Consider the following 57,671-nt stretch of genomic DNA (forward strand, 5'->3'; position numbering starts at 1 on the left):
GCTTCAATCTGACGAATACGCTCACGGGTAACATCAAACTGCTTACCAACCTCTTCAAGAGTGTGGTCGGTATTCATGCTTAAACCAAAACGCATACGTAGCACTTTCGCTTCACGAGGTGTCAAGGTGTTTAGCATCTCACGAACCGTTTCACTCATGCCTTCTGAATCAGCTGCATCCTGCGGAGACAGGATGTTTGAATCTTCAATAAAATCTCCCAATGATGAATCTTCATCATCACCGATTGGTGTTTCCATAGAGATCGGTTCTTTGGCGATTTTCATTACCTTACGAATCTTATCTTCAGGCATTTCCATCTCTTCAGCCAACTCTTCAGGAGTAGGTTCACGTCCCATTTTTTGTAGCAACTGGCGTTGAATACGGTTCAATTTATTGATGGTTTCAATCATATGAACTGGGATACGGATGGTACGAGCCTGGTCGGCGATAGAACGTGTAATCGCCTGACGAATCCACCAGGTCGCATAAGTTGAGAACTTATAACCACGACGGTATTCGAACTTATCCACCGCTTTCATCAAACCGATGTTACCTTCCTGAATCAGGTCAAGGAACTGCAATCCGCGGTTGGTGTATTTTTTAGCAATAGAAATTACCAAACGTAGGTTGGCTTCAATCATTTCACGCTTAGCAAGACGGGCATTATTTTCCGCCTTACTCAAGCCTTTATAAACGCTCTTATAAAGAGAAATTGGCATTTTTTCTGATTTCTGAATCATCGCCAAACGCTTTTGAGCGCGCGATACTTCAGGTCGAGCCAGTTCAAGCGCTTCAGCTTGTGCAGGTGCCGCAGCGATTAGACGATCGATTAAATCCGGAGCCGTTTCTGAACCGATAAACGTTTCCAAAAAGATAGGACGAGGAACTTTAACCGTACGTAAAACCAAATCGACAATCACTTTCTCTTGTTCACGAATCGCTTTGATTTTTTCTTTGATATTGCGGATTACGCGGTTAGAGAACAAAGGAGTAATCTTGACCCCTCTTAAATGCTCAACTACGGCTTGACGTTTTTTAACCGCTTTATCATCTTCAGAACCGTATTTAGCTTCGGCTTCTAAGGCTGCGGTGCTCAGCTTTTCAAGTGTCGCCAAAAAGGCATCAAGCTCTTCTTGGTTAATACCGTCTTCTTTCGGTTCATTGTTATCACTATCTGGTGATAATTCTTCAACAGGTACGTCAATTAGATCTTCTGGACGGATAAACCCTTGAACCACATCCGCGACTTTACCTTCACCGTCATCCATCTTAGAAAACGTATCAAGAATAGAAACTGAGAAGTTTGGATACTGAGCCAAAGCATCAAGCATATCGCGGATTCCCCACTCGATACGCTTGGCGATTTCAATCTCACCATGACGGGTAAGCAGTTCAACAGAGCCCATTTCACGCATATACATACGAACCGGGTCAGTAGTACGACCAAACTCACCATCAACTTCAGATAAAGCACTTAATGCCGCTTCAGCTGCCGCGTCATCAAAAGCTCCGCCTTCCTGAGTAAGAAGTTCATCCTCATCAGGTGCTGAGTCAAATAATCGAATCCCAAAATCTTTAAGAATGGTAAGAACTTGACCTAACTGGTCTTCTTCAATATCGTCCGGCAAAACATCGTTTACATCAGCAAACGTAAGGTAACCTAACTCTTTCGCTCGCTCAATCAAATCTATTAGCTGTTGCTTTCTTTCGACTTTTGTCATGTTTTGCCTCAAATAATGTTTCTATAATTCATTTTTTTCTAAAAATCTGTCTAATGCAATTGAACCGATTCAATATGAATGCCGACAGAAAAAACGGAACACGCGATTATACTAAATTTCCGTTTGGTTTTGGTAGTATTATTCTTTTTAAATTAGTCAGTTAGGCTTTTACCACCAAGCTTCTTTACTTGCTTTGCACCAGAGCCTGCAACTTAAGCATTTCATCTGCACTCCAACCCGATTTACCCAAATTACGCTCATCCAATGCGGTGGCTAAAGCAATCACACACACATCAAATTCAGCTTGGATAAAAGCCTCATCATCAGGTATTTCCGACTGCATGACTAAATCCATTTCGGCCTGATAACCTGCATCCAAAACAACTTGAGTGGCGATTTGTGGATTAAAATCATTAGCCTGCAAGGTTTTGATAAAACCACCTAAAGTTACATAGTCACGCTGTTTCGATTTTACAAGGTCTTGTATGAATTCTTTTGCAAAAACCACACTCCACTGAGGACGCTTAAGCAGTAATCGCACCATCTTAAGTGGCATGGTAACCACTTTACTCACCACAACCTGAGCACTCTGCCCCTTACCGTGCCTGTCACCATCTTTCTTGAACTGCGCAAAACCCGATTTTACATTCATCTGTTTCTCCACACGCCAAGTAGGTAAATCCACCAGATTTGCCACCCCCTCAGCCAATAGAAATTGGTACAGGCCATGTGCCGACTGCACATAAGGCTCAGCCAAGGACACAAACTGTTGACGCCCTTCGATGCTATTCACAGGAAAAGATAACCTTCCTTGCAAACCTTGCATCAAAAATTCAGATAACGACAGCGATTTGGCGACACGATTTTTAAAGCCATCCATGCCATCCTTGCGTACCATTGAATCAGGATCTTCACCTTGCGGTAAAAACAAGAACTTAACCGAACGCTCTTTCTCCATCATCGGCAAAGCCAGTTCCAATGCTTTCCACGCTGCTTTCAAACCGGCTGAATCACCGTCAAAACAGAACACCACCTCATTCACTTGCCTAAACAGTAAATCAAGATGCTCTATGGTTGTAGCGGTACCCAAGGTGGCCACCGCATTACGAATACCGTATTGCGCCAAAGCCACCACGTCCATATAACCTTCCACCACCAGGATATTATCGAACTTCTGGCGTGACTGGCGCATTTCAAACAGGCCATACAAGGTGTAACTTTTATGGAATATCGGGGTTTCCGGTGAATTCAGATATTTTGGCTGTTCATCACCTAAAACACGCCCCCCGAAAGCGATTACCCGGCCTCGGCCATCACGAATCGGAAACATGATTCGATGACGGAAACGGTCATACTGCTTACCGTCCTCTTTTTCAACCAGTAAACCCACCTCAACCAACTGTTGTTGTAGTTTTTTATCGGCAGACAAACCTTTTACTAAACTATCCCAACCGGGTGGGGCAAAACCAATCACGAATTCTTTGGCAATATCGGCACTCAACCCACGTTCTTTAAGATAGGTCTTAGCTTCTTGAGATTGAGGGTGGTCACGTAATTGATGACGATAGAATTTGGCCGCAAGATGCATGACATCGTACAAATCGCGTTGTTTTTCTTGTTTGATTTGCTGGGCTTTTTGCTGTGCAGGAGTGCGTTGTTCACGCGGCACGACCATACCATATTGAGCGGCCAGCGCTTCAACCGCTTCTACGAATGACAGACCATCATATTCCATAAGGAATTTAAGGGCGTCACCACTCGCTCCACAGCCAAAGCAGTGATAGAACTGCTTGGTTGGACTGACGTTAAAAGAGGGGCTTTTCTCGTCATGAAATGGACAGCAAGCCTTATAGGAAGTACCGGCTTTTTTGAGCGGAACACGTTGATTTATGACTTGCACAACATCGGCTCGAGCCAATAATGTCTCGATAAATGAACGTGGAATACTTCCACCCTGTTCAGCCATACTCACACCTTATCCACAGAAAAATACACAGGTCTTGAAAGCAAAAAAACCCGTTAGCACAAGACTAACGGGTTCTTTAAGGAAGAGTCAGTTTCAATGAAACTAAACCAGACTAAATTGAATAGCTTAGCCTAACTTTGCTTTAATCAACTTGCTGACTTCACCCATATCTGCACGACCTTGCATCTCAGGTTTTAACAAGCCCATAACTTTACCCATGTCTTGCATGGTGCTGGCGCCTGTTTTTGTCATTGCATCGTCAATTAATGCATTAATTTCATCTTCAGTTAAGGCTTGTGGCATGAAATCCTGAATGACGCTCATCTCGTAGGCTTCTTGCTCAGCTAAGTCTGGACGATCTGCATCCGTAAACTGCTGATGAGAATCACGACGCTGTTTCATAGCTTTATCTAAAATCGCTAGAACACCTGCATCATCTACTGTGATTTGATTATCAATCTCAACCTGTTTAATGGCGGCTAAAAGAGAACGCACTACTTGTAGACGCTCCTTATCTTTAGCTTTCATACAGGCTTTCATTTCAGCCGTTAGTTGTTCTTTCATTGTTGCTGACACTAACTTTTACCTAACCTTAGTACATACGAGTTGTACGACGGTTTTCACGAGATAAACGTTTTGCTAAACGCTTAACTGCTGCAGCCTTCATACGCTTCTTAGCCCAAGTAGGCTTCTCGTAATACTCACGCTTACGAGTTTCAGTTAACACACCTGCTTTTTCGCAAGCACGTTTAAAACGACGTAAAGCTACGTCAAATGGTTCAGTATCTCTGATTTTTACGCTTGGCATAATTTCAACCTATTACAAAATTTAGAATTCATTGCATCTTTCTCACGCAAGAAATGAGAAATAGCAGAAAGGGTGGATTATAAATTTCCTACTACCTATTTGCAAACCTTTTTCAGATAATTTTTAAGATTATTTGTTAAAATTCAGCCACTTTGAATTTAAATAGAAGAATTTAGAAATGCTGGTATTAGGAATAGAGAGCTCTTGTGATGAAACAGGCGTGGCGATTTACGACACCGATAAAGGCTTGATTGCCCACACTCTATATACTCAAGTAGAGTTGCATGCTCAATATGGAGGGGTCGTTCCCGAGCTCGCCTCCCGTGACCATATCCGTAAACTCACACCGCTGATTTTACAGACTCTTGAAGAGGCCAATATCGAGCGTACTGAATTGGATGGCATTGCTTACACCGCCGGCCCTGGGTTGATTGGCGCCTTACTCGCAGGCAGTTCGGTGGCACGCAGCCTAGCCTATGCATTGAAAATACCGGCGGTCGGTGTCCACCACATGGAAGGCCATCTACTCGCCCCCATGCTGGAAGACAACCAACCCGACTTTCCATTTATCTGTCTGTTGGTATCAGGCGGTCATAGCATGTTGATTCGGGTTGACGGGATTGGCGAATATAAACTGCTGGGCGACACTTTGGATGATGCCGCTGGTGAGGCTTTTGATAAAACCGCTAAACTTTTGGAACTGGGGTATCCGGGGGGGCCGAACGTGTCTAATTTAGCGTTAAAAGGCAATGCAGAGCGTTATAAATTCCCTCGCCCCATGGTAGACCGACCAGGCCTGGACATGAGCTTTAGTGGGTTGAAAACCTACACGTTAAACACTTGGCAAGCGGCCATCAAAGAAGATGATGCCAGCGAACAAACCAAAGCGGATATTTGCCGTGCTTTTGAATTGGCGGTAGCCGACACGTTAACCATAAAATGTAAACGTGCGTTAGAACAAGAAAATCTGAATCGTTTAGTGGTGGCCGGAGGCGTCAGCGCCAACCGTGAGATTCGTAGCAAGCTGGATGCCTTGATGAAAAAACGCAAAGGCGAGGTTTTTTATCCAAGACTGGAGTTCTGCACGGATAATGGCGCGATGATTGCCTATGCCGGAGCACAGCGTTTATTGGCAGGACAAAGTAATGATTTAAACTTTGCCGCAACCCCTAGATGGTCTTTGGAAGAATTACCAAAGATTTAGCCGTAGTCTATGGTCGTTAGTCACTAGCAGGACTTTCGACCAAAGACACACTACTGACGACTCTCTTCATTATTCAACATTAAACAATGTTGATATTAAATGCCAACTATCGACTATTGACCATCTTCAGATTTGACTTTGATCAAACTCTCTTCACCGTTCAATAAACGCTGGATATTGCCTCGGTGACGCCAAAACAGAATCAAGGTCATCAGCGCAGTCACCCATACCCAATCCATCTGAGCGGATAAAAACCAAATGTAAATCGGCGCTAAAATTGTGGCTATCAAAGCAGATAAAGAAGAGATCTTCAATACCTTGGCCACAAACAACCAAGTTCCCGCCACGGCCAAACCAATAGGCAAAGACAAACCAAACATCACACCCAACATGGTCGCCACCCCTTTTCCACCTTTAAAGCCAAAGAAAAGTGGATACAAATGACCAATAAATGCCGCAAAACCAACCAACACGACCACCAACGGTGAAAAACCTAAAACTTGCGCAACCGCAACCGGAACCAAGCCCTTTAACATATCGCCAAACAGGGTGATTGCTGCCGCTTTCTTACCTTTCTCACCCCCGATACGTAATACATTGGTCGCACCTGGATTCCCCGAACCGCCTTCACGAGGATCTGGCAAGCCCATTAAGCGACAAACGATAATTGCCGTAGAAACCGAACCCAACAAATAAGCCCCAACAATCATTAATATGGCTTGTAATTCCATCTACTTTCCTTCTACCAGGCCTGGTAAGTTTACAGTTTAAATAATTGCATGATTTTACAAGAAGTAGATAATAAGCGTTAACTTAATCAACCCATATCAGCGATTAAACCCTGACATTCCCCACTAGGAACGACCATATGAGCCACACTCCATCCACCCAACCAATGGACACCGTATTTATTGAAGGCTTAAAAACCCAAGCGATTATTGGAATCTATGACTGGGAAAGAGAAAACCGCCAGCCCCTTATTTTTGATATCGATATGGACTTACCGATTGCACAAGCGGCAAAAAGTGACGATATTAACGATACCGTCGATTACAAACAGGTCTCCGATGAAGTGATTGCTATAGTAGAACAAAGCCGCCATGAGTTACTAGAGACGCTTTGTGAAGAAATTTGCCAACATATCTTAAAAAACCACCTGGCGGTGCAGATGGTTCGTTTAAAGGTAAGCAAACCGCAAGCGGTTGCAGAAACCGATACGGTTGGTTTAAAGATTACCCGTCACCGAGTCCTCTGAAGCTCTCAGGTAAATCACCTCATAGATTCAAGCAATTCTTTTTGTTCTTGAGCTGCACTTTTTATCAAAGGTACGAGTTGTTCCATATGTAAACACGCATTGTGTTCGGTGATTTTATCCATCGCCTCATAGTCCTCTTCAAACTGTCGGCGATTCTGCTTGGATAAATTTTTGACGATTTTTTGATAAAGTCCGTCACCCTCCGCCATACGAACAATCGTCACCAACTGTTCAGGCGTCACTTTAGGGGCAAACTTTTGTACGATGCGATCATCGACACCGGTCATTTTGGAGGCTAAAACCCGGTAGGCCACTAATTTACGCTTAAGGTTTTCATCATCCGCAGAGCTGTTTTGGTTTAAACGTTGATCCACGACTTGCTGCAAGGCACTGATTACATCTACAGGTAAAGTAAATGTAACCGGACCAATTTCCAACAGATATTCACCGGTATGATTTCGACTTGCTGAAATTTCCATAACTCTACCTTTAGCCCTAAATATAACGCGTTTGTTCAGAAGTGAATTCAATCTGCCCAAGCGATTCCAGTTCAAAAATTTTCTCTACGATTCTTCTAATGGCCTGTTTGGCCAACGAATCTACCGGAATCTTTGCGGTAACCAAATCCGCTTCCAACTGTTTGGATAAGATTCCACCGATATTAGACATGATTGTTGTATTTAGCTCATTATCTTCCGCCAACAACATCATGACCAACAGGTCTTTGGAATCCAAAACGCGTAGCAACTTTTGCAGATTGACGGATGAAAGCGACTTCATACGCAAACCCAGCTTCACGTAGCTGTCCAAAGTGGAATGTTGAGCACCCGCTTCCAGCGCTAATAGATGCTCTAGAGTGATATTCAGCAAAGCAACCGAAAACTGGTCCATCTTCACCGCACCGCAACCAATATGCACCAGCCACTCATTTTCTTGTAACTTCTTTATTCCAACTTTCATTCCACTCTCACAAAATCCAGTAACTTTAGCGATTCTCTCTATCGGCTTGATTGCATAAAAACGACATAGTCAACAGCCACACATGCCATCAATCTTAAGCAAAAATTCTTCCAAAACCAACCATAAATACACCCTATAAGCTTAATTTCGGCAAACCGCCAAGCGAAAAAAGCCCTAACAAAGCACCTATTAACGCCTTACTAAGGTCGTTTAAGTCGCCGACTTGGGTAGCCGACTTGGGCGCTTTAATGCATAATATCACATACTTCAACAAACTCATTTAGAACACCATGAAATCAGTGAACAATCGAAATGCAAACGGCAAAAACAGCGCTAAATCCTTACCTGAACCTAACGAAGAAGCCATTGCACATAGTAAAAAGCTCTCAGACAACATCAAGCGTTTTTTAAGCCGCCATAAAAACCTACCATTCTCTAAGTTTATGGAGATGGCGCTCTATACCCCACAACTGGGTTACTATGCCGGAGGTTTACCTAAAATCGGTAAAAGTGGAGATTTCATTACCGCACCTGAAGTATCGAATATTTTTTCACGCTGTTTAGCCCGTCAAGCCGCTCAAGTGTTATCACAATTAGATGAAGCCAACATTGTCGAATTTGGTGCCGGCCAAGGCACGATGGCTAAAGACATATTGCTTGAACTTGAAAACCTACAACAGCCGTTGCACCGCTACTATATTGTAGAAATCAGTGCCGATTTACGGCAGCGTCAAAAGCAAACCTTTGAACAACACCTACCTGCAGAAATCGTTAAAAAGGTTGTTTGGCTAGACAAGTTACCTAGCACACCTATTTCTGCCGTGGTTTTAGCCAATGAAGTATTGGATGCCATGCCTTTTGAACGGCTCCGTATTGAACCTGAACGCGCTTTACAAGGCTATGTGGTGTTCAATGAAAAGACCCAACAATTCGACTGGGACTTTCAAACCATCACCGATGCCAAGCTCCAAAAGTTCGCCAACCAGTTAATTAAGCACATCGGCAAAGTCTCAGATTTAGGTTATGAAACCGAAATAAACCTAAACTTAAAACCATGGCTGAAGAGCTTAAACGACATTCTGGCAGAGGGTGCGGTATTCTTGATTGATTACGGCTACAGCCGTCACGAATATTATCAACCGGCAAGGGTCATGGGTACACTTCGCTGCCATTACCAACATCGCGCGCATAACAATCCATTTTTCTATCCCGGTTTACAGGACATCACCGCGCATGTTGATTTTACCGCGGTGGCTGAAGACGCCTTTGATAGCGGATTTAAAATCGCCGGTTTTACCACTCAGGCGCATTTTTTGATGGGCAGCGGCTTACTGGAAATGTCCGCTGATCTGGATGCCGATATCACCGAGCAGATACAGATTGCCCAACAAATCAAAACCCTCACCTTACCGGATGAGATGGGCGAAACCTTTAAGGCCATTGCTTTGACTAAAAACTTTAACCAACCTTTAATCGGGTTCAATGTTAGAGATTTACGCCATCAGCTTTAACGAAAGACTTAGAATCAAATCAAACAAAAAAATTTTAAAACACTTATTAACCATCACTATCAGGACTGACCATGGATATTTTTCAAGCCGCCATTTTAGGTATTATTGAAGGGCTTACCGAGTTTCTACCGATCTCATCAACCGGACACTTAATTGTTGTGAGTGAGTGGTTAGGACTGAAACAAACCGATCAGAACATGGCGTTTGAAGTGATTATTCAAGTCGCAGCGATTTTGGCCATATTTTCGCATTACAGCTCAAAATTCAGCTTAGAACATATCCGGCTGTGGATTAATGTCTTGATTGCCTTTTTGCCGATTGCGGCGATAGGATTTCTATTTCACAATCAAATCAAAGAATTCTTTACTCTAACTGTCGTGGCGTGGATGTTCATTCTTGGCGGCCTGGTATTTTTGGTCATGGAAAAACTCTACAATGAAGGCACTCACCGCACTCGTGACATTGACGATTTAAGCATCACCCAGGCCTTTTGGATTGGGATTATACAAATGTTCGCCTTGATTCCAGGAACCAGCCGAGCAGGCGCATCGATTGTCGGTGGTGTGATGATGGGGCTAGATAGAAAAACCTCGGCTGAATTCTCTTTCCTATTGGCCCTACCGGTTCTCGCGGCCGCCTCGGGTTTGGATTTACTAAAAAACTATTCCGAATTTGCCAATAGCTCTTGGCTTCCGCTCATTGTTGGCTTTATTATGGCTTACATTGTTGCTTACTTAACCATGAGCCTATTCCTGCGATTTTTAGATAGATTCACTTTTAACGCCTTTGGTATTTATCGCATTATTTTTGGAATTGTTTTACTGGTTTGGTTTGTTTAACACTCACGTCGATCTTTAATCAGCCCCCATATCGTTTAAAGAAAAAGGTAACCATATGAAACTCTACAGTGCCCAAAGTTCTCAAGCGATAGACCGAAACGCCATACAGAACCTTGGCATACCTGGCATCTTACTGATGAAACGAGCCGGTTTCTTTGCGTTTGACGTTTTACAAGACACTTGGCCAGAGAGCAAACTCATTCACGTTATCTGTGGAACCGGCAACAATGGTGGTGATGGTTTCATCATCGCTCAATATGCCTACCTGGCAGGTTTTAAAGTGCAAGTCAGCCTGATTGGTAATGAACAAAAAATCCACGGCGATGCTGCCATCGCCCTGCAAGAGCTCAAACAGCTTGGCATCACTCCAAGCCGCTTCTCAAAAACCGATATCCAGCAGAGTGACCTCATTGTCGATGCGATTTTTGGTACCGGTTTGAATCAACCTGTTAGTGGTGAGATCGCCCAAATCATTGAACAGATCAATCAAGCCGAAAAACCCGTTTTGGCGGTGGATATACCCAGTGGACTCGATGCCAACACCGGACAGATCTTAGGTATTGCCGTGCATGCTCAAGTCACCTGCAGTTTTATCACTCAAAAATTCGGCTTTTATACTTTCCAAGGGCCAGAAGTGTGCGGAAAAATTCATTTCAGTTCGCTATTTATTCCCAAAGAACTCTACAAATCAGAAACGCCACTGGCCAAAAACCACCCACTTAAACATTGGTTAAACAAACTCCCCCTCCGACTCGCCACTCATCATAAAGGGGTTTCTGGCACCGTCTGCCTAGTAGGTGGCAATAAGACCATGATGGGAGCGATACAACTAGCAGGCCTGGCAAGTTTAAAAACCGGAGCAGGCCTGGTTAAAATCATCACCCATACAGAGCATGGCATCGCCATCACCCAAGCGATTCCGGAAGTCATGTGTTACCCAACTGAAGAACTGTTGAATCAAGCAGGCCTGGCCAATGTGATTGGCATCGGCCCAGGTTTGGGGCTTGATAGCTGGGGAAAAGAACTGTTTTCACAAGCGATGGATTTGCCGCTTGATAAGGTGATTGATGCCGACGCCTTAAAACACCTTGCCGCCTTAACAAAAGAACAAGAGATGCCGCAGAACAACTGGGTACTCACTCCACATCCTGGTGAAGCCGCCCAGCTACTTGAAACCGATACCGCCAGCATTCAAAAAGACCGCATTGGCGCCATCAAAAAACTGCAGCAAAAATATGGTGGTGTGATTGTACTTAAAGGCAATGGCACCCTTATTTATGATGGAAACAATATGGAAATCTGTTTGGCGGGTAATCCGGGCATGGCGGTTGGTGGCATGGGGGATATATTGACCGGAACCATTGCCACCTTTATTGCGCAAGGCTTATCGCTGTGGAACGCGGCCTGTTTGGGGGTTTCGTTGCATGCACATGCGGGCGACGTATTAGCCAATCAAAGCGGACAACCCGGGATTTTGCCATCGGAAGTGGCACATGTAATGAGCCAGTTGTTGAGCTATAGCGATAGCCCAACATCTTAAGCCGACACCCTAACCGCATAGTTATTTTAACCATAACCATTAGCATCCAAACCTTGCCACTTCAAGTCCATTAAGCACTTGACTGGTTTAACAGGATGATTTCTATCTCTTCAATAATCTCTTCTTGACGTAAGGCATTGCTTTTAATCAGCAGCTCTTCGTTTTTTTTATCGAGATGACGAGTGGCGTTTTCTAAATGCTGGATGCGTGATTGGTTCTCGGCCATCAACGAACTGGTCAGGATACGTTGTATACTCTGCGCGACAAATTGCTCGGTGAGTTCAAGGTAAAAATCGACGGGATTTAGGTTGAGTATCGGCTGTTGTGTGGCTCGACCTTTTGAACTTGTGATTGCACTGGAATCTGGCTGCTCCACCAATCCCTTAAAGGGGGGCAAAAGTGGCTCGGTGATTATGCGTTGTTTGAGAGGCTCATGATAGATGGCGACCAATTCAACTGGTTGCGATCGCTCGTTTGCAGCTTCTAAGATGTTCGCAATCGACTCAACAACGTGCGCAATCTCTTCGGTCACATCGGCACCTTGCAAGTAGCGGACGGTTGAACTGAATCGGTCGGGTTCGGAAGATACAACACCACTTAAAAAAGTCTGTAACTTACCACCGATGGCGATGACTTGTGGCTCACTGCTTGACTCACTTTCCAACTTAAGCGACTTCTCAGCGTACTGGTCAAATTGGGCTTGGAACGTCTGCCAGATCTGGCCGTTAAAATCACCACAAAAGCCGCGTTCTGAACCGATTAACAACACGACATTTAGAGCTGATTGAAGAGGTGTGACCGGCAACCCTTGTGGATAGGCATCCAAAAAGTCTTTGGCCATCTGATTGATATTTTCGGCAATCGCTTGTTGAGCCCTGATACGCCGTTCCAACTTATGGGTTTCCATATTCGCCAAGGTTTTCATGGAGTGCATAATGCTGCGGATATCTTGTAGCTTACTGCGATGCAACTCAAGATCGTGTCGAAACGCCATAATCGGCTTCCTCAGACGATAGGCTGGTGTTTGCCGTGCGGTCAGACCAATCCTTCAACCAGCCTGTTAAAGCGGTCAACCAATCGGCTCTTGGACTGTCTAAGGTTAAGGCACTCTTGACCACTTGCTCTTCGAATTCATCTAAGATTGCCTCTAACGATTCTACCGGCTTGTTCAGTAATAAGTCGTCGTTAAAGGCGATAAGCCAAGCGAGATGAAATTCTATCGACTTGGGCGAAAGGTGTTTCTGTTTTAGCAGTTCACGCAACATACGACCACGATGAATGGTCTTTTCCATACTGCCCTCTAGGCGTGCGCCAAAACGGGTGAACACTTCCAACTCAAGGTATTGCAGGTAACCGAGTTTCATGCGCCCCGCCTCTTCTTTGATGCGCCCGTGCTGCGCTCGTCCACCAATTCGCGAGACAGATCGCCCGATGTCAATCGCCGGACGAAACCCCGATACGAACAGATCGCGGGTTAAATAGATTTGTCCATCGGTAATGGAAATCAAATTGGTTGGGATATAGGCGGCGATTTCACCTTGTTGGGTTTCAATAATTGGCAGAGCGGTCATACTGCCACCGCCATGAGCGGAGTTGAGCACCGTGGCTCTCTCTAACAACCGAGCATGCAGATAGAAGATGTCACCCGGATAGGCTTCACGGCCAGGCGGACGGCGCAACAATAACGACAATTCACGGTAAATTTTGGCGTGAGTTGAGAGGTCGTCATACACCACCAATACGTCTTTACCTTGCTCCATCCAATGCTCGGCAATGGTGCAACCGGCAAATGGCGCAAGGTACTGCAAACCAGGTAAAGCGCTTGCCTCGGCAGTCACAATCGTGGTGTAACTCAAAGCGTTATGTTTAGTGAGCAATTCAATGGTATTGAGTGCGGTGGAGCGTTTTTGCCCAATCAACACATACACGCAATAAACGTCTTTACCCTGTTGATTCAAAATGGTGTCCATGGCCAATGTGCTACGCCCCAAACCTTCATCACCGACAATTAACTGGCGCTGACCTTTACCAATCGGCACCATAGTGTCGATGATTTTACTGCCGGTATAAAGTGGTTTATGTACCGCATCACGGGCGATAATCGGTGGAGACCTGTTTTCTAACGGGCGTTTGATGGAGGTGCTGGGTGTTGGCTTGCCATCCAGGGGCAAGCCAAGAGGATTCACGACCCGTCCGAGCAGAGTATCTCCCACCGGAACATCCAGCATTTTTTTAGTACGGTAGGCGCTATTACCGGCAGTAAGCGTGGGTTGCTCCAACAGTAAAATCACCCCGATTAGATTATCAGTGAGTTCAAACACAAAACCATAACTTCCGTCTTCAAACAGAATGGTCTCGTCCATCATAGTGGTCGCCAAACCCCTTACCCAACAAATACCGTCACCCACCGAAACCACACTGCCGAGTTCTGAGAACAGTATATCCAATTGATAGTGAGTCAACCAATCGTCAATATGATTCAGCAAGTTGTGTGAACCACCAGCTGCCTGCTGATTTTGCACTGTTTTTGCGGTTTGTCCGGGTCGCTTGGTTTGCGGAACTTGAGTTTGATTTAACGTCATCGCACGCTCACTGGGTTACCGATTTTGAATCAACCGCTTCGCTCGATTCATTCGACTCATTCGAGTCTTCCAAATCATCGAATTGCGTCTCTGTCGGCGCGATATTAATCGCGCTTGCAAGCGTTAAATTGGTAAACCCGGACAGCTCATCTTGCAGATTAATCCCCAACGCCAAATCGCCCAAACAAATGCGCAGGCCTGCTAATAAAGACGGCTCTTCAACAAATGACCAATGTTCAGAGTCCTCACAGATGGGGCTTAATGCTCTTTGCAATTGCTGTTGTTGCTCTGACGTCAAAGGGAAAGCACTCTGTACTTTAAGCGGGGTATTGGTTTGCAAGCTTTTTTCACAGGCTTGACGCAACGGTAACAAAACCGAGTCGACATCGGCTTGTTGCTGCATATGGGTCAACTGTGCAATAAACAGCTCGATCAGCTTGCCTTGCATCTCCAAACAAGCGGCTCCCTTCAATAATTTTGCGGCAAACCGAGCCGCTTGTTGATGCGCTTGTTGTTGCGTACGCTTTAATAACTCGGCTTGTTCATGTTGCTGAATGACCTCGGCACGCTCTTGCGCTAAGGTTAAGTCGGCTTGCAACTTCTGCATTTTTTGCGCACGTTCAGTTTCGATCTCCTGCAAAAAGGCATCTCGCAACCGTTGTTTGTCTTGCTCCCAAGCGTTTAAGCGGTTTTGATACGATTGTTGCAAGGCATTCGCATCCTCGTTGAGTTTTTCGGCTTTCAAAGTCGCCTGCTCAATCTTAAGACGACGTTTTTCTATCACCTCTAACACGGGACGATAGAAGAAGTGCTTCAACACCCACATCAAAACCAGGAAGTTGATAATCTCTAAGATAAAAGTTGAGGTGTTAAATTCCACCGAAGTCTCTCCCTAGCGAAGACATCATAAAATACGTTATAGCGTTATCTACTGAACTAAATATTCCATCAGCGGATTACGGAACAACACAATCAGCACAATAACCAAAACATAAATAGCCAGCGATTCAATCATCGCCAAACCGATAAACAGCGTTCGCATAATCGCCGATTCAGCTTCTGGCTGGCGCGCCAATGCATCTAGTGCGCGACTAATCGCCATCCCCATGGCAATGGCGGGTAATGCAACACCCAACGAAATACCAATGATGGCGGCAACGGTGGACGTGGTAACAAAAGTGGCTATATCGACCATAATTTACTCCGATGAATGATGTTTAGGGTTGTTTTTGGATTGTATCGTTTCGGTTTGCCTGATTTTAATGGCGGAGGCATCCGCCTGTTCAATCCTGGATGGCTCGGCTTGATGTTCGGTTTGAGGCTCTGTTTTAGAATCAGCTTGTTCAACCTGTTGACGTTGATGTGATTGAATTCCACCAGCGATATACACCAACGCTAAAATACCGAAAATATAGGCTTGAACCAAGGCCTCGATAATGTGCAACATCAAGATTGGCACAGGTGCCAAGAAACCGGCCACCATCAAAATCAACAATGCGGTCATTTCTAGGCTCATCATATTGCCGAACAAACGCACCGAAAGCGCAATGGTGCGTGAAATTTCACTGATGAGGTTAAATGGTAACAATATCGGGCTGGGGCTCAGATAGTGTTTCAAATAGGCTTTCCAACCCAAAATTCGTACACCAAACCAGTGCACCGATAGAAACACCAGTACCGCTAAAGCGGCGGTGGCTGAAAAATCTCGGGTAGGCGAGTGCAACCCGGGAATCAGGCCAATCAGATTGGCGCAGAGAATAAACAACCATAGACTACCAATAAACGGGGTAAGTTCTTTAACATGCTGAGGTGCAACGCTGGCAACCGCCGATTGAATAGTGGTGACAATTCCCTCAATAAAAGTTTGTAAACCGGTTTGCGGCAATCGATAAGTTCCGGCTTGATTGGCTGAGATTCGCTCTGTAATAGGCTGCTCGATCGACGATTCAGGTGTTTTCCATAACCGATTGGCCAACCATACACACACCCCCAAAAAAAGCATAATACCCCACGTGGTGGCTACGGTATTGGTCACCTGAATACCTGCAAACTCAAAAAGAATGCTAATGTCTAAACCGGACGATTGCATAATTGATTAAACCTTCTTAAGCCTTGTTCAGCCTTGCTAAGCCTTCTTAAAAAACAGATAAACATTCATCACACCGACGAATACCCCAACGAAAATTAAGCTGATTGTCCAACTGATAGAGTAGTCCATCGTCTGCTGACTGTCTAGCCACAAACCTAAATAAGCCCCTGCAATCACCGGCAACACAAACAACAAACCCACCATACCCAAATAAACGGTTTGCGCCATTAATGTTGGCCGTTCTCTTTCGGCTTTTTGAATACGTTTGGCCTGCCGCTCCAGTTGCTGCTGAAGGTGTTTTCCCGCATGATTCCGTTCATGTTCTTGCTGAGATTTGTCCAAGCGTTTTTTGATTTTACCGCCAATACGCTTGTGTTCAGAGTGCGATTCCCCCATCCTCTTCCCCCGTTTAGTCAGCTTTATTACGATTCAGTTCCCAAACCCGTTTTAAAACTTCCTCTTCAATATGGCGAAAGCTCTGTTTTTGTTCGGTTAACTGCTCGGCCTCTTTACGCATGATTTCTTGCAATGAGCGGCTGATGGTTTGATAGTCGCTATCCACCAGAAAATGTTGGGTCGAAATCGTAAGCTGATTCTCTCTAAAATCCAGTAAAGCACTGGATGTTCCTAAATACAGCCATCTAGAATCGGAGGCCTGCTCATCTTGTTTAAAGCGAGACAACCCCAATTGTAACGCCGTCATAAAGCGCGCGTGCCCAGCACGAATACCAAAACTGCCACTGGCGTCTTCCCCTACAAACGACATGACGTTATCGAACTGTGTAACTTGTGTGGGATCTTGTATGACCAGCGTAAAGGTTTTCATGCTCCCCTTATCCGACTTTGGTCCGCTTAGCGGTATTCATGAAATCCGTGGAATCAGTCATAGCTCCTCGCATGTAGCACGCCTCCTCGGAAAGGTGGTCATATTTACCTTGTAAAAAGGCTTCACAATCATCTAAGGTTTTTTCGAGCGGCACCGACACCCCCGTCATCCCAGTTTGTGAGCTGGTGACTTGAAATGGCTGAGTTAAGTAACGTTGCAAGCGTCGCGCACGTTTGACAATGAGCTGGTCTTTGGCCCCCAACTCTTCCACCCCCAACATCGCGATAATATCTTCAAGTTCATGGTAACGTGCCAGATGTTCTCGAACCGCTTCGGCTATCGAGTAGTGACGTGCCCCCAAGGTGTAGGCATCCATCACCTTACTGCTCGACTTCAATGGGTCAACTGCAGGATAAATCCCTTTACCGGCTTGTTCACGCGACAGGATGACTGTGGAATCCAGATGGCTCAAAATCGCATTCACCGCTGGATCGGTCATATCGTCTGCCGGCACATAGACCGCTTGGATGGAGGTGATATTGCCCATGGCGGTTGAAGTGATGCGGTCTTCCAGTTCGGCCACTTCGGTCATTAAAGTCGGTTGATAACCCACCGTTGCCGGCATGCGTCCCAACAAACTGGACACCTCGCTACCGGCCTGTACAAAACGGAAGGTGTTATCCATAACAAACAGCACTTCTTTATGAAAGGTATCACGAAGATATTCTGCGTAGGTCAAGGCCGCCAAACTTAGGCGAAAACGCACCCCAGGTGATTCGTCCATCTGCCCATACACCAAGAGCGATTGCGGCATGATGCCAGCGGCCAGCATCTCTTGCCAGAGCTCTTGCGCTTCACGCATGCGTTCACCCACACCGGCAAACACCGAAACGCCTTGATGCAAGGAGGTGACCGCGTTCATAAACTCCATGATCAATACCGTTTTGCCCACTCCAGCACCACCAAACAAGCCGGTTTTACCGCCTTTAACAAATGGACAGAGTAGGTCAATCACTTTAATGCCGGTGCTAAGGATTCCCCCTTTCCCAGTGGTTTCCAAAAGGCTGGGAGGCGCGGCGTGAATATTGCGAAAATCCACCGTATTCAACGGCGCTTCGCCATCGAGCGGTTCACCAAAAATATTCAACACCCGCCCTAAACACTCTTGGCTTACCGGCACATGCAACGGTGAACCGCTGTCGTAAACCGCCATCCCACGATATAAACCACCGGCATTATGCAGGGTAATGGCACGTACTGAATGTTCATCAATGTGCTGGTGCACTTCAAACAGACAGGTATCACCGTTATCGTAATGCACAAACAATGCCTGACTTATCGGCGGTAGATGTTCGCAGGCAATCACCACAACGGGGCCGTGAACTTCGGTAATATGACCAATGATGCCTTTGTGGGCTGAGTAGAAATGTTTCATGTTTCAGACCTTGATACAGCGCGTTTAAAAAGAAAACGCTTCACGATTTGATTCATTATAGGCGTCTTATGCGCTAGTGCAATTCCCCAATCGTTTTTTTAAAAAAACCATGAATCAAACACGCTAGATGGAAAGGTAAAAACCTCAAAGCAGAATAGACCGCAACAGAAAAAAATAGCCATAGGTCAGACACATTGATTCAGAATGACCAATTGATGACAGCCTTCAGATTCAAATATTAGTGAGGGAGAAACCCAAATGGTGGAACTTTACCATCCATTCAGAAGATATCTACATGGTACTAAAGCAAATATAACCGTTTGTGGTAAACCGACAACAAGCGGTTGATAACCAATGTTTGATAATCGATATTTATCGATTTAGCAGGCATAACTTAAGCACAAACGGTCTGGCTTGATTAGGGAGAAAAGTAATAAGGGAGGGTCGGGGCGGTTGAAATAGCGATGAGTTATGTTTTCACATTAAGCTCGCTTGCAACTCGACCCCTCTCCAAAAAGCTTGTTTTTCAGTCGTAAAATCAGCTATTGACTCATTTAGCTTTTGGCAAAAAATCAGATAACGCTTGGATGGTTTTGTATAAAGAATCTTCATCCACCGCCAAGACATTGATATGCCCTAACTTACGCCCTGCTCTTTCCGCTTTATCGTACAGATGTAAAAACGCATTGGGCATCGTTAAAACCTTATCTACCGGCCCGGTTTCACCAATGATGTTGATCATGGCAGCAATCGGTTGGCGAGGGGACGTATCGCCCAACGGCAAACCGGTGATGGCTCTGACGTGGTTCTCAAACTGTGAGGTGTAAGCGCCTTCAATCGTCCAATGCCCTGAGTTGTGTACCCGTGGCGCCATCTCGTTGGCGACCAAGCCATCAACCGTTTCGAACAATTCAAGCGTCAACACCCCAACATGATCCAACTCATCCAGCAAGCTGTGCATATACTCCTCGGCTTGCTGCTGAATCTCGGCTGAAACCTGTCTTGCAGGTGCGATGGTGTATCGCAAAATACCTTCGTGGTGAACGTTTTGTACTAGCGGATAATAGACATGTTCGTTATTGGCGTTACGCACAGCCACAATAGATAGCTCACGTTGAAAATCGACAAAACCTTCTAAAATCAATTCACGGTTACCGATTTCCGACCAGGCCTGGTCAACTTGCGATTCCTCTTTGATGACAAACTGACCTTTCCCGTCATAACCTTCAGTGGTGGTTTTCAACACAGCAGGCAAGCCAATCTCCTCAACCGCAATCTTTAGACTTTCTAAAGAATCGACGACCTGATAAGGCGCACAAGGAATGCTCAACTGGTCAAACATCGCTTTTTCACGGCCACGGTGCTGTGAAACAAACAGGGATTTTTCCGCAGGATAAACCGGCGTGGTTTTGGCGATTTCCCTGACCTGTTCCACAGAGGTATTTTCGCTTTCATAAGTGATGACATCGGCAAATTCCACCAACTGATTCAATGAATTGGTGTCGTCGGATTGGTTATACATATGCCCCAATAATGCAGAGGGTTCATCATGACTGGTTCCATAAAAACCAAACTTTTGCCCTAACGGATAGCCGGCAATTGCCAACATACGTCCAAGTTGACCTGCACCTAATACACCAATGCGTTTTGTAATCGGGGTCATCACCTTCTCCAAATAAAAAAACCGTAATGGTGGGCATTTTATCAAACAACCACCAAAACGGTTTTAAAAAACCTTGTATTCAATCTGCTTAATGATTTACCAAAGGATTGGTATTAAGCGGTTAACGATATGCTGTTAACGATATGCTGTTAACGAATTTATTCCACACGAGGGTCTGGATTTTCTAATACGAAATCCGTTTGCTCTTCTCTAAAGTTAGTCACCGCGGTACGGATAGCGGGATTAGAGTTACCCACGATTTGCGATGCTAAAATCCCGGCGTTTTTTGCACCCGCATCACCAATCGCTAAAGTTCCAACTGGAATGCCGCCTGGCATTTGCACTATAGACAACAAAGAATCTTGGCCGCTCAAGGCACGAGACTGAACCGGCACCCCCAATACAGGCACAACCGTTTTTGCGGCAACCATGCCTGGAAGATGGGCCGCCCCACCCGCTCCGGCAATGATCACTTGCAAACCACGCTGTTCGGCTTGCTCTGCATATTCAAACATTAAATCAGGCGTTCTATGTGCAGATACCACTTTAACTTCATGAGGCACACCAAAAAGCTCCAACATATCTACGGCATGCTTCATGGTCGGCCAATCCGATTTTGAACCCATAATAACGCCAACTAAAGGCTGAACTGCATCAGTCATATTTACACCAAAAGATTTTAGAAAAGCGAGCTATTTTACCTTTTTAGAAACAAAGGTCAATAGAACAACAAATACAACTATATGAATAATCTCATAAATCTATTCATAAATAATTTTAGGCATGAATAACAACTTTTATTTATAACACCTCTGCTAGAATGCTTAAAATCACACTAAATTTTTCAATCGAAACGAGCAGGTGAAGGCGTGAAGTTTTTTTATGCTTTTTTAATTTTAATATTATCTCTAGTAGGTGTAACTGGCTGTTCCCAGCAGGATCAAGACCCGCCAAAACCGATATTAGCGGCTAAAGCCGCCTCTGAAAAACACCAATACCAGTTTGCGGTACACCCTCTACACAACCCTTCACGCCTCTTTGATGTATTCAACCCCTTATTAGAATATTTAAACCAAAACATCCCTGAAGCGGAATTTACTCTTGAGGCATCCAGGGATTATGCGGTTTTTGACCAAAAACTGATTGATCAAACCGTGGATTTTGCGTTACCCAACCCTTTTCAAACCCTCATTGCAATTGAGCATAACTATCGTGTCATAGCAAAAATGGGCGATGACTTTAACTTCAAGGGGATTATCTTGGTGCCGAAAGACAGCCCCATCAAAACCCCTAAAGATCTTAAAGGATACAGCGTTAGCTATCCTGCTCCGACCGCTTTAGCCGGAACAATTCTTCCGCAGTATTATCTGCAAACGCATGGTTTGGATATCAACAAAGACATCAAAAACGTTTATGTAGGTTCACAGGAGTCATCCATTATGAGTGTTTACCTTGGCACCACCATGGCTGGAGCGACTTGGCCACCACCATGGGAAGCACTCTCTAAAGAACGTCCAGAACTCAAAGAAAAATTGAAAGTGATTTGGCAAACGCAGTCTTTGCCTAATAATAGTGTAGTGGCCGGTAAAAACGTCCCAGTGGAAATTTCTGACAAGGTACAAATTCTACTGGCCAACTTGCACACTACGGCAGAAGGGCAGAAAATTCTGAATAAAATGTATTTATCGAAATATGAAAAAGCCGATAATAGTACTTATGCCCCAGTTAAACAATTTATCAACCAATTTCAAAAGACGGTAAGGCCATTGGAATTACACGCTCATACAGAAAATAAGACTGCCAAAGAATAAGTATGCTTAAACAACTCTATTTAAAATCCATAAAATTTAAGCTTATCGTAGCCATCGCTCTACTACATGCGATTTTGATGTCTATTTTTGTATTGGACTTGGTCAATCGTCAACAAACATTTTTACTAGAAGAGTCTAAGCAAGCGACCACAGGTATAGCGAAAACACTCGCGGCTAACAGCATACCGTGGGTACTTTCCAAAGATTTAGCAGGCCTGGAAGAAATCCTCAACACCCAAGCGCAACAGTCAAACCTTGTCTTTACCATGATCACCAATAGCAAGGGAAAAATCCTGGCGTATTACCATAGAACGGAACCGACCACTGATGTCATTGGTAAAAGCATTGAGTTCCCAGCCCCACAACCCGACAACGACATTCTGACTTTTACAGACTCTAAGAGCGCTCTGGATATTGCCGTGCCTATAAAAATAGAAAGCACCGTTATCGGCTGGGCGAGAATCCACATGAGCCGAGCCAACATTGATAAAAGTGTGCAACTTGTTACCTTAGAAGGTTTGGTGTATGCACTGATTGCCATCTTAATCGGTACTTTTTTTGCATGGCGCATGGGTCGAAACCTCACAAAAGACATTAACACCTTGGTTGAAGCAACACACCGTGTCCGCTCTGGAGAAAGGGACATTACCCTGTCATTAAAAAGAGAGGATGAGCTACAAATCCTTTCAGAAAACTTTCAAGACATGCTTGGTAATTTAAACAATAAAGAGAAAGAGCTGCATTCGGAAAAGGAGCTTTTGGAAACCACACTAAAATCGATTGGCGATGGCGTCATCTCAACCAACAAAGATGGTTTGATAACCTATTTAAACCCTGCCGCTGAAACACTTACCGGGTGGAGTAACTCTCAAGCTTATGGCCTGCATATAGAGCAGGTATTTAAAATTCACCATGAAACAAGCATGGAGAAAGTGGCTAATCCGGCATTATTGGGAATGGAAAAGCGAAAAACCATTAACCTACCTCAGCACACTATCCTAATCGACCGCCATGAGCAAAAAATTTCTATCGAAGACTCTGGAGCCCCTATCATTGATAAAGCCGGCAACATCGTTGGCTCGGTGCTGGTTTTTCATGACGCCACCGAAGAGCGAGACCTCAAAAAACGCTTAACCTGGCAGGCATTACATGACAGCTTAACCAGTCTAAAAAACCGCCAAGCATTTGAAAACGAACTGGATGAACTGATTGAGCGTAGCGTTCACCAGCAAACCCAGAACCACTGCCTACTCTATATTGACCTTGACCAATTTAAAATCATCAATGATACCGTTGGCCACTCGGCCGGAGATGAACAACTCAAACAAGTGGCCTCGATTCTTCGCGAACATGTTCGTGAAACCGACTTATTGGCGCGCATCGGTGGTGATGAGTTTGCCATACTGTTAGAAAACTGTAGTTTGGAGAATGCGCTTAGAATCGCAGAAAATATCCGTGTTGCTGTCCATCAGCACCGTTTCCTATGGAAGGACCGAATTTTTGATATTGGAACCAGCATAGGTATCACCCAAATGCGCGGTTTTTTCAATCGGGCTACCGCCATGAGCCAAGCGGATATCGCATGTTATATCGCTAAAGACTCCGGGCGAAATCGAATCCATGTCTATAACGAAGAGAATCAAGCTTTCTCAAACTTAGATTGGGCTAACCGCATCAAACGCTCTTTAGAAGATGAAAAATTCATCCTTTACGCCCAAAAAATCATTCCATTACAAAACAAGGGCAACCACATTTATGAGGTTTTGGTTCGTTTACAAGATGGTGAAAACATCATTACTCCAGACCAATTCCTGCCTGCTGCCGAACGCTTTAACTTGATGTCCGATCTGGATTTATACATAGTAAGACATGCCTATAAATGGTTAGAGGAACACTTCACTCAAGTTGACCGTATCAACATTAATATTTCAGGGCAATCACTCAGCAACCCGGACTTCAGTAACAAACTATTGGCAATCTTAGAAAACTACGACCACCTGAACCGCAAGATTTGCTTTGAAGTATTGGAGACCACCGCAATCACTCATATGTCTGCGAGCATCAGCTTCCTTCAGCGCATTAAGACTCATGGTTGCCAACTCGCCTTAGATGATTTTGGTTCAGGATTCTCTTCGTTTGGCTGGTTAAAAACCCTACCGGTGGATTATGTCAAAATCGATGGTGCCTTCATTTTAGATATATTGAACGACCCTATTGATGCCGCAATGGTTAAAGCCATCCATCAAATCAGTGACCACATGAATATAGAAACCATTGCCGAGTTTGTTGAAAACCAAGAGGTTGCTGATTGGCTGACCAATATGGGCATCGATTACGCCCAAGGTTACCATTTCCACAAACCCAGCCCACTAAACACTATCTTAGAGAGTTCTGGTGCTGTCGATATAGACTAAGCCTGTTTTGAGTCGACAATGAAATAAGTATTGCCGCCAGCCTGTTTCGCACCTTTTTTAGCTTTCGTTGCATAAGAGGCCAATCTTTGGGTATGTTCAAAAATTTCCGGGTGCACCAGCAAGATGCCGATAGACAAGGTCATTAAAGGATAAAACTGTGATTCATTTCTGCGGTTTTCAGCCTCTATACCTCCTCGTTGTTGGTCCTCTTCTAGATAAAACTCAACGATCTGCTGCTGAAATTTTTTGAGAATGGCTTCAGCACGCTCACGAGATTCTTCAACAAAAGTACTCATCACCACAAAATCATCGCCACCAATATGGCCGATAAAACTTTCGCCAAGAAAAACCTCCTCTTCCGGCACCACCTTTTTCAGTATCTCGGCAATCAAGCTGATTACCCCATCACCCTCTTCAAAGCTATAGCAATCGTTAAAGGGTTTAAAGTTATCCACATCGATGTACATGAGCATAAAATGGCGCTTTGCCTTGAGTAATTTATTGAGCTTTTTCTGAATAGGTACATTGCCTGGCAGCCCGGACAACGGATTGGCATATTGGGCGCTTTGAACCTTTAAATCGGTGATTTTTCGCAGTAGATCCCTAAAATCGCCACAACCTAAATATTTTTTCTTTTTTTCAACAATGAAGGCATCTCGGCTTCCAAACTCCCTGCTCTCGGTAACCAACCGGCTTAACTCAACCAAAGAGGTTTTAGAATCAACGATAATAGGCTCCCTATCCATCACATGCTTTACCGTTTTTCTTGCATGCAGCTCCTGTCCAAATTTCCTAGCCAACAAATCCATCAAGTCGCGTCGCCAAACCATCCCTAAAACATGCCCCTTTTGAACGACCGGAAAGTAATCTAACTGCGGGTGCTGTAAAAACATCTCGGAAACCGAATTGACTCTCTGCCCCGGTTCAACAACAGGATGCTCAAAGGCAATTTCTGCAACTGTTTCGCCTTTTTCACTTTTCACGCTAAATTGATTTTCCGGCCACTCGTACAGCAACTCTTCAGAAATTTTCTCTTCCGGTTTTTTGAACAAATACCCTTGAACCAAATCGATCCCCAACTTCATCAAGACTTCGAGTTCCTGTTCGGTTTCCACCCCCTCGGCGACCACCCGAGTATTGGTGCTTTTTGCCAAAGTCATCAGCGTTTCCATGAAATATCGCTTGTCCTCATGCAGGTGGATATCAGAGACAAAATGGCGATCAATTTTCACGAAGTCCGGTCTAACCTCCGACCAAATCCTCAAACCGTTATAACCGCTGCCTAAATCATCAATCGCCACTTTAAACCCTATGGAGCGGTAATAATTAATTGCGGAAACAAAGGCTTCAAAATTATCTACCGGTTGAAGTTCGGTTATCTCAATGACCACTCTATCAGGAGGAATCCCAAAAACCTCCAACGCTTCGAGCGTCAGACCTTTTTGATGCGCAGGATTCATTACCGCATTGATGGAGATATTGAGGAACAGATGTAAATGCTCGTCTTGAGAAACCTGCTTGGCAAAGGCTTGGATGGTTGAGATTCGTGCAAAGGTATCCATTTCATAAAGCACGCCCTGCTCTTCCGCCACTTTGAATAGGTTCAACGGATGGTATAAAACCGATTTGAAAGGGCCTCTCACCAAGCCTTCAAATGCACAAACTTTTTTGCGTTTTAAATCCACAATCGGTTGAAAAACACACTGTAGTTTTCGATTATCGACAATGTCCAATAGTTCAGAACCGAATCCGGTTTCTTTCAACATTAATTTTTGACTTGCGTCAAAAACCGAGATTTCTTTTTTATCAACTCCAGTTTCATCAACCGTACTGAATAATGGCATTACTTTTACAACCCTTGTTAAAATCAGACCGGGCAATATAAAGAATTCCACCAATGAAAACTAAGAACTCTTATTTACAATCACATTACATTAAAATGACATTCAAGCTTGAACCGAGATATAACCCTATATAAATAAAGGTGAAATCCAAAGGCAAAACCCATCACCTTAACTTGAACCAAAATATAAAATAAGCCATAATATATGAATGCGCCGATTTGATATCAGCTTGCGGGCGCTTAAAAAGTACGGCTAAAGCGAGGAACCCTCCATGATTTATTCTCTAAGTTCCCAGCACTGCCCCGTACCTCGTTTTTAATAAACATCATTCTTCTCGAGGAACAAAACATGACTAAAACAACTGTATTTACTTCTGAATCTGTATCTGAAGGTCACCCAGATAAAATTGCTGACCAAATTTCCGATGCGATGCTTGACGCCATTCTTGAACAAGACCCGCGTGCACGTGTTGCCTGTGAAACTTTTGTAAAAACCGGTATGGTAATGCTAGGCGGTGAAATCACCACAGAAGCTTGGGTTGACCAAGAAGAGTTGGTGCGTAAAGTGGTTAAAGACATTGGCTACAACCACGGTGATTTAGGGTTTGACGGCGAAACTTGTGCGGTTCTGTCTTCTATTGGTAAACAATCTCCTGAAATCGCGATGGGGGTTGATGATACCGCCGAGCATGAACAAGGTGCCGGTGACCAAGGATTGATGTTTGGATATGCGTCTAATGAAACCGATGTGTTAATGCCTGCACCGATCTATTACGCACACCGTTTAATGGAACGCCAAGCCTATGTGCGTAAATCGGGTCAGCTAGACTGGTTACGCCCTGATGCAAAAAGCCAGATTACTTTACGTTATGAAGACGGTCAGCCTGTTGCCATTGATGCGGTGGTACTTTCCACTCAGCACGGCCCGGAAGTGGACAACAACACGTTACGTGAAGCGATTATGGAAGAGATCATCAAACCGGTTCTACCTGCCGAGTGGTTACACAAAGAAACGCAATACCACATCAACCCAACGGGTCGTTTTGTGATTGGTGGACCGGTAGGTGATGCAGGCCTAACCGGCCGTAAAATCATTGTCGATACCTACGGCGGCATGGCTCGTCACGGCGGTGGAGCTTTCTCTGGTAAAGATCCATCAAAAGTCGATCGCTCTGCAGCTTATGCTGGGCGTTATGTGGCAAAAAACATCGTAGCCGCTGGCCTGGCTGACAAGTGTGAGATTCAAGTGTCTTACGCTATCGGGGTTGCAGAACCGACTTCAATCAGCTTGGAAACATTTGGTACAGAAAAAGTCGACATCACCTTGATTGAAAAATTAGTGCGTGAACACTTTGACTTACGTCCTAAAGGGTTAATTGCGATGCTGGATTTATACCGTCCTATCTACCAAAAAACCGCTTCTTACGGTCACTTTGGTCGTGAATTACCTGAGTTCACTTGGGAAAAAACGGACAAAGCAGATGCGTTAAGAGCGGATGCTGGACTATAAAGCTGTTTAGTTTGGTCAATTCTTAAATTCAAGATTTAACCAGGCCTGGTAAAATTTCAATACCAGGCCTGGTCGCTTTAAAAGAGAGACAAAATGAAATCTCAACAAAAATACCCTCAAAAATTCAGTTTGGAGTTTTTCCCCCCGAGAACCGAACCGGGCATGGAAAAACTTAAAACCGTCATTAATGAATTAGGCACTTTGAACCCTGAATATATGTCTGTTACATACGGTGCTGGCGGAACCACTCAAGAAAGAACCCTTGAAACCGTACGCTATATCCAAGAGCAGACAGACCAAGAAGCCGCTCCTCACTTAACCTGTATTGGCGCCTGCCAAGAGAGTGTCACGGAACTTTTGGATACTTATGAAGCTTTGGGAATCAAACGCATCGTAGCGCTTAGAGGTGACTTGCCTTCTGGGATGATGGACCCAGGTGAATTCAAATATGCCAGTGATTTAGTCAAGTTCATCAAAGACCAACGTGGTGACAAGTTTCATTTAGAAGTCGCGGCTTACCCTGAAACCCACCCTCAAGCACGTAATTGCGATATCGGTATAAAATGGTTCAAACACAAAGTTGACCAAGGCGCTGACTCGGCGATTACGCAGTACTTCTTCAACTTCGATAGTTATCGTTATTTTATTGATAATTGTGAACGTAACGGCATCGATATTCCGATTATTCCAGGAATTATGCCTATCACCAACTATGAGAACCTAATCCGTTTTTCGGAAGGTTGTGGTGCCGAAGTGCCTCGTTGGTTGAAGTGCCGCTTAGAAAGCTTTGAAGACGACAATGAAAGCCTACTCGCTTTTGGTAAGGATGTTGTTCAAGAACTGTCACAAAAACTGTTGGATGCCGGTGCGCCAGGCGTACATTTTTACAGCATGAACAGTGTTGAACCTACCTTGGAAATTGTTAAGAACCTGACCTTTAAGTCAAATTAAAGAACTCGATTATGCGTATCTCTCGTCTGTTTTTAGAAGGCAATTACCAAGCCAAGCAAACCATTGCTTTACCGAAAGAGCAGGCGCACTATGTTTTAACGGTGTTACGCCTTAAAAACAACTATACGATTGAAGCCTTCAACGGCCACGGTTTGTTGGCTAGAGGCAAGCTGATCGTGACTAGCCGACGAACGGCTGATTTTGAAATTGAATCGGTCGAACAAACCCATAGCGAATCACCGTTAAACACGATTTTAGTTCAAGGGATCTCAAAGGGTGATCGTATGGATTACTCTATACAGAAAGCCGTAGAGCTTGGCGTCACCGCCATCCAGCCGGTTTTTACCGAACGCTGTGATGTCAAATTACAAGACGAGAAACGTGAAAAACGTCAGCAGCAATGGCAAGCCATTGTTATCAATGCTTGTGAACAGAGTGGGCGCACCGTCGTTCCGAAAGTTCTGCCTATCCTAACTTACCAGGCCTGGTTGGAATCTCTACAAAACGCTGAGAGCAAACCTTTCGGTTTGGTTTTAGACCCTTACGCCAAAGACAGTTTAGCTACGGTTAATCAGCCTTTGCAAGAAGTTCCTATCAACCTGTTAATTGGTCCTGAAGGCGGTTTAACCGAGGCCGAAGTGGATGCAGCGAAAACCGCCGGATTAACTCCCGTACAACTTGGCCCAAGAGTATTGCGTACCGAAACAGCCGGGCCGGCGATTTTAGCGATATTACAAACACTTTGGGGAGATTTTGGTGTTTAGATGCTAGAATATATATCTTTCAATCCTATCCCTACCAAGGAATACTGAATTGCAAAATATTGCTCTTAATTTAAAATCATCAGGAACCATCCTTTTCACGCATAAAAAGGGCCTTCTGTGAGAGCAAAGCTATCCAAACCGCCACTGTTGTTTGCCATTTTTCTGATTTGCTTATTCACTAACCGTTTGACCCTGGCAAATACCGATACCATGACGCCATCGGATACAACGCCGAGCACCACTCAACAACTTGAGCCTATCTCTTTACAATTGAAATGGCAGAACCAGTTTCAGTTTGCCGGTTATTATGCGGCGAAAATCAAAGGTTATTATGCGGCAGAAGGTTTAGATGTCACCATAAAACCTAGAGATCCTTTCAAAAACAATATTCAGCAAGTGATTGATGGCGAATCCGAATACGGTATAGCGGACAGCATGATGATGCTCTACCAAGCTAAAGGAGCACCAATAACCATTGTTGCGCCTATCTTCCAACATTCACCGCAAGTTATCATCACCTTAAAATCCAGTGGTATAGACAGCCTTTTTGATTTAACGGGTAAAAACATCGCCTTTTATCAAAAGGACACCGATGGTTTCCCTCTGCTTGCGATGATGAAACACAATCACATCACCCCCAACCTAGATCGAATGATTATCAAAGCCGGCCCGGACATGCTGACAAAAGGCCAGATTCAAGCGTACCCGGCTTATCTTTCCAATGAACCCTATTTTTTTTATAAAAACGGTATTGAAATCAATATCTTTCATCCGATGAACTATGGGGTTGACCTCTATGGAGACCTCATCTTCACGCATAACGATGAATTAAAGAATCACCCTGAAAGGGTACTGGCATTCAAACGTGCATCCATCAAGGGTTGGGACTACGCTTTAAAGCACAAAGAAGAGATCATCAATTACCTGATTAATGAACTGAAAGTCAATAAAAGCTATGAACACCTGATGTATGAAGCCAGAGTGATTGAAGAAGCTATTCAGCCGAACACAATGCCGATTGGCACCTTGGATAAGGGGCGTTTAGACTTTATTCATCGCCTATTTGTTGACCACCAACTGATTGACAAAGATTTCGACGTATCCAAAGGCATCTACCAAAAAGAGGTGCATCGCTTAACCCTGACCGAAAAAGAAACCGCTTGGATTAGAGAGCACCCGGTGGTGCACGTTGCCGTTGACAACAACTGGGCTCCCATCGAGTTTGTAGATAATAAAGGTCAATATACGGGCATCGCTAACGAATATTTTATCTATCTAAAATCCCTAACGGGAATCGAGTTTAAACCCGCTGCCGAACTCAGTTGGCAAGAGGCTGTACAACAGGTCAAAGATAATAAACTTGATATGTATTCTGCGGTTATCAATACCCCCGAACGCGGTCGATACGTCAACTTCACGCAACCTTACCTGAACTTCCCAATGGTTATCGCCACCCAAAAAGGCGAAAACTTTATAAAAGATTTATCGACCCTCAGTGACAAAACCATTGCCGTTGTAGATGGCTATGCGGCACATGAGTTACTGAAAACCCACTTCCCTAAGTTGAATTTATACCTTGTCGATAACCCTCAGAAAGGTCTTGAAGCGGTTTCTCAGGGACTGGCTTATGGTTACGTTGACAATGTTGCGGTTATTGGCTATCTCATTCGCTCAACAGGCTTACCCAACTTGCAGATTAGCGGTGAAACCCCTTTTAAAGCCGATGTTTCGATGGCAATCCGTAAAGATTGGCCAGAATTGCATTCTATTTTAAACAAAGCGTTAGCCAGCATAGACTCCCAAACCCAAACCAAACTCAACAACCCATGGTTACAAGTCGACTATAAACAGGAAATAGAATGGAATCGGGTTTTTCTGATTCTCACACCCATCGTCATTGGTTTACTGATAATCCTACTTTACAATCGTAAGCTGAGGAACTTGAACCAACAGTTAACCACGAGCAACAAGCAACTCGTCAACACCCAAAAAACCTTAGAAATCACCAATGATAAGCTGGCTCAATTAAATATCACTGACTTCTTAACGGGTGCATACAACCGCAGTCATATCGACCATATACTCAATACCGAAATCAATCGCAGTAACCGACAGCTGAGTCCTGTCAGCATTATGTTGATCGACTTGGATAATTTCAAAAAAATCAACGATACCTACGGACATCTAACCGGTGATGAAGTCTTGAAAGCGATTAGCCACGACATCAAGCAACATATCCGCTCATCGGATACATTTGGTCGCTGGGGCGGTGAAGAGTTTATGCTTATTTGCCCGGCAACCGATTCACAACAAGCCCAGGTCATTGCAGATAAGGTTCTACATTCCGTTAAAAAAATCGGCTTTAGGGAAGGTTTCACACAAACATTAAGCATTGGGGTTGCAACCTACTCTCTTGACGAACCGCTACTCAAGTTTGTGGCTCGCGCGGATGATGCTCTCTACCAAGCAAAAAACACCGGAAAGGATAAAGTCGTTTCTGCCGAAAGCCTGCAAGAACTTCCAGAGTTCGAATAACAAAGACTTAATATTTTAAATAAGAATCGCTCTTAACTAGATTGAAATCTGAGTATAATGGTGTTCTTAAAATACCGCGCAAACATAAGAGATGTATCGATGTCATCAACCAGCCAAGTGCCACATTTACAAACTGCGTTAAAAGGGCCTCTTTTAGAACTAGAAAAGCACCTTTTAGCCAATAACACCGCCATTGAATCCTGGTTTAGAAAACAGTTTAAAAACACCCCAGCGCCATTTTACGGCTCGGTTGATTTGCGCAATGCTGGCTACAAACTTGCCCCGGTCGATACCAATCTATTCCCTGCAGGTTTCAATAACCTACATCCGGATTTACGCTCTCTGGCGGTGCATGCGGCACAAAACGCGGTAACTCAAGTATGCCCGATTGCCGATGGGGTTCTGATTATTCCTGAAAACCACACCCGCAATCTCTACTATCTTGAGAACGTCTACGCTCTGCAAACTATTTTGGAAAGCGCGGGCTACGAAGTCCACATTGGTTCTTTGATTCCTGAATTGAATGCGCCGATGGTGATTGAACTACCTTCAGGTAACGCCCTGACCCTAAAACCGATTGTCAAAAAGGACAACCGTGTCGGTGTCGATGACTTTTTTCCATGCGCGGTGCTGCTTAACAATGATTTATCGGGCGGACGCCCGGAAATACTGGAAGGTATCGAACAGACCTTATTACCCCCTATGGAACTTGGTTGGGCCAACCGTTATAAAACGGAACATTTTGCGCATTATTCAGATGTGACCGAAGCGTTTGCCAAATTGATTGATATCGATCAATGGTTGATCAACCCGACATCGATTCCTTGCGGACCGATAAACTTTAAAGACCAAACAGGACTGGAAGATCTTGCAGAGGCCGTAAACAAGGTTTTGGAAGAGACTCAAACCTACTACAAAACCCACGATATCAAGTGTAAACCTTTTGTGATTGTTAAGTCGGATAGTGGAACTTACGGCATGGCGATCATGTCGGTCAACAGCCCAGAAGACATCTTGAACCTCAACCGCAAACAGCGTAATAAAATGGCCTCGGTTAAAGAGGGGTTACAAGTTGAGCAGATGTTGGTTCAGGAAGGCGTCTATACCTATGAAACCATCAATGAAGCCGTAGCCGAGCCGGTTGTCTATATGATTGGCAGCCAAGTCATTGGCGGTTTTTATCGTGTCCATACCGGTAAGACTGCGACGGACAACCTAAACTCACCGGGGATGCACTTTGAGCCACTCTCTTTTGAAGAGGCCTGTGTATTACCTGACGAAACGCAAAACCCGGATGCGAGTCCGAACCGTTTTTATGCTTACGGCGTGATTGCACGTTTAGCGCTATTAGCCGCAGCCCGTGAAATTGCCGCTGCCAAAGGCAACCTTCCGGCTATCGATGCAATCTAAAACAGCTCACTCAAAAGGAAATAAAATGGCTTATCGTGTTGGCATCGTGATGGATCCAATCTCTGGAATCAAACCACATAAAGACAGTTCTTTTGCCATGCTTTTAGAAGCTCAGCGTCGCGGCCATGAGCTGGTTTACATGCAACCCGAAGACCTCTACCTAAAGAATGGCCAGGCCTATGCCATCGCCAGCGAATTAAAAGTTTGGGACCGTTCGATTGAAGAACAGTTTTATGGCTTTGGTGCTTCACACGATATCGCTTTGAACACCTTAGACATTATTTTAATTCGTCAAGACCCGCCTTTTAACAACGACTATCTTTACAGCACCCATATCCTTGAGCAAGCGGAAGCGGAAGGCGTTCTGGTCGTCAACAAACCGCAAAGTCTGCGTGATGCCAACGAAAAACTATTTGCTAGCTGGTTTCCCGAATGCATTCCGCCAACGTTAGTTACCGCCAATGCCGATAAACTGAAAGAGTTTGTACAAACCCATTTAGATACCATTCTTAAACCGCTAGACGCCATGGGCGGCGCATCCATTTTCAGGGTGCGTAACGACGACCCCAATATCAGTGTGATTATTGAAACCATGACCGGTCACGGTCGTCATCACATTATGGCGCAAACCTATCTTCCAGAAATCAAAGCCGGTGATAAACGCATCCTTTTGATTAACGGAGAACCGATTGATTACACCCTAGCGCGTATTCCCGCCGAAGGGGAAACCCGGGGGAATATTGCCGCTGGCGGAACGGGGGTAGGAATGGAGATCACCGCTCGTGAACGTTGGTTATGTGAACAAATCGCTCCAACTTTAAAAGCCAAAGGACTTTTCTTTGTTGGCTTGGATGTGATTGGTGATTACATTACCGAAATCAACGTGACCAGCCCAACCTGCATTCGCGAGCTTGATAGCCAGTTCAATTTGAATATCGCAGGCACCTTATTCGACTGTTTAGAAGCTGAATTAGAAGCCGAATTGGCTTCGAATCGTTAAAAAATTAAAAAACGACCAGGCCGGGTCACTTATTTTTAGAGAATAAAAACCACGGTCAATAAGTCATAAAAAAAGGTGCTTTAGAGCACCTTTTTCTTTAATCAATCCCCCATAGTAATGGCTAACATCATCCTTAATGAAGCGATTTCATCTGCTTTAAAATCACCCCTTCCAGCTCTTCCAACGCGGCGTCTAGAAGCTCGGTCACAGCAACAAATTCGCCAACCATTTCGTCTATCAGTTCAATCTTATCAAAAGTCAATTCACCATCAGCCCTGGTATCCAACACCACTTTGACGGCTTTATGTTGACGATAATGCAAATCTTCGACTTTTTTCCAAATAGGCAAGTTTTGCACTTTTGGCTCACCTTGAACGATTTTCTGCAATGCCAGGCCGACTTCACATTTTGCCCCATCAACACCGGTGGCTTCATTAAAAGGTACGTTTACCCCATTCAAATACGACTGAGCCGTAATCCGCCATAAACGCATCTTTTGACGGATATCCGCTAGATTCACACCAAATATATCGGCCATATGCAAAGGTCGATTCAGATCAGATTTTTGATTTAGTTGGAATTTTTGCACCTCATGATTCAGAAGAGCAGCCTGTTCATTTAACGCATTTGAGGTTGCGGATGACTCTTCAACCAAAGCGGCATTGCTTTGAATGTTCTCATCCAACAACTTAATCGCGCTGGAGATTTGGGTTACGTTACGTTGCTGCTCACTAATTGATTCAACCACCGTTGATAAAGTCGAGCTGATTTTAGCCACCCCTTCGTCAACTTCGGTAAATACCGCATGAGTTGCCTGCACCTTTTCAGAACCCTCACGAACCTTATTGCCTGATTCATGAATCAATAATTTAATGTCCTTGGCCGCTTCCGCCGACTTGCCCGCCAAATTGCGAACCTCTCCGGCAACAACCGCAAAACCACGCCCATGCTCACCAGCTCTTGCGGCCTCTACCGCCGCATTTAAAGCCAATAAATTGGTTTGGAAAGCTATGCCATCGATCAAACCGATAATGGCTTCGATTTTCTCAGAAGTACCCGAAATGCTTTCCATTGCATTAATAGAGTCATCCATTGCCACTCGAGCGCTCTGGTTTAGTTGCATCGCATTTTTTGCCAAATCCGCCACACCCAATAAAGATTGACTATTCTCAGTTTGCATACTGTCAATCGCACGCATACTGGCATTAACTTGTTGCAATGTCGCCGCCGCGATTTGTGTTCGATTGGAAAGATCCATTGCTGAAGTCGCGGATTCTTGGGCGGAATCTAAGGTAGCATTCGAAACCTCTTTGATTTGTAACATGATACTACTAAGATTATCCAAGGAAACATTGGTCGCCCCTTTCATAGCATCCAAAGCGCCGCTGAGAGGCTTATCCATACGATGTTGCATATTACCATTAGCCAAATCCACCATAATGTGCACCATATCCTCAATAGCGCCATTGAGGCTTCGCAACAAATTATTGATGTTCTCTGCCGAGTACAGATAAAAACCGTCTAAGCCTTTGGTATCGATAGAAATGTCGGTATGACCCTTAGCGGCAATTTTCAAAGCGTTATCGAGTGTTTTTTCAACTTTGCGCTGCTGGGTCAAATCCGTCCATTCGATAACCGCTCCAATACACCTACCTTGTGCATTGACGACCGGAGACTTAACAACCCGAATATTCAAGCCACCAAACAGAAGTTCTTTATCGATGGTTTCCATCAAGTCATTACTGAATAACGGTTCTACTGAAGCCGTTTGACTAAACAACGCCAATGGGCTATCCAACAAACTTTCGGTATCAAAACGGCTAAACTCTTCTGCAAACACAGTATGGTTTTGATTGAAAAACGCTTTTAAGGCCTGGTTATAAAAAATGATCAAGTTGTCACGGTTGACCACCATAATAGAGGTTGAAGCATTATCCAAAGCGGTGGTGACACGTAGGTTATAGTTTAACTGCGCACGGTTTGCCTCATAAGTCGCGCCCATCTGCACCTGCATTTTTTTCAAATCACTCGCAAGGTCACTGACCCAAGTAGAACCGGCAGTATTTACCTGCGGTCTGAAATCCCCTTCCGCCATACTTTTGAGAAAGCCGGAAAACTCATCAATTCGCTGTTTGAGTTTTGCGCTGATAAAGAGTGCATAACTCAAAAACACCAATAGCACGGTTAGTTGCACATGCCATGGAAATTTCACAACATCTACCGCCTCCAAAATACCCGCTATGCTCATTGCCACAATCATACCGACCAAAATAAGCATTGGGTTGACACGATTGAACAGACAAAAGCGGCTAGCGACACTCTGCACATAACCGTTTTTGATTGATTTTTTACCGTTCGCAACCTCTTTATACAAAGCTTGTGCCGCTTTTTTCTGCGAATCGATAATACGGCGTCTAACCGATAAATAACCAACCACTTCACCTGCTTCCCGAATCGGGGACACATTGGCCTCTACCCAGTAATACTCTCCACCTTTACAGCGGTTTTTAACCAATTGAACCCACGGTTTATCACTTTTGATGGTATCCCAAAGGTCTTTGAACACCGCTTTAGGGACATCGGGATGACGCATAATGCTATGCGGCTGACCAAGCAACTCTTCTCGGCTGTAACCACTAATTCTTACAAAAGCATCGTTGACATGGGTAATGGTTCCATGTAAATCCGTTTTGGAAACAATCGTTACCCCTTCTTCAACCTCAAGCTCTTTGTCAATCACCGTTTGACCCATAATAATCCCTTAAAAAATAGACGCCAATTTATTCTGAATGGGGAACCTTAAAGCATAAAACACACCAAATCAAACTGAAAATATTAAAGATCTTTAAGACAAGAACAAGCTGGTCGAGCATGCTATCATTCTGCTCTAAAAACAATTCTTCCCTAACAGTGGCAAAATAAAGGGCAATCCAAGCAATGCAATCCCATTTCTTTCACTCCATCCGCAGTGTTCACACGGGCTTTTCCTGGCTTTATAAATTCTTTCTGTTTTTGTTTATCCTGATGATAAACGGCTGTGGAGCACCACACTCACCCCCCACTAAAGCCAGTCTCATCGTATTTGGCACTACCGTGGACATCACCATTTACAATGCCGACCGCAAAACAGCCGAAGCGGCAATCGAACAAGTGGAACAAACCTTCCAGATTATGCATCACGAATGGCATGCGTGGGAAAAAGGCGGTATTGTCAGTAAAATCAACCAAGCCATTGCCAATCAACAAGCCATTACCATTCCGCAATCGGTTGCCGATTTTATTGTTAAGTCACAACGGTTAAGCCAACAGAGCATGGGATTGTTCGATCCCGGCATCGGCAGCCTAGTGGAACTTTGGGGCTTTCATTCTGAAAAGTGGCAAGGGCCGCCGCCGAGTGATGAGGCGATACGAGCCTGGCTCAGCCACAAACCATCCATTGCGAACCTGTCGATTCAAGGTAATCAGCTAATCAGTTCAAACCGATATGTGCAACTGGACTTTGGTGGCAACGCTAAAGGTTTAGCGATAGATATCGCGTTACAAACCCTACAGGATGACGGCATCAAAAATGCGTTGGTGAGCATTGGTGGCGACATGAAAGCGATGGGTTCAAAAGATCACCAGGCCTGGTCAATCGGCATTCAAAACCCGCAAAATCCAAACCAAGCGATTGCCCAAATCGCTTTAAGCGGCGGCGAAAGCATTGTCACCTCTGGCAACTACCAACGCTATTTTGAATGGCAAGGTAAACGCTATTCACATATCCTCGACCCAAACACCGGCTACCCTGCAAATACGTTCTCTTCGGTGACGGTCATCCATGCGGATGCAACCACTGCAGATTCTGCCGCTACAGCGATTTTAGTTGCAGGACCGGAGCATTGGTTGGAGGTGGCAAAATCGATGGGAATCACACAAGCCTTTTGTGTCGATAATCAAGGAAAAATCCTGCAAACAAAAGAGATGGCAAAACGCGTTAAACTGCTATAATTTACGCTATGAATCAATTGAAATCTCTCGAACACCACTTCCTTATCGCCATGCCCGCTTTAGAAAATAGCTGGTTTGAAAAAACCGTTATTTACATTGTTGAAGACAATGAGCATGGCACGATGGGTCTAGTCATTAATTTAGCGAATAAAATCGATATCCAGGATTTACTAGACCACTTTAATCTAGCCACACCTCAGAACGTAGATTATTTAAAACAAACCGTACTGATTGGTGGGCCAGTAGACTTAGAACGAGGTTTTATCCTCCACGAATCGACCGGTAACTGGAAAAGCACCATGCCTCTGCCGGACAATCTGAGCATGACGGTTTCAGAAGATTTCCTGCAGGCCTTAAGTGAAGGCCTTGCACCCAGTAAATTTTTGGTTTGCTTAGGTTTTGCGGGATGGGAACCAGGACAACTGGCACAGGAAATCCAGGAAAACAGCTGGTTGACCATACCCTATAACGAAAGTCTACTTTTTGAAACGCCGCTTGAAAACCGCTGGCAAGTCGCTTTAGGTACACTGGGGATTTCACCTGAATTTTTGAGCAGTGAGGCTGGCCATGCCTAGTTCGAAAACAGCTAAGTCCAACACAAAACTGGATGGTGTCGTTATCGGTTTCGATTTCGGGCTGCGTAGAATCGGTGTCGCCATTGGGCAAACGGTTACCCAAACGGCTTCGCCACAAGCCATTGTGAACAGTCAAGATGGCAAACCCGATTGGGACCATATAAGCAAGCTGTTTGAACAATGGCAGCCTGTCGCGATTGTGGTTGGCTTACCGATGCGGCTCGATGGCACAGAACAGGCCCTAACCCAGCCAGCCCGGAAATTTGGGCAGCGTTTGAGCGGACGTTATAACCGCCCTGTATTTTTCATTGAAGAGCAACTTAGCTCGATTGAAGCGGAAAACCGTGGTTTAAAACAAAAGCATATCGATGACCATGCTGCCCAAATTTTATTAGAGAACTGGCTGCAACAGGCTTAGTAAAATCCAAGCCATTTTGACTATTTTTTGAACTTAAAACTAGATGAGACTTTCGAATGACTGAACTCGATATTGATGTTCCACAACTCATTACCAAAATCTGTGAACAACTTAAGCAGAAACCCATGTTCAACCAATCACCCAAAATGATTGGCATTCGCACCGGCGGCGAATGGGTTGCGCAAAAAATTCACCAACAACTTGATTTAAGTGATGAGTTAGGCGTAATCGATATTGCATTCTATCGTGACGATTTCTCTAAAATCGGTTTAAACCCAACGGTCAAACCCTCTCATATCCCTTGGGACATCGATAACCAGCATATTATTTTGGTGGATGACGTTTTATACACCGGACGTACGACACGTGCGGCATTGAATGAAATTTTCGATTATGGCCGTCCTGCGAGCGTGACCTTGGTGGCGCTATTGGACCGCAAAGGGTGTCGTGAACTGCCTTTTCAAGCGGATATTGTGGGTGAAAGTTTAGAATGTAGCCAAACCATCAAGCTAACCGGTCCGGAACCTTTAAAAGTCACTATCTTAGAGCAAAGTGAGGAGACAGCATGAGTGCGAAGCTAGCTGGCCCTAATATTCAGTTGAATGAATTGGGGAAATTGAAACACTTTTTAACCCTAGAAGGGTTAAAAGCCCATCATTTAACCGAGATTCTTGATACTGCCGAATCCTTTATCAATCCGGTGACCAATGAGATTAAAAAGGTTCCGATTCTGCGCGGCAAAAGCATTATGAATCTGTTTTTTGAACCCAGCACCCGCACTCGTACCACCTTTGAGATTGCCGAAAAACGTCTCTCCGCCGATGTTGAAAGTTTAGATATTCAAACCTCTGCCACCAAAAAAGGCGAATCATTGCTGGATACATTATGGAACTTGCAAGCCATGCAAGCGGACATGTTTGTGATCCGTCACTCAGAAAGCGGTGCCGCACACTTCTTCTCCCAGCATGTCGCACCTCACGTTCACGTCATGAATGCCGGTGACGGACAACACGCCCACCCGACCCAAGCCATGTTGGACATGTTTACCATCCGTAAACATAAAGGGGACATCTTTGATTTAACCGTGGCGATTGTGGGCGATGTTCTGCACTCACGTGTGGTACGTTCACAAATTCAAGCGTTGAGCATCCTAGAAGCCCGCGAAATTCGTGTTATAGGCCCAAAAACCTTAATGCCTGAATCACCGGAAGCGATGGGGGTACATGTCTACCACAATATGGAAGAGGGTTTGAAAGACGTTGATGTGGTGATTATGGTTCGCCTACAAAATGAACGTATGACCAGCGCGCTGATTCCAAGTGAAAAGGAGTTCTTCAAACTGTATGGCTTAACTGAAGAGCGTTTAGCCTTGGCTAAACCCGATGCGATTGTCATGCATCCAGGGCCAATCAACCGTGGTGTAGAAATAGACTCTGCGGTAGCCGATGGTCCACAATCCGTCATTTTAGAACAGGTAACCTACGGTATTGCGGTTCGTATGGCCGTCATGTCGATTATCATGAGCAACGCAGCCCAACTTGCCCAACATAAATTGGAACAAGAACAACAAGCCAGCCTGGATTTAATTGAATACAACGTGCAAACGGGGGACACACTGTGAGACGTATCATTAAAAACGGTCGTGTCATCGATCCTAGTCAAAACCTAGATAAAACCACCAATGTATATCTCTCACGTGGCCGGATTGTTGCGGTGGCTGATGAAGCCCCAGACGGGTTTACCGCTGATCAGGAAATCGATGCAACCGGCAAATGGATCCTACCAGGCCTGGTGGATTTACAAGCACGATTAGGAGAGCCGGGTAGCCAATATGCCGGCAGCATCGCTTCAGAAACCAAAGCGGCGGTATCGGGTGGCATCACCAGTATTTGTTGTCCTCCAGACACCTCTCCGGTAAACGATTCGCAAGCGGTGACGGAACTATTACAACGCCGCGCACGCCAAGCGGCTACCGCTTTTGTCATGCCGATCGGTGCCATTACCCAAGGTTTAGATGGCGAACGTTTAAGCAACTCTTTCTCACTTAAAGAAGCCGGCTGTATTGCCCTAAGCCAAGCGGACAAACCGATACAAAACTCACTCACACTTAAAAACGCCTTGGAGTACAACTCTACGTTGGACATTCCGATTTTTTTACGCTGTGAAGATAAACAATTACGCAACGGCGGTATTGCACATAGCGGTCCGGTGAGTTCGCGTTTAGGTTTGCCAGAAAACCCACCAGCGGCCGAAACGGCCGCTTTAGCGCGAGATTTGGTTTTGGTTGAAGAATCGGGAGTAAAAGCCCACTTTTCTCAACTCTCTTGCGCGCGATCGGTTGAGCTGATAGCGGATGCCAAAAAACGTGGATTACCGGTGACTTGCGACGTTGCCATTCACCAATTGCATCTTTCAGAAATGGATTTATTAAGCTTTAACAGCCTGTTCAATGTTTCGCCACCACTTCGTAGCATGAATGATAAACAAGCATTGATTCAGGGGGTTAGAAACGGCGTGATCGATGTGATTGTCAGTGACCATACCCCGTTAGAGCGAGATACTAAATTACTGCCCTTTGGTGAAAGTGCGCCAGGAATCAGTGGATTAGAAACCCTGTTGGCATTGCTTTTGAAACTGGTGCAAAACGGCGATTTGGATTTAATGACCGCGGTACGCAGTGTGACCCAGATGCCGGCCCAAATCATTGGTTGCCAGACAGGCTCACTCGTGGAAAACAGTTCAGCCGATTTCTGTATCGTTGACCCTGAAGCGATTTGGACTTTAGAAACCAAACAGATGTTAAGTAAAGGTAAAAACACACCGTTTGCCGGTTGGGAGTTTGTTGGCCAAGTGGAAGAGACCTTCTTCCAGGGACGACCTGTTTACCGCCGCGACAGCAACTGATTGATCCCAACTTAAAACACCTCAATTTATGGAATCTTATTCACTTAAAAAACCTGCCAATCAAGCTGAACAACTCAATGGCTTTTGGTTGGTCACCCTCATGTTAAATGATGAGATTCCTTTTGCTGCCTGCTTGGGAACATTTTTCCACTTCGATGCCGCTCCTCAGATACCTTTGACTCTGTTTCAATATGGCCAAGACAATACCTCAAACAGCTACCAGTTCTTAACCCAGCAAGCTTTACCGCAAGCCGTGATTGAACATAGCCTAGAACTTTACAGTGATGCAGATGACGTTATGCCTCATCTGGAACCACCTGCCTCGCCTGTTTTGATTTTGGGTGATGGCCTTTATATGGCCAACGCCTTTGCTTTAGCCAAACACCGTAGTTTACAAACCGCTAACACTGTCACCAATGTCATTCTCGCGAGCGAAACCGCTTTTCCATTTATGGTAAAACCGGCACGCTATTTAATGAACGAGATGCCTGCCGAGGCGATTGGCGCCTCAACACTATTGGAAGATTGGCACATTCAAAACCGGCTAGCTTCACAGCAAGGCTTACCCGGTTGTTTTGAGGGTAGCATTGATGAGATGTTCACTGAATGGTTACAAGCCAAGCACTACCAAATGCAGGCCAGTGGTGAAATTGAGAACTGGCAGGTGGTGGTTTTTTCAGAAAATTCGGTACAAAAAAAATGCCTGCAAGCAAGCCAATCGTTTGATTGGGTTGAACTTGTAGGCATTTTCAATCTAAAAACATAGCGGTTTAAATTTTCTACTCTAAACATCTGAATCTCTGCATTTAATACAAACATCACTCCTCAAGCTCATCGATAAACTTAGCTTTTTTGCGCGTTTTTTTAGCTAGTTTTTCAATATCTTTCGCTACCGTGTGCAACGCCAATTCTGCCGTAGAACCGATTGCCGCTTCAATCAGAATTTGTAACTCTTCAAAGTTTTCAGATGTAAGGGCTTTCTTTTGCTCTTTAGTCAGGCTTTTTTTAAAGCCATCAACTACTTTATACGCATGCTTATCAATTTTCATCGCTTACTCCCCCGTTCAGTTTGTCTATCAATCGTATTGGAAAATATCTTCACCCGAACTCACAATCAAAGGATCGGGTTGTCCAACCACCTCTTCATCCTTACCTTCGTATGGAATCTGGCTCAATACATGACGCATCGCCTCTAAACGCGCACGTTTTTTATCGTTTGATTTCACAACCGTCCACGGTGCATGGTTGGTATTGGTGTAGAAGAACATATCTTCCTTGGCACGCGTGTAATCATCCCATCGGTCAAGTGATGCCAAATCCATGGGGCTTAACTTCCACTGTTTTAGAGGGTCTGTTTTTCGAGCATTGAAACGTCTTAACTGCTCTTTACGGCCAACTGAGAACCAGAACTTCATAATACGAACACCATCGGCTTGAATCATACGCTCAAACTCTGGGGCTTGGTGCATAAACAAGGTATATTCCTGTGGCTTACAAAACCCCATGACTCGCTCAACACCGGCACGGTTGTACCAAGAACGGTCAAACAACACGATTTCACCTGCCGTCGGCATGTTTTCGATATAACGCTGAAAATACCACTGGCCTTTTTCAATTTCACTAGGTTTATCCAATGCAACCACTCGTGCTCCACGAGGGTTAAGATGCTCCATCATTCGTTTGATGGTCCCCCCCTTGCCGGCGGCATCACGCCCTTCGAAAACCAGCACGATTCGTTCATCGTTTTCTTTAACCCACTTTTGCAATTTCAAAAGCTCAATCTGCAAAGAACGCTTAGTTTTTTCATATTCTGCGCGGCTAATCTTGTCTGTATAAGGGTAATTACTCTCACTGGATTTGACTTTCTTCACTCTAACCTCCTACTTAAAGAATTTCGTTTAATTGTTTATCGTCAATACTTTAACTATACGCCGATTTCAATCGGTTTTCAGGCCACGATAAGATTTATCGTTTTCTAAAATTGATTCAAAACAATTTACTCCTATAAAGCCATTTCCATATCGCAAATCGGATTTTCAACCGCACCCATTTGCTTGTTTTGGACAACGATGGTTCACTTAATCCATTAGAATAGGCAAAACATAAGATAAACAAAACAAAACATAAACTAATTTCAATTAAATGTTGCTGGAGTCCCCATGCCTGATTCAATCATCACTCGTTATGAAAATGTAAAAAACAGAATCAACCAGGCCTGTCTAAATGCCGAACGCCCTCCTGAATCTGTGCGATTACTGGCCGTCAGCAAAACCAAACCTATCGAAGACATTCAGGAATTGGCGCAACATGGTCAATCCGCTTTTGGGGAAAACTACCTGCAAGAAGCTTTAGAGAAAATTGCTCTTTTACCGAATGCAGAGTGGCATTTTATTGGACCGATTCAGTCCAATAAAACCAAACCCATCGCTGAAAACTTCCAGTGGGTGCACAGTATAGATCGTTTAAAAATCGCTCAACGCTTAAGTGCTCAACGCCCTGAAAACTTGCCACCACTGCAAGTTTTACTAGAAGTAAACATCAGCCAAGAACCCTCTAAGGCGGGCTTTACGCCGCATGAAATCCTAGAAATTGCACCACAAATATCCGAACTGCCTAATTTGCAGTTAAGAGGCTTAATGGCCATTCCACAACCGGCTAAAACCTTTGAAGAGCAAAAGAAACCTTTTGCGGCCATGCGCCAACTATTGCAGAAATTACAGGAAACGTTACCCAATCATTCCATCGATACCTTGTCTATGGGAATGTCGGGGGATTTAGAAGCGGCCATTTATGAAGGCGCGACCATTGTGCGCATCGGAACAGATATATTTGGCGCAAGAGATTACAGCAATAAAGAATCTTGATTTGAGAAAATCATACAAAATCAAGGCATAAAAAAGCCAAAATCAATTAACTCGATTTTGGCTTTATCTCCTTTTTGCACAAACCCAACAACATGAACAATCCAGCTTTTACTATTGGGCTTGCAAGGGTGATTTATCCATTTAAATCTCTTTAACTGCCAATCACCTCTATATTTTATGTAACGACCTATTTACCGAATTCTTAAGTGTTATCTTTAGCTTTTTTACAGGCTTTCATTTTGCACTCAAGCTTTATGTAATCACCTCGGTTTGTTTAGTCAAACCCTCATGAAGACTTTCGGCATTTTCAGGCTCAGTTTTATCAGCAGAATCTTTGGATTTACTTTGCGCCATCTGCGCTAACTGCTCATGAAATGCAGTTACTCGCTCCAACCAGCCTTGTCGGCTGTCTTGTTCAGGAATACGCTGAGCGTTAACATCTGCCATCAATTCATTCAAGAAATTTTGAGCATTTTCAAACTGCTCACTTAAACGGTTAATCGCCTCTTGCCAATTTTGCAAATACGCAGGTAGATCACTCATATCAACGCCATATTTCTGGGTAACCTCCTCACCGGTAGCGGGCTGTTCAGTTTGCTGTTGTACCTGGTTGTATTCTGCCAATGCGGCCTTTTGATAACGGACCGCAGTAGATTCTGTCTGTGTTAAATTAAGTTTAAAGCTACTCAATTGACCAAAATCGATCTTTAACTCCATCGCCTGCTGCAAAGCCTGTTCGATATTGCCATCAAAAAACTGGTTTGATAACGAATCTACCTGCTCAAATACATCAAACACCGCTTTTAATTCATCTTCGTTCAAATCACCCTCTACACTAAAGGCAAACTGTTCCTCAAAGGCGGTCATTTCCATAGCTTGTTTACTTTCAAAATAACGTACACCTTGCGGCCTTTGTTGTTCAGAAGCCATCTCTTTATAAGATTGGTATTGAGCATAAAGCTGACGGAAATCGACCGTGACCAAATCCCCTTCCTTTGTCGTTAGTTGCAAACTCATGGTTTCGCTATATTGATAAGCCCTTTCAACCTGCTGCATGTTTGATATTGAGCTTGCCGCTTTTGAGCTAGGTGCATAAGTGACATCGCCCTGATTGGCTGAACTTTTTGCTGTATTTGAGGTCTGTTTTGCCAGATCAGCGACGTTTAAGTTCACAGCACTGTTTTTCTTTGGATCTTGGCCATCAAACAGGCGATTTAAGAGAGGGTTATCAACAATTGTATTTGACATAGGAAAAGCCTTTTCTGATTGTAAGTTCCCTTGAGTGTTTTTTATTCTTATACCCAAGTATATCGGCCGATTAATTAAAACTTAATTTTTTCATAAAAACGGATATGTTTAACCGCCCATTAACGAATCACCAGGCCTGGTTAAAATTAGAACCGACCAGCTGAAATTAACCTCAATCAATTTAATTAACGACTTTATAAACAAACTTTGACCTCTTTCAAGCAAAACGTTTTAATAGAAAGAATCAGCGTGAGTAGATTAATGGAGAGCATGAAAATGAAATTGCTAAACAACCTAAGTTTATTAAGTGTACCTATTTTCTTAGCCTTGTCTTTAGCCGGTTGTGGTGGAGGTGGCGGAAGCGATACAACAACAATAGACCCTGCTCCAACGTTGCAAAGTTTATCGGTGCAAGATACTTCAGCCGTTTATACTGCAACCTCGGTTGTGGTAACGGTTAGCTTATCCGCTGCTTCCGAAGAGGCTATTAGCGTAAACTACACCACAGTTGATGGTACTGCTGTTGCAGGAACAGACTATACCGCTACGAGTGGCGTTTTAGATTTCTCCGCAGGCGACATCTCTAAAACAGTAACGATTCAGTTGCAAGCTAGCCGAAATACCGATACGACCAAACTATTTCATCTCACCTTAAGCAATCCAACCAATGCTACCATTTCCGATGATACCGGGGTTGTTGTTCTATTAGATAATTCACCAGACAGTGCTATGTTTAGTAATACCGCCGCCATAGAAAACTGGGGTAGCGAGGGTGTATTTACCGCATCGGCAACCTGCGCTGCTTGCCATGCAGGAAATGGCTTGGTAATGGACTACAATGGTGATGACGTGAGTCCATTTACTAAATGGAAGCATTCCACTATGGCCAATGCCTTAAATGACCCTTACTTCAATGCCGTGGTTGAAGAAGAGGGGCACGTTTTTCCAGACAAAAAAGTCTTTATTGAAGATACCTGTATGCGTTGCCATGCCCCTATGGCTTATACTCATGCTCACCAAACTAATACCGACTTGGTAGATGACCCCACCACTTTACTAGCCGATGGTGGTTACCCATTTGCCACTGCGATTGAAGACAATGCCGCTCGTGAGGGGGTCGCTTGTACCTCCTGCCATCAGGTTCAACCAGATAATCTTGGCACCATTGCCAGTATGAGCGGGCACTACCAAATAAAATCAACGTCAGATACGGGAAATAAAACCATCTTTGGACCATTTCAACTGCCAACTGGCAATAACATGATTAACCAAACAGGCTATACACCTCAATATGCGGCTCATATTGCCGAATCTGCGTTATGCGCTTCTTGCCATAACCTTTACACTCCATCTTTAGACTTGGACGGCAATCCCATTTTGATTGACCCTAATGATTCTAATTCTATCGCTCAATTCCCCGAACAAACACCTTATTGGGAATGGTTAAACAGCGATTTTTCTGACCCCACAAAAGGCAATAAAACCTGCCAGGCTTGCCATATGGCGGAACCAGAAGCAGGCTATAAAACCGTTATTAGTACAAAAAGCCCTGGTAATGCAACACTTGTTGAACGTCCAGATTTTGGAGGTAAAGATAATTTAGATAGCTTTTTTGGAGTACATGAATTTGTAGGGGGAAATAGCTACTTATTGACCCTGCTTAAAACCTATATGACAGAACTCGGTTTAGGCACAGACTCTGGACATACCGCTCAAGGATTTCAAGATAAAGTGGATGCAACCAAAGCGTTTTTAAGTACTGCCGCTGATGTAGTTGCCATGCCATCTCTTGTCGGAACGACTCTAACTGTACCGGTAAAAATCACCAATAATACCGGCCATAAACTGCCAACCAGTTACCCATCTCGCCGTATGTGGGTACATTTAAAGATCACCGACAACAATGGTACAACGGTATTTGAATCGGGAGCAGTGGATAGTAATGGTCGAATTGCCAAAGATAATTCTACTACGGGATTTACCCAAAGTAAGTGTTTAGAGATGCTTAAACAGCCTGATGCGGCTAGTTTTGATTCCATTGCCGAGGGTTGCTATGAACCGCATCACGACACCATTAACAGTGCCGACCAGGTGGCTATTTATGAGGGTGTATTGGGCGACGTCAACCAGGATATTACTCATGTGTTATTGCATGCTCGTCAATACCTTAAAGATAATCGCATTCCACCAAAGGGTTGGACATTAGATGGACAACACACTAACCCAGCCGACAGCAGCATAATGGATGACGGTATTGTCGGCTTGGCCTCAACCGATACCGATTTTGCACCGGGTAAAGAAGCTGCGGGTTCTGATGCAACGGACACCGTCACATACAATATTGACGTTTCAGCGGGTACTGCTCCATTTAATGTCACGGTTGAGCTGTATTATCAAACCATTAAACCGAGCTTTGTATTGGGCATGCATGCCGATGATGTCGCACATGGAGGTATAACTGGTGATAGCTACGTAGGACGTTTTAAAGAGATGTATGAAAAAACACCTCCCATCACCGAAACGCTGGCTAGTCAAACGATAAACAATATAAATTAATCAATGTGATTTGGATACCTACCAGGCCTGGTAGGTATTTTTAACTTATCTCAAACATTCACAGTCCAAAACATCTCTATTGCTTTTTAAGCTGTTTTTTACGTTTTCAAACTTCGCTTAAATCGCCAAAAAACAAAGTAAATCTATTACCATCCCTTCTATAATTTTGTCCTCAAGATAGCGTATAATACTTGCTAACTTTTTACAGACCATTTGTCTACTTTTCAATGGAAAATACTGAACGATTATGAACGCAACTATCTGTTTTATTGGCGCAGGAAATATGGCGCAAAGTCTTATTGGTGGATTGATTGCCAGTGGTTATAACAAACAAAACATCATCGCTACCGATCCTACAGAAGCTCAACGCAATTCAGTCACCCAAAATTTTGGCATCCATTGCTTAGCGGATAACGCTGAAGCGATTCAAAGATCCGATATTGTGGTACTGGCAGTTAAACCTCAAGTGCTTGAATCGGTCTGTCACAGCATTGCTGACGCAGTACAAGCTAAAAAGCCGCTGATTATTTCGGTAGCCGCCGGTATTCGCTCAGATGATATCAATCGTTGGCTGGGCAGTAACACCGCGATAGTGAGAACCATGCCCAACACCCCTGCTCTCATCCAAACCGGCGCAACCGGTCTGTTTGCCAATACCTTTGTGTCCAATGAGCAACAGAGCCAAGCGGAACATATTTTACGCGCGGCAGGCATTACCGTATGGGTGGATGAAGAAGCAAAACTCGATGCGGTAACCGCCCTTTCCGGTAGTGGGCCTGCGTATTACTTTATGTTTATGGAAGCGATGGAACAAACCGCGCAGACACTGGGTTTAGATGAAAAAACCGCACACTTATTGACCCTGCAAACGGCTTTAGGTGCGGCAAAAATGGCGTTAGAGAGCCATCAAGATTGTGCGACCTTGCGTAAAAACGTAACCTCTCCAAACGGTACGACCGAACGTGCCATTCAAAGCTTTGAAAATGCCGGGTTACACCAAATCGTTGAAAATGCGATGAAAGCGGCTCAAACCCGTGCCCAAGAACTCGCCGATGAATTAGGAGGAAAAGCTTAATGGAACTTACTTCACCTGTTGGCCAGGGCGGTTTATTTTTAATGCAAACCTTAGTGGGTTTGGTCATTTTTGCCTTAATGTTACGTTTTTTAATGCGTGCAACCTATGCGGATTGGAACAATCCAATCGTACAATTTATTGCCAAGGTGACCAACCCTATTTGTGCCCCGCTTAATAAGGTGGTCGCCGCCAAAGGACGTTGGGATTGGTCTGCTTTAAGCACGGCAGTCATCATTCAAGCCATATTTGTCATTTTAATAGGCTACTTAACCAGTCGTAGTTTTGGTGTGCCTTTCATTGTATTGGCATCCACCACAGAAATCGTTAATCAACTGCTCGACATGATGTTCTGGTTGATTATCATTCAAGCGGTATTGAGTTGGGTTTCGCCAGGTTACAACCCTAATACGATCATTTTCAACCAGCTTACCCAACCGATTCTAGACCCTTTTAGACGCTTGATCCCACCGATTAGCGGCATGGATTTATCGCCTATTTTTGCCATTTTAGCCATAAAGCTTTTTCAAATTGTGGTAGTGGGTTCAATCACGCAAATTGCACAGCAGATGATAGGTTGATGGGAATGAGTCAAAGTTTAGGTGTTATTACCCCACAGCTACTTCAAGTAGAGAACCCGCTTACCTTGAGCAGTGGTGCGCAACTGCCACGTTACGACTTGATCTATGAAACTTATGGTGAACTCAATGCCGATGCTTCCAATGCGATATTGGTGTGCCACGCATTAAGTGGTGACCACCATGTTGCCGGCGAAGACGCCAATGGTAAGCCTGGCTGGTGGGATGGTTATATTGGCCCAGGAAAACCGGTTGATACCGATAAATTCTTTGTGGTTTGCTCTAACAATTTGGGGGGCTGCCGAGGTAGCACAGGCCCAACCTCAATTAACCCGGAAACCGGAAAGGTTTACGGTCCGGACTTCCCGATGATGACCTGCCGTGACTGGGTCAACAGTCAAAATGAACTGCGCAAACACTTGGGCATTGAACAGTGGGCGGCTCTGATAGGTGGCTCTATGGGAGGCATGCAGGTATTACAGTGGGCGATTGATTATCCAGACAAACTCCGCCACGCTTTAGTCATTGCCGCCGCACCTAAGTTATCGGCACAAAATATCGCCTTTAATGAAGTGGCACGTCGTGCCATTATGACCGATCCAGAATTTCATGGTGGTCGTTACATCGAAAACGACACCATTCCAAAACAGGGCTTGTCCTTAGCGAGAATGCTCGGGCATTTAACCTATTTATCGGATGATATGATGGGCTCAAAGTTTGGCCGCGAATTGCGTGAAGACAAACTGCAATACAACTACGAAGTTGAGTTTCAGGTTGAAAGCTATCTGCGCTACCAGGGTGAGAAATTTGCCACCAAGCAAAACTTTGATGCAAACACCTACCTGCTGATGACCAAAGCGCTGGATTATTTTGATCCTGCGGCCGAGTTTGACCACGACCTCACCAAAGCACTTGCTCAAGCGACCGCTGACTTCTTGGTGGTCTCTTTTACCTCTGACTGGCGTTTTTCACCGCAGCGCTCCCATGAGATTGTTAAAGCCTTGCTGGATAACGATGCCAATGTGAGTTATGCCGAAGTCGAATCTGAGCATGGGCATGATGCATTCCTATTGCCAAATGAACATTACGAAGCGGTGTTTAGAGCCTATATGCAGAAATTGATTAATGAACTGCCTGAAAATGACCAAAATGGAGATAAAAAATGAACCGTATTTCTCCAGAATTCAAACTGATTTCCGATTGGATAACGCCTAACAGCCGCGTTTTGGATTTAGGTTGTGGTGATGGCCAGTTGCTTAAGCACTTAATCGACACCTACTCGATTACCGGTTATGGCATGGAGTTGGATCCTCAAAAAAATGTACAGGCGATCCAAAAAGGCATCAACGTCATCCAAAGCGACTTAAACAATCATGATTTGTGTGAATACTTTGATGAGGATTCATTCGATTTTGTGATTATGACCCAAGCCTTACAGGTAGTCAGCCGCCCGGATGAGTTGCTGGATGATATGTTAGCGATTGGTAAACAGTGCATTATCACCTTCCCAAATTTTGGGCACTGGCGTATGCGCTTGCAACTGTTAACCAATGGCCGGATGCCTGAAACCGATACCCTGCCATATCACTGGTATGACACACCTAACATTCATATGTGCACCTTCAATGATTTTGAAGACTTATGTGAGGAAAAAGGATTGGAAGTTGTCGCCAGAACGGTGGTAAACGCAGAACACCGCACTTCATTAGGTATGCGTATTGCACCAAACCTACTTGGAGAAGTGGCGTTATATAAAGTACAGAAAAAATCTTGATAAACCAATCAAAAACATTCGCTTAAAACCTACCAGGCCTGGTAGGTTTGCTTCAACCACTCAATTTAACCAAACCATTGAACCATATCAAGCCCAGATTTAAAGGCTCTAACCACCTAAACCAGCCATTCAAAGCGTTTATTGAGAATTATTTGCATTTAAGAAGCGCTTTTGCTATTCTATTTCTAAATAAAAACTATTATCATTTAAAGAAAATATGTCAATACCATCACATTCAACCCCTCTCTCAGAATGCCATACCGGTCAGGTGTGCCAGATTGTCGCCCTCAACGGCAAATTAGAGATGAAAATGCGTTTAATCAATTTAGGCTTTCATACCCATAGTGTTGTCGAACTGATTCTTACCCGTGGGCAAAACCTGGTTGTCAGTGTCGATGGTAGCCGCTTTGCGATTGATAAACATATTGCCGAATTTATTCAGGTAGAACCTTTAGCATGACCGTTATTAAGCCAAAAATTAAATTCAAAAAACAATCCCAGCAAGGTAAACATGCCTACCAAATTGGTTTGATTGGTAATCCTAACTGCGGAAAAACGACACTGTTCAACCGTCTTACAGGTTCACAGCAAACGACTGGAAACTGGCCGGGGGTTACCGTTGAACAAAAGTCGGGATATTTCGAGCTTAATGACAAATCTTACCATCTGATTGATTTACCAGGTGTCTACAGCCTTGAAAATGCGGCTCACTGTGGATTGGACGAAAAGGTTACAACCAACTATTTACAGTGCCAACCCACCGACTTGGTGTTAAATATCGTCGATGCCACCAGCTTGGAACGTCAGCTATTTTTAACCGCACAACTGCTGCATATGGGCTTGCCGGTTGTCGTGGTTTTAAACCGTATGGATCTGCTGAATGAACGTAATCTAAGAATTGATGTGGACAAACTCTCACAACAACTAGGTTGCCCTGTTATTCCGGTTTCAGCTTATTACAACAAAGGCATCGACCAACTCAAGCAGCAGTTGCCACAAATGTTAAATCACAATTCGGATTTACATTTCGATCTGCCTGAAGCATTGCATCAATCGGTACATGCGGTAAGAGATGCACAGCAAAACTCTGACTCGGATTCTTGTTGGAAAACCTTGCAGATGTTGATTGAACCGAAATTTGCTCCTTTGGAATTACAGAGTTTCTGTGAAGCCGAAAAGCAAAAGCTCGAAAAGCATTATGAAGAAGATTTAGCTCTGATTGCCGCGGACTTATATTTTCAATATGCACATGATGCAACCCATGCGAGCCAGGAACATACCGACCAATTTACTCGCAACACCACCGACACCGTCGATCGCTGGGCACTCCATCCCGTTTTAGGCATGCCGATTTTTCTGGCCATCATGTACCTGGTATTCGCATTGTCGATTACCGTGGGCAATGCCTTCTTGGACTTTTTCGATTTAGGCGCCCAAGCATTATTTGTCGATGGTCCTGCCGCGCTACTCGATACCATGAACGCTCCCGCTTGGCTGATTGCCTTTTTGGCGCAAGGCATTGGAGGCGGTATGCAGGTAGTCGCAACCTTTATTCCTGTCATCGGAGCCCTGTTCCTGCTGCTTTCCATTATGGAAGAGACCGGCTATATGCAAAGAGCGGCCTTAATTATGGATAATTTGATGCGACGTTTAGGCTTATCCGGCCAGGCATTCATACCACTTGTGGTCGGTTTTGGCTGTAATATTCCTGCCGTATTGGCCAGCCGAACCTTACCTGATCAACGTGACCGCATCATGACCATCATGATGACGCCCTTCATGTCATGTAGCGCTCGTCTCACCGTATATGTCATGTTCGCCACCGCTTTCTTCAGTGACAACGCAGCTCTGATTGTATTCTCTTTGTATCTGGTAGGAATTTTAGCCGCTATTTTGACCGCCATCATTCTTAAGAAAACTTTATTACCTGGTGAAGCGCCCGCGCTGTTGATGGAACTTCCCATTTACCACAAACCTGCGGTAATCAATGTATTACTCAACACACGCAATAAGTTGAAAAGCTTTATTCTCGATGCAGGTAAAGTCATTGTCTTAGTCGTATTGGTGCTTAACTTCTTTAACAGTTTGGGCACCGATGGATCTTTTGGACATGAGAACCAACCTACGTCCGTACTCAGTACCGTGGCTAAAGCGGCGACACCGATTGTGGCTCCGTTAGGAATCACTGAAGAAAACTGGCCGGCGACGGTAGGATTGTTTACCGGTTTATTAGCCAAAGAAGTGGTGGTAGGCTCATTAGATGCCCTATATCAAAGTGCCGAACAAGAAACGGTTGAAGCCCATAGTTATGATTTTAGCGGTGCCTTGAAAGAAGCCTTGGCGACCATCCCGGATAATGTATCCAATATCTTTTACGACATACCTGACCCTCTCGGCTTACAGTCGATCAATGGTGTTGCCGATAAAAAAGAGATTGCTGAAGAGCAAGGGTTTACTCCATCGACTTTAGATAAGATGGTGAAGTTCTTCGATGGTCAAATCGGTGCTTACGCTTATCTGTTATTGATTCTATTATACTTTCCTTGTGTCGCCACCTTTGGTGCCATTAAACAAGAGCTTGGCTGGCGCTGGGCTTTATACAGTGGCGGTTGGAGTATGTTTTTAGGCTACAGTGTCGCGGTCGGTTTTTATCAAATCGCAACCTACTCCCAACACCCTCTACAATCATTAAATTGGATAGGGATTATCATCCTGGCTTTTGCGGCGCTCTATCTCGCTTTATGGAAACAAGGCAAACCCTATCGAAATTTAACCAAAACAGACTAACTTGGGGCATGTTGTATGATTTTATTGGATTTAAAAAAATACATTAAACGCCATCAACGGGTCACTTTATTAGATATTCAACAGCATTTCGACATTGATGAAGCGGCGGCTATTGGACTAATGGAACCCTTGTTGCAGCAAGGGCATATTCAGGAACTAAAGCAAAACATCACCGCAGGAAGTTGCTCTTCGGGCAAATGCTCAACCAGCTGCCATCAAGTCAGTAAAGGCTCCGAATTTCAGTGGATTGACAAACCGATTAAACCGCTATCAATTCCGGTACAAATTATTTAGAATACCAAGAAGTTAAACACTTTTTAGGGTTCCGGTAATTTACATGAACAAATGGTTTAGAAAAGGCAATGGCAGACGTTTTCACCGGGTTGACATGCCAATACGCTACTTTATCGTGCCAAGCTCTCCTATTAAAGATAGAGAAATTTATGCAACCGGAGCAGACTACTTTCCTACCCCGCTAGTGAATATGATTGAAACCCGTAGATTCGACACACTTCGATCGGTTGAAAAAATCAAAGAACAAAGCACTTTAGTTACACAGATATTTAACGACGTTATTGAAGACATCGAGTTTTTTGGCGAATGCGCTAAAAACATCTCTCAAGGCATTAATCCAAAAAATGATATGGGTTATTGGCTCAAGGTCAATGACAAACTTAAAGGCTTTCATTCCATTCACGGCATTCAAGCCTCTTCACCCAAAACCTTCCAATATCTTTCTTTAATAGAAGAGAAATATTTAAGCTATTTGCAACGTATGGTGAATAGCATCAACTCATCGACTCCCGAACACTTTTCCGTAGAAGGCCACCTACCAATTGGTTTTAAACAGGATGAGATGATGACCGTTTTTCAACAAGAAAAATTCGCTAAGATTCCATTAATCCAAGCCATGTTACACCTTTCTGAATTTTTAGAAGCCTACCTCAATGTTTACCGTCAAATAAACGATGACAACTATCTCAAACAGTTTCCACAGGAATGGCCTTTAAGGGTAGCAAACGTAAGTTCAAGTGGACTAGCGGTTCATTTGCCGAAAAAATTCGATTTATACTCCAGAGTTGATGTTTTTCTCTACTTTGAACATGATGACCGGGCCATTAATTTTGATGGTAGCGTAGTTGATCTTAGAGAGGATAATGAAAACCATACACAACGGATTGCGATTAACTTTGAATTTCCCAATGGAAAAGACCAGGATTATTTACAGCAAGAAATTCAAAAGCAAGAAGTCAAAGAGTGCATGAAATTTGCTTTATACTCATAATGAGTTTTTTATAAACAACAAACCACTCAATCCAGACGAGAATAAAATAGAAGATGCCAGGAAGTAATCACGACGTTGACGCAAGTTTTATGGATGTCCTCCCTATCTCAGTAAGAGAGGCGGCTACTGACCTTATTCGTTATGCCAGCCTCAAAGATATGCTCACATACCGACTTGAAGGGCCTTCGGAATTTTTAGCTAGTCGTTTTCGTTTATCTCAAGAACAGTGGATAGCGGTTCTTAATGCCGTAATCCTTACTAAGGTCAGTTATTTTAAAATAGAGATTCATTTTCCCAACCGCTATATCGACAAACTCATAGAAGTTGCCTGTTATGCACGTGGATTACCGTCAAACAACCCGATTGATTTATACCAATCTGTCTTATCTGAACATCCTATTTTTGCCGATTGGGTTAAAACAGCGATACAAATCAAACAAGCCAACTTACGTATTCAACATAACCTCGCTTCGTAAGCCAAATACCCCCAATGCTTCAGAGCATCCATCAATAGGGTAAAGCCACCGAAAGAATCGAGTCTTTAAGCTCTTTACGCTGTTCAAATAAAGTGATTTTCTGTTCTTGTTCCGCCGTTAACAAATCAAACTCGACCCCTATGCGATAGGGATGTAGCTCATCATTAGACTCTTTTTGAGAAATGATTTTACCTCGGCAAATTAAAACCTCACCATCAATTTCCATAAAAACATCCATAATACTGAATATTTTATGAGGTGAAGTTGATAAAAAGCTAAAGCCACCCGCACTTAAGTTGACCCGGTAATTCATCCAATTACCTGAGCTTGAAATCTCTCGATAAGCCTCTTTCAACCGCTCTAAAACGGTCGCTTGTAGATTGAGCTTATCCACCATCAAGCGCAAAACTTTAGCCGGCAAAACTCCATTATTAGCTAACTCATCCAAGTTCTTCACATACTTTTTATCATCAAAAAGCTCTAATGACGCTTTTGAATAAATGAAAA

54 protein-coding genes (2 of these 54 cut by a window edge) are annotated in these 57,671 nt (G+C 44.2%); 31 read left to right on the forward strand and 23 right to left on the reverse strand.

The window, feature by feature from the left end; translation table 11 throughout:
• The 4 genes from rpoD to rpsU form a co-directional block, all read right to left on the reverse strand.
• A protein-coding gene (rpoD, locus tag L6421_RS09475) for an RNA polymerase sigma factor RpoD (RefSeq protein ID WP_237261552.1) crosses the window boundary here: on the reverse strand, positions 1 to 1,721 show its 5' portion. It extends 64 nt beyond the left edge of the window; only the first 1,721 of its 1,785 coding nucleotides appear in the window; the start codon lies at positions 1,719 to 1,721; its stop codon lies off the left edge, out of view.
• 184 nt (positions 1,722 to 1,905) lie between these two features.
• Entirely contained in the window at positions 1,906 to 3,687 is a 1,782-nt protein-coding gene (dnaG, locus tag L6421_RS09480; RefSeq protein ID WP_237261553.1) for a DNA primase, read from the reverse strand.
• Positions 3,688 to 3,813: 126 nt separating this feature from the next.
• Positions 3,814 to 4,263: a GatB/YqeY domain-containing protein gene (locus L6421_RS09485; protein ID WP_237261554.1), complete on the reverse strand. Its 450-nt coding sequence runs from the start codon at positions 4,261 to 4,263 to the stop codon at positions 3,814 to 3,816.
• Between the two features lie 16 nt (positions 4,264 to 4,279).
• Positions 4,280 to 4,495 carry a 30S ribosomal protein S21 gene (gene rpsU / locus L6421_RS09490; RefSeq protein WP_029408214.1) on the reverse strand — a complete coding sequence of 72 codons (216 nt, stop codon included), beginning with the start codon at positions 4,493 to 4,495 and terminating at the stop codon, positions 4,280 to 4,282.
• 178 nt (positions 4,496 to 4,673) lie between these two features.
• On the opposite strand from rpsU, the gene tsaD reads away from it, so the two are divergent.
• Positions 4,674 to 5,699 carry a tRNA (adenosine(37)-N6)-threonylcarbamoyltransferase complex transferase subunit TsaD gene (tsaD, locus tag L6421_RS09495; RefSeq protein ID WP_237261555.1) on the forward strand — a complete coding sequence of 342 codons (1,026 nt, stop codon included), beginning with the start codon at positions 4,674 to 4,676 and terminating at the stop codon, positions 5,697 to 5,699.
• 113 nt (positions 5,700 to 5,812) lie between these two features.
• Here the strand turns inward: tsaD and plsY are convergent, their stop codons facing one another.
• Entirely contained in the window at positions 5,813 to 6,430 is a 618-nt protein-coding gene (plsY, locus tag L6421_RS09500) for a glycerol-3-phosphate 1-O-acyltransferase PlsY (RefSeq protein ID WP_237261556.1), read from the reverse strand.
• A gap of 137 nt (positions 6,431 to 6,567) precedes the next feature.
• Between plsY and folB the strand changes: the two genes are divergently transcribed.
• Positions 6,568 to 6,954, forward strand: a complete 387-nt coding sequence (gene folB / locus L6421_RS09505) for a dihydroneopterin aldolase (protein ID WP_237261557.1) — start codon at positions 6,568 to 6,570, stop codon at positions 6,952 to 6,954.
• Positions 6,955 to 6,968: 14 nt separating this feature from the next.
• On the opposite strand, the gene L6421_RS09510 is transcribed toward folB, so the two are convergent.
• Both L6421_RS09510 and L6421_RS09515 read right to left on the reverse strand, forming a co-directional pair.
• Positions 6,969 to 7,433, reverse strand: coding sequence for a FliG C-terminal domain-containing protein (locus L6421_RS09510; RefSeq protein WP_237261558.1), 465 nt, complete (start codon positions 7,431 to 7,433; stop codon positions 6,969 to 6,971).
• A 16-nt stretch (positions 7,434 to 7,449) separates the two neighbouring features.
• Complete coding sequence (locus L6421_RS09515; RefSeq protein WP_237261559.1) at positions 7,450 to 7,914, reverse strand: FliG C-terminal domain-containing protein; 465 nt, start codon at positions 7,912 to 7,914, stop codon at positions 7,450 to 7,452.
• 290 nt (positions 7,915 to 8,204) lie between these two features.
• Between L6421_RS09515 and L6421_RS09520 the strand changes: the two genes are divergently transcribed.
• From L6421_RS09520 to L6421_RS09530, 3 genes are all read left to right on the forward strand, one after another.
• The gene (locus L6421_RS09520) at positions 8,205 to 9,425 is read left to right on the forward strand and encodes a class I SAM-dependent methyltransferase (RefSeq protein WP_237261560.1); all 1,221 of its coding nucleotides are present in this window, start codon (positions 8,205 to 8,207) and stop codon (positions 9,423 to 9,425) included.
• Between the two features lie 71 nt (positions 9,426 to 9,496).
• A complete protein-coding gene (locus L6421_RS09525) occupies positions 9,497 to 10,264 on the forward strand; it encodes an undecaprenyl-diphosphate phosphatase (protein WP_237261561.1) in 768 nt (255 codons plus the stop codon).
• A gap of 55 nt (positions 10,265 to 10,319) precedes the next feature.
• Positions 10,320 to 11,804 carry an NAD(P)H-hydrate dehydratase gene (locus L6421_RS09530; protein ID WP_237261562.1) on the forward strand — a complete coding sequence of 495 codons (1,485 nt, stop codon included), beginning with the start codon at positions 10,320 to 10,322 and terminating at the stop codon, positions 11,802 to 11,804.
• Between the two features lie 70 nt (positions 11,805 to 11,874).
• On the opposite strand, the gene L6421_RS09535 is transcribed toward L6421_RS09530, so the two are convergent.
• The 10 genes from L6421_RS09535 to purE form a co-directional block, all read right to left on the reverse strand.
• Complete coding sequence (locus L6421_RS09535; protein ID WP_237261563.1) at positions 11,875 to 12,798, reverse strand: F0F1 ATP synthase subunit gamma; 924 nt, start codon at positions 12,796 to 12,798, stop codon at positions 11,875 to 11,877.
• Positions 12,776 to 14,386: a F0F1 ATP synthase subunit alpha gene (locus tag L6421_RS09540; RefSeq protein ID WP_237261564.1), complete on the reverse strand. Its 1,611-nt coding sequence runs from the start codon at positions 14,384 to 14,386 to the stop codon at positions 12,776 to 12,778. The genes L6421_RS09535 and L6421_RS09540 overlap by 23 nt, the downstream gene beginning before the upstream one ends.
• Before the next feature lie 7 nt (positions 14,387 to 14,393).
• Entirely contained in the window at positions 14,394 to 15,266 is an 873-nt protein-coding gene (locus L6421_RS09545; RefSeq protein WP_237261565.1) for a F0F1 ATP synthase subunit delta, read from the reverse strand.
• Between the two features lie 48 nt (positions 15,267 to 15,314).
• Positions 15,315 to 15,581, reverse strand: coding sequence for an ATP synthase subunit C-like protein (locus tag L6421_RS09550; RefSeq protein ID WP_237261566.1), 267 nt, complete (start codon positions 15,579 to 15,581; stop codon positions 15,315 to 15,317).
• A 3-nt stretch (positions 15,582 to 15,584) separates the two neighbouring features.
• Positions 15,585 to 16,475 (reverse strand): F0F1 ATP synthase subunit A, encoded by an 891-nt coding sequence (locus tag L6421_RS09555; protein ID WP_237261567.1) that lies wholly within the window; start codon positions 16,473 to 16,475, stop codon positions 15,585 to 15,587.
• A 36-nt stretch (positions 16,476 to 16,511) separates the two neighbouring features.
• Entirely contained in the window at positions 16,512 to 16,871 is a 360-nt protein-coding gene (locus tag L6421_RS09560) for an AtpZ/AtpI family protein (protein ID WP_237261568.1), read from the reverse strand.
• 13 nt (positions 16,872 to 16,884) lie between these two features.
• Entirely contained in the window at positions 16,885 to 17,301 is a 417-nt protein-coding gene (locus L6421_RS09565) for a F0F1 ATP synthase subunit delta/epsilon (protein ID WP_237261569.1), read from the reverse strand.
• Positions 17,302 to 17,308: 7 nt separating this feature from the next.
• The gene (gene atpD / locus L6421_RS09570) at positions 17,309 to 18,736 is read right to left on the reverse strand and encodes a F0F1 ATP synthase subunit beta (protein ID WP_237261570.1); all 1,428 of its coding nucleotides are present in this window, start codon (positions 18,734 to 18,736) and stop codon (positions 17,309 to 17,311) included.
• A gap of 550 nt (positions 18,737 to 19,286) precedes the next feature.
• On the reverse strand, positions 19,287 to 20,399 hold the full coding sequence (locus L6421_RS09575) for a 5-(carboxyamino)imidazole ribonucleotide synthase (RefSeq protein ID WP_237261571.1): 1,113 nt from the start codon (positions 20,397 to 20,399) through the stop codon (positions 19,287 to 19,289).
• Between the two features lie 158 nt (positions 20,400 to 20,557).
• Positions 20,558 to 21,061: a 5-(carboxyamino)imidazole ribonucleotide mutase gene (gene purE / locus L6421_RS09580; RefSeq protein ID WP_237261572.1), complete on the reverse strand. Its 504-nt coding sequence runs from the start codon at positions 21,059 to 21,061 to the stop codon at positions 20,558 to 20,560.
• Positions 21,062 to 21,268: 207 nt separating this feature from the next.
• Here purE and L6421_RS09585 point away from each other — a divergent pair, with 207 nt between their 5' ends.
• On the forward strand, positions 21,269 to 22,210 hold the full coding sequence (locus tag L6421_RS09585) for a phosphate/phosphite/phosphonate ABC transporter substrate-binding protein (protein WP_237261573.1): 942 nt from the start codon (positions 21,269 to 21,271) through the stop codon (positions 22,208 to 22,210).
• A gap of 2 nt (positions 22,211 to 22,212) precedes the next feature.
• Positions 22,213 to 24,624, forward strand: a complete 2,412-nt coding sequence (locus tag L6421_RS09590) for an EAL domain-containing protein (protein WP_237261574.1) — start codon at positions 22,213 to 22,215, stop codon at positions 24,622 to 24,624.
• Here L6421_RS09590 and L6421_RS09595 read toward each other — a convergent pair.
• Positions 24,621 to 26,468 (reverse strand): GGDEF domain-containing protein, encoded by a 1,848-nt coding sequence (locus L6421_RS09595; RefSeq protein WP_237261575.1) that lies wholly within the window; start codon positions 26,466 to 26,468, stop codon positions 24,621 to 24,623. The two genes, L6421_RS09590 and L6421_RS09595, sit on opposite strands and share 4 nt — an antisense overlap.
• A gap of 348 nt (positions 26,469 to 26,816) precedes the next feature.
• On the opposite strand from L6421_RS09595, the gene metK reads away from it, so the two are divergent.
• From metK to gshB, 6 genes are all read left to right on the forward strand, one after another.
• Positions 26,817 to 27,977, forward strand: coding sequence for a methionine adenosyltransferase (gene metK / locus L6421_RS09600; RefSeq protein WP_237261576.1), 1,161 nt, complete (start codon positions 26,817 to 26,819; stop codon positions 27,975 to 27,977).
• A 93-nt stretch (positions 27,978 to 28,070) separates the two neighbouring features.
• A complete protein-coding gene (gene metF / locus L6421_RS09605; RefSeq protein ID WP_237261577.1) occupies positions 28,071 to 28,928 on the forward strand; it encodes a methylenetetrahydrofolate reductase [NAD(P)H] in 858 nt (285 codons plus the stop codon).
• An 11-nt stretch (positions 28,929 to 28,939) separates the two neighbouring features.
• The gene (locus L6421_RS09610) at positions 28,940 to 29,692 is read left to right on the forward strand and encodes a 16S rRNA (uracil(1498)-N(3))-methyltransferase (protein WP_237261578.1); all 753 of its coding nucleotides are present in this window, start codon (positions 28,940 to 28,942) and stop codon (positions 29,690 to 29,692) included.
• A gap of 117 nt (positions 29,693 to 29,809) precedes the next feature.
• A complete protein-coding gene (locus L6421_RS09615; RefSeq protein ID WP_237261579.1) occupies positions 29,810 to 32,227 on the forward strand; it encodes a transporter substrate-binding domain-containing diguanylate cyclase in 2,418 nt (805 codons plus the stop codon).
• A gap of 99 nt (positions 32,228 to 32,326) precedes the next feature.
• Positions 32,327 to 33,637, forward strand: coding sequence for a glutamate--cysteine ligase (gene gshA, locus L6421_RS09620; RefSeq protein ID WP_237261580.1), 1,311 nt, complete (start codon positions 32,327 to 32,329; stop codon positions 33,635 to 33,637).
• Positions 33,638 to 33,662: 25 nt separating this feature from the next.
• Entirely contained in the window at positions 33,663 to 34,637 is a 975-nt protein-coding gene (gene gshB / locus L6421_RS09625; RefSeq protein WP_237261581.1) for a glutathione synthase, read from the forward strand.
• Between the two features lie 133 nt (positions 34,638 to 34,770).
• Here gshB and L6421_RS09630 read toward each other — a convergent pair whose 3' ends face one another.
• The gene (locus tag L6421_RS09630; RefSeq protein WP_237261582.1) at positions 34,771 to 37,389 is read right to left on the reverse strand and encodes a methyl-accepting chemotaxis protein; all 2,619 of its coding nucleotides are present in this window, start codon (positions 37,387 to 37,389) and stop codon (positions 34,771 to 34,773) included.
• Between the two features lie 341 nt (positions 37,390 to 37,730).
• Here L6421_RS09630 and L6421_RS09635 point away from each other — a divergent pair, with 341 nt between their 5' ends.
• The 7 genes from L6421_RS09635 to L6421_RS09665 are packed head-to-tail and all read left to right on the forward strand — an operon-like array spanning position 37,731 to position 43,290.
• Positions 37,731 to 38,627 (forward strand): FAD:protein FMN transferase, encoded by an 897-nt coding sequence (locus tag L6421_RS09635; protein ID WP_237261583.1) that lies wholly within the window; start codon positions 37,731 to 37,733, stop codon positions 38,625 to 38,627.
• A gap of 8 nt (positions 38,628 to 38,635) precedes the next feature.
• On the forward strand, positions 38,636 to 39,202 hold the full coding sequence (locus L6421_RS09640) for a YqgE/AlgH family protein (RefSeq protein WP_237261584.1): 567 nt from the start codon (positions 38,636 to 38,638) through the stop codon (positions 39,200 to 39,202).
• Positions 39,195 to 39,620 (forward strand): Holliday junction resolvase RuvX, encoded by a 426-nt coding sequence (gene ruvX, locus L6421_RS09645; RefSeq protein WP_237261585.1) that lies wholly within the window; start codon positions 39,195 to 39,197, stop codon positions 39,618 to 39,620. Before L6421_RS09640 ends, ruvX begins: the two co-directional genes overlap by 8 nt.
• A 56-nt stretch (positions 39,621 to 39,676) precedes the next feature.
• Positions 39,677 to 40,189, forward strand: coding sequence for a bifunctional pyr operon transcriptional regulator/uracil phosphoribosyltransferase PyrR (gene pyrR / locus L6421_RS09650; protein ID WP_237261586.1), 513 nt, complete (start codon positions 39,677 to 39,679; stop codon positions 40,187 to 40,189).
• Positions 40,186 to 41,241 carry an aspartate carbamoyltransferase catalytic subunit gene (locus L6421_RS09655; RefSeq protein ID WP_237261587.1) on the forward strand — a complete coding sequence of 352 codons (1,056 nt, stop codon included), beginning with the start codon at positions 40,186 to 40,188 and terminating at the stop codon, positions 41,239 to 41,241. Before pyrR ends, L6421_RS09655 begins: the two co-directional genes overlap by 4 nt.
• Entirely contained in the window at positions 41,238 to 42,524 is a 1,287-nt protein-coding gene (locus tag L6421_RS09660; protein WP_237261588.1) for a dihydroorotase, read from the forward strand. Before L6421_RS09655 ends, L6421_RS09660 begins: the two co-directional genes overlap by 4 nt.
• 28 nt (positions 42,525 to 42,552) lie before the next feature.
• The gene (locus tag L6421_RS09665) at positions 42,553 to 43,290 is read left to right on the forward strand and encodes a hypothetical protein (RefSeq protein WP_237261589.1); all 738 of its coding nucleotides are present in this window, start codon (positions 42,553 to 42,555) and stop codon (positions 43,288 to 43,290) included.
• A gap of 52 nt (positions 43,291 to 43,342) precedes the next feature.
• Here the strand turns inward: L6421_RS09665 and L6421_RS09670 are convergent, their stop codons facing one another.
• Positions 43,343 to 43,573, reverse strand: a complete 231-nt coding sequence (locus L6421_RS09670) for a hypothetical protein (protein WP_237261590.1) — start codon at positions 43,571 to 43,573, stop codon at positions 43,343 to 43,345.
• A gap of 27 nt (positions 43,574 to 43,600) precedes the next feature.
• Entirely contained in the window at positions 43,601 to 44,395 is a 795-nt protein-coding gene (gene ppk2 / locus L6421_RS09675; protein ID WP_237261591.1) for a polyphosphate kinase 2, read from the reverse strand.
• Between the two features lie 288 nt (positions 44,396 to 44,683).
• Between ppk2 and L6421_RS09680 the strand changes: the two genes are divergently transcribed.
• Entirely contained in the window at positions 44,684 to 45,388 is a 705-nt protein-coding gene (locus tag L6421_RS09680) for a YggS family pyridoxal phosphate-dependent enzyme (RefSeq protein ID WP_237261592.1), read from the forward strand.
• 252 nt (positions 45,389 to 45,640) lie between these two features.
• Here L6421_RS09680 and L6421_RS09685 read toward each other — a convergent pair whose 3' ends face one another.
• Positions 45,641 to 46,636, reverse strand: coding sequence for a hypothetical protein (locus L6421_RS09685; protein WP_237261593.1), 996 nt, complete (start codon positions 46,634 to 46,636; stop codon positions 45,641 to 45,643).
• Positions 46,637 to 46,885: 249 nt separating this feature from the next.
• Here L6421_RS09685 and L6421_RS09690 point away from each other — a divergent pair, with 249 nt between their 5' ends.
• From L6421_RS09690 to L6421_RS09735, 10 genes are all read left to right on the forward strand, one after another.
• Entirely contained in the window at positions 46,886 to 49,192 is a 2,307-nt protein-coding gene (locus L6421_RS09690) for a Calx-beta domain-containing protein (RefSeq protein WP_237261594.1), read from the forward strand.
• Positions 49,193 to 49,439: 247 nt separating this feature from the next.
• Positions 49,440 to 50,267 carry a pyrroline-5-carboxylate reductase gene (proC, locus tag L6421_RS09695; protein WP_237261595.1) on the forward strand — a complete coding sequence of 276 codons (828 nt, stop codon included), beginning with the start codon at positions 49,440 to 49,442 and terminating at the stop codon, positions 50,265 to 50,267.
• Positions 50,267 to 50,845 (forward strand): YggT family protein, encoded by a 579-nt coding sequence (locus L6421_RS09700; protein WP_237261596.1) that lies wholly within the window; start codon positions 50,267 to 50,269, stop codon positions 50,843 to 50,845. Before proC ends, L6421_RS09700 begins: the two co-directional genes overlap by 1 nt.
• A 5-nt stretch (positions 50,846 to 50,850) precedes the next feature.
• The gene (metX, locus tag L6421_RS09705; RefSeq protein ID WP_237261597.1) at positions 50,851 to 52,008 is read left to right on the forward strand and encodes a homoserine O-succinyltransferase MetX; all 1,158 of its coding nucleotides are present in this window, start codon (positions 50,851 to 50,853) and stop codon (positions 52,006 to 52,008) included.
• Entirely contained in the window at positions 52,005 to 52,616 is a 612-nt protein-coding gene (metW, locus tag L6421_RS09710; RefSeq protein ID WP_446033471.1) for a methionine biosynthesis protein MetW, read from the forward strand. The genes metX and metW overlap by 4 nt, the downstream gene beginning before the upstream one ends.
• Before the next feature lie 217 nt (positions 52,617 to 52,833).
• Positions 52,834 to 53,076 (forward strand): FeoA family protein, encoded by a 243-nt coding sequence (locus L6421_RS09715; protein ID WP_237261598.1) that lies wholly within the window; start codon positions 52,834 to 52,836, stop codon positions 53,074 to 53,076.
• A complete protein-coding gene (gene feoB, locus L6421_RS09720) occupies positions 53,073 to 55,403 on the forward strand; it encodes a Fe(2+) transporter permease subunit FeoB (protein ID WP_237261599.1) in 2,331 nt (776 codons plus the stop codon). Before L6421_RS09715 ends, feoB begins: the two co-directional genes overlap by 4 nt.
• A 15-nt stretch (positions 55,404 to 55,418) precedes the next feature.
• Positions 55,419 to 55,697, forward strand: a complete 279-nt coding sequence (locus L6421_RS09725; RefSeq protein ID WP_237261600.1) for a FeoC-like transcriptional regulator — start codon at positions 55,419 to 55,421, stop codon at positions 55,695 to 55,697.
• 43 nt (positions 55,698 to 55,740) lie between these two features.
• On the forward strand, positions 55,741 to 56,688 hold the full coding sequence (locus L6421_RS09730) for a PilZ domain-containing protein (RefSeq protein ID WP_237261601.1): 948 nt from the start codon (positions 55,741 to 55,743) through the stop codon (positions 56,686 to 56,688).
• 53 nt (positions 56,689 to 56,741) lie between these two features.
• Entirely contained in the window at positions 56,742 to 57,164 is a 423-nt protein-coding gene (locus L6421_RS09735) for a hypothetical protein (RefSeq protein ID WP_237261602.1), read from the forward strand.
• Between the two features lie 31 nt (positions 57,165 to 57,195).
• On the opposite strand, the gene L6421_RS09740 is transcribed toward L6421_RS09735, so the two are convergent.
• A protein-coding gene (locus L6421_RS09740; RefSeq protein ID WP_237261603.1) for a PilZ domain-containing protein crosses the window boundary here: on the reverse strand, positions 57,196 to 57,671 show its 3' portion. The gene runs 445 nt beyond the window's last position; only the last 476 of its 921 coding nucleotides appear in the window; its start codon lies beyond the right edge, outside the window — the gene reads right to left on this strand; its stop codon occupies positions 57,196 to 57,198.

The organism is Thiomicrorhabdus immobilis, assembly GCF_021654855.1.
Classification (GTDB): Bacteria; Pseudomonadota; Gammaproteobacteria; order Thiomicrospirales; family Thiomicrospiraceae; genus Thiomicrorhabdus; species Thiomicrorhabdus immobilis.

What these genes read in the sequence shown, in the direction of transcription:
- dnaG (WP_237261553.1), bottom strand. Translation starts at nt 3,687, where the DNA reads ATGGCTGAACAGGGTGGAAGTATTCCACGTTCATTTATCGAGACATTA.
- rpsU (WP_029408214.1), bottom strand. Translation starts at nt 4,495, where the DNA reads ATGCCAAGCGTAAAAATCAGAGATACTGAACCATTTGACGTAGCTTTA.
- tsaD (WP_237261555.1), top strand. Translation starts at nt 4,674, where the DNA reads ATGCTGGTATTAGGAATAGAGAGCTCTTGTGATGAAACAGGCGTGGCG.
- plsY (WP_237261556.1), bottom strand. Translation starts at nt 6,430, where the DNA reads ATGGAATTACAAGCCATATTAATGATTGTTGGGGCTTATTTGTTGGGT.
- folB (WP_237261557.1), top strand. Translation starts at nt 6,568, where the DNA reads ATGAGCCACACTCCATCCACCCAACCAATGGACACCGTATTTATTGAA.
- L6421_RS09510 (WP_237261558.1), bottom strand. Translation starts at nt 7,433, where the DNA reads ATGGAAATTTCAGCAAGTCGAAATCATACCGGTGAATATCTGTTGGAA.
- L6421_RS09515 (WP_237261559.1), bottom strand. Translation starts at nt 7,914, where the DNA reads ATGAAAGTTGGAATAAAGAAGTTACAAGAAAATGAGTGGCTGGTGCAT.
- L6421_RS09520 (WP_237261560.1), top strand. Translation starts at nt 8,205, where the DNA reads ATGAAATCAGTGAACAATCGAAATGCAAACGGCAAAAACAGCGCTAAA.
- L6421_RS09525 (WP_237261561.1), top strand. Translation starts at nt 9,497, where the DNA reads ATGGATATTTTTCAAGCCGCCATTTTAGGTATTATTGAAGGGCTTACC.
- L6421_RS09530 (WP_237261562.1), top strand. Translation starts at nt 10,320, where the DNA reads ATGAAACTCTACAGTGCCCAAAGTTCTCAAGCGATAGACCGAAACGCC.
- L6421_RS09535 (WP_237261563.1), bottom strand. Translation starts at nt 12,798, where the DNA reads ATGGCGTTTCGACACGATCTTGAGTTGCATCGCAGTAAGCTACAAGAT.
- L6421_RS09540 (WP_237261564.1), bottom strand. Translation starts at nt 14,386, where the DNA reads ATGACGTTAAATCAAACTCAAGTTCCGCAAACCAAGCGACCCGGACAA.
- L6421_RS09550 (WP_237261566.1), bottom strand. Translation starts at nt 15,581, where the DNA reads ATGGTCGATATAGCCACTTTTGTTACCACGTCCACCGTTGCCGCCATC.
- L6421_RS09555 (WP_237261567.1), bottom strand. Translation starts at nt 16,475, where the DNA reads ATGCAATCGTCCGGTTTAGACATTAGCATTCTTTTTGAGTTTGCAGGT.
- L6421_RS09560 (WP_237261568.1), bottom strand. Translation starts at nt 16,871, where the DNA reads ATGGGGGAATCGCACTCTGAACACAAGCGTATTGGCGGTAAAATCAAA.
- L6421_RS09565 (WP_237261569.1), bottom strand. Translation starts at nt 17,301, where the DNA reads ATGAAAACCTTTACGCTGGTCATACAAGATCCCACACAAGTTACACAG.
- atpD (WP_237261570.1), bottom strand. Translation starts at nt 18,736, where the DNA reads ATGAAACATTTCTACTCAGCCCACAAAGGCATCATTGGTCATATTACC.
- L6421_RS09575 (WP_237261571.1), bottom strand. Translation starts at nt 20,399, where the DNA reads ATGACCCCGATTACAAAACGCATTGGTGTATTAGGTGCAGGTCAACTT.
- purE (WP_237261572.1), bottom strand. Translation starts at nt 21,061, where the DNA reads ATGACTGATGCAGTTCAGCCTTTAGTTGGCGTTATTATGGGTTCAAAA.
- L6421_RS09590 (WP_237261574.1), top strand. Translation starts at nt 22,213, where the DNA reads ATGCTTAAACAACTCTATTTAAAATCCATAAAATTTAAGCTTATCGTA.
- L6421_RS09595 (WP_237261575.1), bottom strand. Translation starts at nt 26,468, where the DNA reads ATGCCATTATTCAGTACGGTTGATGAAACTGGAGTTGATAAAAAAGAA.
- metK (WP_237261576.1), top strand. Translation starts at nt 26,817, where the DNA reads ATGACTAAAACAACTGTATTTACTTCTGAATCTGTATCTGAAGGTCAC.
- metF (WP_237261577.1), top strand. Translation starts at nt 28,071, where the DNA reads ATGAAATCTCAACAAAAATACCCTCAAAAATTCAGTTTGGAGTTTTTC.
- L6421_RS09610 (WP_237261578.1), top strand. Translation starts at nt 28,940, where the DNA reads ATGCGTATCTCTCGTCTGTTTTTAGAAGGCAATTACCAAGCCAAGCAA.
- gshA (WP_237261580.1), top strand. Translation starts at nt 32,327, where the DNA reads ATGTCATCAACCAGCCAAGTGCCACATTTACAAACTGCGTTAAAAGGG.
- gshB (WP_237261581.1), top strand. Translation starts at nt 33,663, where the DNA reads ATGGCTTATCGTGTTGGCATCGTGATGGATCCAATCTCTGGAATCAAA.
- L6421_RS09630 (WP_237261582.1), bottom strand. Translation starts at nt 37,389, where the DNA reads ATGGGTCAAACGGTGATTGACAAAGAGCTTGAGGTTGAAGAAGGGGTA.
- L6421_RS09640 (WP_237261584.1), top strand. Translation starts at nt 38,636, where the DNA reads ATGAATCAATTGAAATCTCTCGAACACCACTTCCTTATCGCCATGCCC.
- ruvX (WP_237261585.1), top strand. Translation starts at nt 39,195, where the DNA reads ATGCCTAGTTCGAAAACAGCTAAGTCCAACACAAAACTGGATGGTGTC.
- pyrR (WP_237261586.1), top strand. Translation starts at nt 39,677, where the DNA reads ATGACTGAACTCGATATTGATGTTCCACAACTCATTACCAAAATCTGT.
- L6421_RS09655 (WP_237261587.1), top strand. Translation starts at nt 40,186, where the DNA reads ATGAGTGCGAAGCTAGCTGGCCCTAATATTCAGTTGAATGAATTGGGG.
- L6421_RS09665 (WP_237261589.1), top strand. Translation starts at nt 42,553, where the DNA reads ATGGAATCTTATTCACTTAAAAAACCTGCCAATCAAGCTGAACAACTC.
- L6421_RS09670 (WP_237261590.1), bottom strand. Translation starts at nt 43,573, where the DNA reads ATGAAAATTGATAAGCATGCGTATAAAGTAGTTGATGGCTTTAAAAAA.
- L6421_RS09680 (WP_237261592.1), top strand. Translation starts at nt 44,684, where the DNA reads ATGCCTGATTCAATCATCACTCGTTATGAAAATGTAAAAAACAGAATC.
- L6421_RS09685 (WP_237261593.1), bottom strand. Translation starts at nt 46,636, where the DNA reads ATGTCAAATACAATTGTTGATAACCCTCTCTTAAATCGCCTGTTTGAT.
- proC (WP_237261595.1), top strand. Translation starts at nt 49,440, where the DNA reads ATGAACGCAACTATCTGTTTTATTGGCGCAGGAAATATGGCGCAAAGT.
- L6421_RS09700 (WP_237261596.1), top strand. Translation starts at nt 50,267, where the DNA reads ATGGAACTTACTTCACCTGTTGGCCAGGGCGGTTTATTTTTAATGCAA.
- metX (WP_237261597.1), top strand. Translation starts at nt 50,851, where the DNA reads ATGAGTCAAAGTTTAGGTGTTATTACCCCACAGCTACTTCAAGTAGAG.
- metW (WP_446033471.1), top strand. Translation starts at nt 52,005, where the DNA reads ATGAACCGTATTTCTCCAGAATTCAAACTGATTTCCGATTGGATAACG.
- L6421_RS09715 (WP_237261598.1), top strand. Translation starts at nt 52,834, where the DNA reads ATGTCAATACCATCACATTCAACCCCTCTCTCAGAATGCCATACCGGT.
- feoB (WP_237261599.1), top strand. Translation starts at nt 53,073, where the DNA reads ATGACCGTTATTAAGCCAAAAATTAAATTCAAAAAACAATCCCAGCAA.
- L6421_RS09725 (WP_237261600.1), top strand. Translation starts at nt 55,419, where the DNA reads ATGATTTTATTGGATTTAAAAAAATACATTAAACGCCATCAACGGGTC.
- L6421_RS09730 (WP_237261601.1), top strand. Translation starts at nt 55,741, where the DNA reads ATGAACAAATGGTTTAGAAAAGGCAATGGCAGACGTTTTCACCGGGTT.
- L6421_RS09735 (WP_237261602.1), top strand. Translation starts at nt 56,742, where the DNA reads ATGCCAGGAAGTAATCACGACGTTGACGCAAGTTTTATGGATGTCCTC.